At 42.1% G+C, this 56155-nt stretch carries 57 protein-coding genes and 1 pseudogene (1 of these 58 cut by a window edge); 43 read left to right on the top strand and 15 right to left on the bottom strand.

The features are described 5' to 3' along the window. The 8 genes from rplO to rplQ form a co-directional block, all read left to right on the top strand. Window positions 1-21, top strand: the end of a protein-coding gene (gene rplO / locus ABFV72_RS12160; protein ID WP_057758719.1) for a 50S ribosomal protein L15. Its footprint begins 420 nt before the window's first position; 21 of the gene's 441 nt are visible here — the last part of the coding sequence; the start codon falls outside the window, past its left edge; the stop codon is at window positions 19-21. A 19-nt stretch (window positions 22-40) separates the two neighbouring features. Next, window positions 41-1372 (top strand): preprotein translocase subunit SecY, encoded by a 1332-nt coding sequence (gene secY, locus ABFV72_RS12155; protein ID WP_166739245.1) that lies wholly within the window; start codon window positions 41-43, stop codon window positions 1370-1372. Between the two features lie 31 nt (window positions 1373-1403). Then, window positions 1404-1520: a 50S ribosomal protein L36 gene (gene rpmJ, locus ABFV72_RS12150; RefSeq protein ID WP_010196721.1), complete on the top strand. Its 117-nt coding sequence runs from the start codon at window positions 1404-1406 to the stop codon at window positions 1518-1520. 247 nt (window positions 1521-1767) lie between these two features. Next, entirely contained in the window at window positions 1768-2124 is a 357-nt protein-coding gene (rpsM, locus tag ABFV72_RS12145; protein WP_021813384.1) for a 30S ribosomal protein S13, read from the top strand. A gap of 20 nt (window positions 2125-2144) precedes the next feature. Continuing rightward, complete coding sequence (rpsK, locus tag ABFV72_RS12140; RefSeq protein WP_010196728.1) at window positions 2145-2534, top strand: 30S ribosomal protein S11; 390 nt, start codon at window positions 2145-2147, stop codon at window positions 2532-2534. A 48-nt stretch (window positions 2535-2582) separates the two neighbouring features. After that, window positions 2583-3224, top strand: a complete 642-nt coding sequence (gene rpsD, locus ABFV72_RS12135; RefSeq protein WP_057758723.1) for a 30S ribosomal protein S4 — start codon at window positions 2583-2585, stop codon at window positions 3222-3224. An 80-nt stretch (window positions 3225-3304) separates the two neighbouring features. Next, window positions 3305-4312: a DNA-directed RNA polymerase subunit alpha gene (locus tag ABFV72_RS12130; RefSeq protein WP_021813386.1), complete on the top strand. Its 1008-nt coding sequence runs from the start codon at window positions 3305-3307 to the stop codon at window positions 4310-4312. Between the two features lie 19 nt (window positions 4313-4331). Continuing rightward, window positions 4332-4691 carry a 50S ribosomal protein L17 gene (gene rplQ, locus ABFV72_RS12125; protein WP_021813387.1) on the top strand — a complete coding sequence of 120 codons (360 nt, stop codon included), beginning with the start codon at window positions 4332-4334 and terminating at the stop codon, window positions 4689-4691. Between the two features lie 110 nt (window positions 4692-4801). On the opposite strand, the gene ABFV72_RS12120 is transcribed toward rplQ, so the two are convergent. Further along, a complete protein-coding gene (locus ABFV72_RS12120; protein ID WP_347163937.1) occupies window positions 4802-5422 on the bottom strand; it encodes an L-threonylcarbamoyladenylate synthase in 621 nt (206 codons plus the stop codon). A gap of 232 nt (window positions 5423-5654) precedes the next feature. Continuing rightward, window positions 5655-6398: an elongation factor P hydroxylase gene (locus ABFV72_RS12115; protein ID WP_347163936.1), complete on the bottom strand. Its 744-nt coding sequence runs from the start codon at window positions 6396-6398 to the stop codon at window positions 5655-5657. Between the two features lie 181 nt (window positions 6399-6579). Here ABFV72_RS12115 and ABFV72_RS12110 point away from each other — a divergent pair, with 181 nt between their 5' ends. The 6 genes from ABFV72_RS12110 to lysM all read left to right on the top strand — a co-directional run bounded on the left by ABFV72_RS12110 (window position 6580) and on the right by lysM (window position 11093). Beyond that, entirely contained in the window at window positions 6580-7173 is a 594-nt protein-coding gene (locus tag ABFV72_RS12110; RefSeq protein WP_102077932.1) for a YceD family protein, read from the top strand. A gap of 318 nt (window positions 7174-7491) precedes the next feature. Next, window positions 7492-7674, top strand: coding sequence for a 50S ribosomal protein L32 (rpmF, locus tag ABFV72_RS12105; RefSeq protein WP_057758809.1), 183 nt, complete (start codon window positions 7492-7494; stop codon window positions 7672-7674). 425 nt (window positions 7675-8099) lie between these two features. Beyond that, the gene (gene fabD, locus ABFV72_RS12100; RefSeq protein WP_191114795.1) at window positions 8100-9068 is read left to right on the top strand and encodes an ACP S-malonyltransferase; all 969 of its coding nucleotides are present in this window, start codon (window positions 8100-8102) and stop codon (window positions 9066-9068) included. Further along, window positions 9065-9793 carry a 3-oxoacyl-ACP reductase FabG gene (fabG, locus tag ABFV72_RS12095; RefSeq protein WP_347163933.1) on the top strand — a complete coding sequence of 243 codons (729 nt, stop codon included), beginning with the start codon at window positions 9065-9067 and terminating at the stop codon, window positions 9791-9793. The genes fabD and fabG overlap by 4 nt, the downstream gene beginning before the upstream one ends. A 271-nt stretch (window positions 9794-10064) precedes the next feature. Further along, window positions 10065-10301, top strand: coding sequence for an acyl carrier protein (acpP, locus tag ABFV72_RS12090; RefSeq protein ID WP_057758815.1), 237 nt, complete (start codon window positions 10065-10067; stop codon window positions 10299-10301). A gap of 282 nt (window positions 10302-10583) precedes the next feature. Continuing rightward, window positions 10584-11093, top strand: coding sequence for a peptidoglycan-binding protein LysM (lysM, locus tag ABFV72_RS12085; protein ID WP_057758817.1), 510 nt, complete (start codon window positions 10584-10586; stop codon window positions 11091-11093). Between the two features lie 177 nt (window positions 11094-11270). On the opposite strand, the gene queG is transcribed toward lysM, so the two are convergent. Then, a complete protein-coding gene (gene queG, locus ABFV72_RS12080; RefSeq protein ID WP_347163932.1) occupies window positions 11271-12428 on the bottom strand; it encodes a tRNA epoxyqueuosine(34) reductase QueG in 1158 nt (385 codons plus the stop codon). 244 nt (window positions 12429-12672) lie between these two features. Here queG and ABFV72_RS12075 point away from each other — a divergent pair, with 244 nt between their 5' ends. Next, complete coding sequence (locus ABFV72_RS12075; protein WP_347163930.1) at window positions 12673-14496, top strand: NAD(P)H-hydrate dehydratase; 1824 nt, start codon at window positions 12673-12675, stop codon at window positions 14494-14496. A gap of 22 nt (window positions 14497-14518) precedes the next feature. Here the strand turns inward: ABFV72_RS12075 and ABFV72_RS12070 are convergent, their stop codons facing one another. Further along, on the bottom strand, window positions 14519-15016 hold the full coding sequence (locus tag ABFV72_RS12070; RefSeq protein WP_347163929.1) for a DUF4124 domain-containing protein: 498 nt from the start codon (window positions 15014-15016) through the stop codon (window positions 14519-14521). 990 nt (window positions 15017-16006) lie between these two features. Between ABFV72_RS12070 and ABFV72_RS12065 the strand changes: the two genes are divergently transcribed. From ABFV72_RS12065 to ABFV72_RS12030, 8 genes are all read left to right on the top strand, one after another. Beyond that, on the top strand, window positions 16007-17719 hold the full coding sequence (locus tag ABFV72_RS12065) for an acetolactate synthase 3 large subunit (RefSeq protein WP_197411831.1): 1713 nt from the start codon (window positions 16007-16009) through the stop codon (window positions 17717-17719). Then, window positions 17719-18216 carry an acetolactate synthase small subunit gene (gene ilvN, locus ABFV72_RS12060; protein WP_057758828.1) on the top strand — a complete coding sequence of 166 codons (498 nt, stop codon included), beginning with the start codon at window positions 17719-17721 and terminating at the stop codon, window positions 18214-18216. Before ABFV72_RS12065 ends, ilvN begins: the two co-directional genes overlap by 1 nt. 134 nt (window positions 18217-18350) lie before the next feature. Beyond that, window positions 18351-19367 (top strand): ketol-acid reductoisomerase, encoded by a 1017-nt coding sequence (gene ilvC / locus ABFV72_RS12055; RefSeq protein ID WP_057758830.1) that lies wholly within the window; start codon window positions 18351-18353, stop codon window positions 19365-19367. 297 nt (window positions 19368-19664) lie between these two features. After that, window positions 19665-20096 carry a hypothetical protein gene (locus tag ABFV72_RS12050; RefSeq protein ID WP_101204855.1) on the top strand — a complete coding sequence of 144 codons (432 nt, stop codon included), beginning with the start codon at window positions 19665-19667 and terminating at the stop codon, window positions 20094-20096. Window positions 20097-20459: 363 nt separating this feature from the next. Next, a complete protein-coding gene (locus ABFV72_RS12045) occupies window positions 20460-20672 on the top strand; it encodes a cold-shock protein (protein WP_057758834.1) in 213 nt (70 codons plus the stop codon). A gap of 267 nt (window positions 20673-20939) precedes the next feature. After that, window positions 20940-21509: a DUF421 domain-containing protein gene (locus tag ABFV72_RS12040; RefSeq protein WP_347163927.1), complete on the top strand. Its 570-nt coding sequence runs from the start codon at window positions 20940-20942 to the stop codon at window positions 21507-21509. A 450-nt stretch (window positions 21510-21959) separates the two neighbouring features. Beyond that, window positions 21960-22709 carry an electron transfer flavoprotein subunit beta/FixA family protein gene (locus ABFV72_RS12035; protein WP_057758837.1) on the top strand — a complete coding sequence of 250 codons (750 nt, stop codon included), beginning with the start codon at window positions 21960-21962 and terminating at the stop codon, window positions 22707-22709. Between the two features lie 167 nt (window positions 22710-22876). Further along, window positions 22877-23809, top strand: coding sequence for an electron transfer flavoprotein subunit alpha/FixB family protein (locus ABFV72_RS12030; protein WP_057758839.1), 933 nt, complete (start codon window positions 22877-22879; stop codon window positions 23807-23809). Window positions 23810-24014: 205 nt separating this feature from the next. Here the strand turns inward: ABFV72_RS12030 and ABFV72_RS12025 are convergent, their stop codons facing one another. Together ABFV72_RS12025 and ABFV72_RS12020 are read right to left on the bottom strand one after the other, a co-directional pair. Continuing rightward, a complete protein-coding gene (locus ABFV72_RS12025) occupies window positions 24015-24809 on the bottom strand; it encodes a TrmH family RNA methyltransferase (protein ID WP_347163925.1) in 795 nt (264 codons plus the stop codon). A gap of 109 nt (window positions 24810-24918) precedes the next feature. Continuing rightward, a complete protein-coding gene (locus ABFV72_RS12020) occupies window positions 24919-25899 on the bottom strand; it encodes a class 1 fructose-bisphosphatase (protein ID WP_347163924.1) in 981 nt (326 codons plus the stop codon). A 389-nt stretch (window positions 25900-26288) separates the two neighbouring features. On the opposite strand from ABFV72_RS12020, the gene ABFV72_RS12015 reads away from it, so the two are divergent. From ABFV72_RS12015 to ABFV72_RS12005, 3 genes are read left to right on the top strand one after another with little or no spacing between them, the layout of a single operon-like run. Then, window positions 26289-27362, top strand: a complete 1074-nt coding sequence (locus ABFV72_RS12015) for an aspartate carbamoyltransferase catalytic subunit (protein ID WP_114701674.1) — start codon at window positions 26289-26291, stop codon at window positions 27360-27362. A 58-nt stretch (window positions 27363-27420) separates the two neighbouring features. Further along, window positions 27421-28632, top strand: coding sequence for a dihydroorotase (locus tag ABFV72_RS12010; RefSeq protein WP_347163923.1), 1212 nt, complete (start codon window positions 27421-27423; stop codon window positions 28630-28632). A gap of 55 nt (window positions 28633-28687) precedes the next feature. Beyond that, on the top strand, window positions 28688-29173 hold the full coding sequence (locus ABFV72_RS12005) for a DUF2127 domain-containing protein (RefSeq protein ID WP_379544943.1): 486 nt from the start codon (window positions 28688-28690) through the stop codon (window positions 29171-29173). Window positions 29174-29251: 78 nt separating this feature from the next. Here ABFV72_RS12005 and ABFV72_RS12000 read toward each other — a convergent pair whose 3' ends face one another. The 3 genes from ABFV72_RS12000 to ABFV72_RS11990 form a co-directional block, all read right to left on the bottom strand. Then, on the bottom strand, window positions 29252-30523 hold the full coding sequence (locus ABFV72_RS12000; RefSeq protein WP_347163922.1) for a cation:proton antiporter: 1272 nt from the start codon (window positions 30521-30523) through the stop codon (window positions 29252-29254). Between the two features lie 169 nt (window positions 30524-30692). Then, a complete protein-coding gene (locus ABFV72_RS11995; RefSeq protein ID WP_347163921.1) occupies window positions 30693-32309 on the bottom strand; it encodes a DUF2254 domain-containing protein in 1617 nt (538 codons plus the stop codon). After that, window positions 32302-33885: a YihY/virulence factor BrkB family protein gene (locus ABFV72_RS11990; protein WP_347163919.1), complete on the bottom strand. Its 1584-nt coding sequence runs from the start codon at window positions 33883-33885 to the stop codon at window positions 32302-32304. The genes ABFV72_RS11995 and ABFV72_RS11990 overlap by 8 nt, the downstream gene beginning before the upstream one ends. A 256-nt stretch (window positions 33886-34141) precedes the next feature. Between ABFV72_RS11990 and wrbA the strand changes: the two genes are divergently transcribed. Then, window positions 34142-34756, top strand: coding sequence for an NAD(P)H:quinone oxidoreductase (gene wrbA / locus ABFV72_RS11985; protein ID WP_347163917.1), 615 nt, complete (start codon window positions 34142-34144; stop codon window positions 34754-34756). Between the two features lie 157 nt (window positions 34757-34913). Next, window positions 34914-35363 (top strand): hypothetical protein, encoded by a 450-nt coding sequence (locus ABFV72_RS11980; protein ID WP_347163915.1) that lies wholly within the window; start codon window positions 34914-34916, stop codon window positions 35361-35363. 110 nt (window positions 35364-35473) lie between these two features. On the opposite strand, the gene ABFV72_RS11975 is transcribed toward ABFV72_RS11980, so the two are convergent. Next, entirely contained in the window at window positions 35474-36253 is a 780-nt protein-coding gene (locus tag ABFV72_RS11975) for a DUF3108 domain-containing protein (protein ID WP_347163914.1), read from the bottom strand. Between the two features lie 477 nt (window positions 36254-36730). Here ABFV72_RS11975 and groES point away from each other — a divergent pair, with 477 nt between their 5' ends. The 3 genes from groES (at window position 36731) to ABFV72_RS11960 (ending at window position 39570) form a co-directional block, all read left to right on the top strand. Next, a complete protein-coding gene (gene groES, locus ABFV72_RS11970) occupies window positions 36731-37021 on the top strand; it encodes a co-chaperone GroES (RefSeq protein ID WP_057758860.1) in 291 nt (96 codons plus the stop codon). Between the two features lie 123 nt (window positions 37022-37144). Continuing rightward, the gene (gene groL, locus ABFV72_RS11965) at window positions 37145-38794 is read left to right on the top strand and encodes a chaperonin GroEL (protein WP_101204842.1); all 1650 of its coding nucleotides are present in this window, start codon (window positions 37145-37147) and stop codon (window positions 38792-38794) included. Window positions 38795-39198: 404 nt separating this feature from the next. After that, a complete protein-coding gene (locus ABFV72_RS11960; protein ID WP_347163912.1) occupies window positions 39199-39570 on the top strand; it encodes a hypothetical protein in 372 nt (123 codons plus the stop codon). Window positions 39571-39853: 283 nt separating this feature from the next. Here the strand turns inward: ABFV72_RS11960 and ABFV72_RS11955 are convergent, their stop codons facing one another. After that, window positions 39854-40309, bottom strand: a complete 456-nt coding sequence (locus ABFV72_RS11955) for an Lrp/AsnC family transcriptional regulator (RefSeq protein ID WP_057758867.1) — start codon at window positions 40307-40309, stop codon at window positions 39854-39856. A 147-nt stretch (window positions 40310-40456) separates the two neighbouring features. Between ABFV72_RS11955 and ABFV72_RS11950 the strand changes: the two genes are divergently transcribed. The 3 genes from ABFV72_RS11950 to ABFV72_RS11940 are packed head-to-tail and all read left to right on the top strand — an operon-like array spanning window position 40457 to window position 43265. Continuing rightward, complete coding sequence (locus ABFV72_RS11950) at window positions 40457-41374, top strand: DMT family transporter (RefSeq protein WP_335731868.1); 918 nt, start codon at window positions 40457-40459, stop codon at window positions 41372-41374. Between the two features lie 18 nt (window positions 41375-41392). Then, window positions 41393-42571: an aromatic amino acid transaminase gene (locus ABFV72_RS11945; RefSeq protein ID WP_347163911.1), complete on the top strand. Its 1179-nt coding sequence runs from the start codon at window positions 41393-41395 to the stop codon at window positions 42569-42571. A 25-nt stretch (window positions 42572-42596) separates the two neighbouring features. Beyond that, a complete protein-coding gene (locus ABFV72_RS11940; protein WP_347163910.1) occupies window positions 42597-43265 on the top strand; it encodes a glutathione S-transferase family protein in 669 nt (222 codons plus the stop codon). Between the two features lie 91 nt (window positions 43266-43356). Here the strand turns inward: ABFV72_RS11940 and ABFV72_RS13125 are convergent. Next, window positions 43357-43458: pseudogene (locus ABFV72_RS13125) on the bottom strand (peroxide stress protein YaaA); the annotation flags it as partial. Between the two features lie 280 nt (window positions 43459-43738). On the opposite strand from ABFV72_RS13125, the gene ABFV72_RS11935 reads away from it, so the two are divergent. Next, complete coding sequence (locus tag ABFV72_RS11935) at window positions 43739-45352, top strand: glucosamine inositolphosphorylceramide transferase family protein (protein ID WP_347163908.1); 1614 nt, start codon at window positions 43739-43741, stop codon at window positions 45350-45352. Window positions 45353-45446: 94 nt separating this feature from the next. Here ABFV72_RS11935 and yaaA read toward each other — a convergent pair whose 3' ends face one another. Beyond that, window positions 45447-46259 carry a peroxide stress protein YaaA gene (yaaA, locus tag ABFV72_RS11930; RefSeq protein WP_347163907.1) on the bottom strand — a complete coding sequence of 271 codons (813 nt, stop codon included), beginning with the start codon at window positions 46257-46259 and terminating at the stop codon, window positions 45447-45449. Between the two features lie 497 nt (window positions 46260-46756). On the opposite strand from yaaA, the gene ABFV72_RS11925 reads away from it, so the two are divergent. The 6 genes from ABFV72_RS11925 to ABFV72_RS11900 all read left to right on the top strand — a co-directional run bounded on the left by ABFV72_RS11925 (window position 46757) and on the right by ABFV72_RS11900 (window position 51530). Next, window positions 46757-47908: a Re/Si-specific NAD(P)(+) transhydrogenase subunit alpha gene (locus ABFV72_RS11925; protein WP_347163905.1), complete on the top strand. Its 1152-nt coding sequence runs from the start codon at window positions 46757-46759 to the stop codon at window positions 47906-47908. Between the two features lie 115 nt (window positions 47909-48023). Beyond that, entirely contained in the window at window positions 48024-48362 is a 339-nt protein-coding gene (locus ABFV72_RS11920) for a proton-translocating transhydrogenase family protein (RefSeq protein ID WP_197707696.1), read from the top strand. After that, a complete protein-coding gene (locus ABFV72_RS11915; protein ID WP_431192103.1) occupies window positions 48359-49759 on the top strand; it encodes an NAD(P)(+) transhydrogenase (Re/Si-specific) subunit beta in 1401 nt (466 codons plus the stop codon). The genes ABFV72_RS11920 and ABFV72_RS11915 overlap by 4 nt, the downstream gene beginning before the upstream one ends. A gap of 280 nt (window positions 49760-50039) precedes the next feature. Next, window positions 50040-50576 (top strand): acyl-CoA thioesterase, encoded by a 537-nt coding sequence (locus ABFV72_RS11910; RefSeq protein WP_347163904.1) that lies wholly within the window; start codon window positions 50040-50042, stop codon window positions 50574-50576. 175 nt (window positions 50577-50751) lie between these two features. After that, window positions 50752-50961, top strand: coding sequence for a Fe-S cluster assembly protein IscX (iscX, locus tag ABFV72_RS11905; RefSeq protein WP_021812734.1), 210 nt, complete (start codon window positions 50752-50754; stop codon window positions 50959-50961). A gap of 65 nt (window positions 50962-51026) precedes the next feature. After that, a complete protein-coding gene (locus tag ABFV72_RS11900) occupies window positions 51027-51530 on the top strand; it encodes a GyrI-like domain-containing protein (RefSeq protein ID WP_347163903.1) in 504 nt (167 codons plus the stop codon). 142 nt (window positions 51531-51672) lie between these two features. Here the strand turns inward: ABFV72_RS11900 and dapE are convergent, their stop codons facing one another. Both dapE and ABFV72_RS11890 read right to left on the bottom strand, forming a co-directional pair. Beyond that, complete coding sequence (dapE, locus tag ABFV72_RS11895) at window positions 51673-52890, bottom strand: succinyl-diaminopimelate desuccinylase (protein ID WP_347163902.1); 1218 nt, start codon at window positions 52888-52890, stop codon at window positions 51673-51675. Window positions 52891-52952: 62 nt separating this feature from the next. Further along, window positions 52953-53708: a 2OG-Fe(II) oxygenase gene (locus ABFV72_RS11890; RefSeq protein ID WP_347163900.1), complete on the bottom strand. Its 756-nt coding sequence runs from the start codon at window positions 53706-53708 to the stop codon at window positions 52953-52955. A gap of 141 nt (window positions 53709-53849) precedes the next feature. Between ABFV72_RS11890 and ABFV72_RS11885 the strand changes: the two genes are divergently transcribed. Together ABFV72_RS11885 and pssA are read left to right on the top strand one after the other, a co-directional pair. After that, window positions 53850-54737, top strand: a complete 888-nt coding sequence (locus ABFV72_RS11885; protein ID WP_347163899.1) for a 23S rRNA (adenine(2030)-N(6))-methyltransferase RlmJ — start codon at window positions 53850-53852, stop codon at window positions 54735-54737. Between the two features lie 26 nt (window positions 54738-54763). Beyond that, window positions 54764-55678 (top strand): CDP-diacylglycerol--serine O-phosphatidyltransferase, encoded by a 915-nt coding sequence (pssA, locus tag ABFV72_RS11880; RefSeq protein ID WP_227511196.1) that lies wholly within the window; start codon window positions 54764-54766, stop codon window positions 55676-55678. Window positions 55679-56155: the final 477 nt, after the last annotated feature.

The following is a 56155-nucleotide window of genomic DNA, read 5'->3' as shown; positions in this document are numbered from 1 at the left end:
GGTGGTAGCATCGAGGAGTAGTAACGTGTCAAAACAATCAATGTCATCGGCTGGTATACCGCTTAATCCATTCGCATTTATACGTAAGTATGATGAGCTATGGACGCGTTTATTATTTTTAATCGGCGCATTGATTGTTTATCGTTTAGGGTCACATATTCCAGTTCCGGGTATTAACCCAGTTAACTTGGCTGATCTGTTTTCGCGCAACGAAAACACCATTCTGAGCATGTTTAATATGTTCTCAGGTGGTGCGCTAGAGCGTATGTCTATCATGGCGCTTGGTATTATGCCATATATTTCAGCATCGATTATCGTACAGATGATGTCTGCAGTATTGCCATCGCTTGAAGCCCTCAAAAAAGAAGGTGAAGCGGGACGACGCAAGCTAAACAAGTACACCCGTCAGGGAACGCTTGCTTTGGCTCTAGTACAGTCATTAGGAATGTGTGCCGGCTTAATCAGCCAAAACCTTACTTTATCTACTGGTCTTACCTTTTATATTCCAGCTGTTACTTCTTTAGTAGCAGGCGCAATGTTCTTAATGTGGCTTGGTGAGCAGATTACAGAACGTGGCGTAGGTAATGGTATTTCAATGCTCATTTTTGCGAGTATTGTGGCTGGTACGCCAGGTATGATTTCGCAGTCTATTGAACAGGTCAATCAAGGTCAGATGAACTTGATTGTGCTATTTATTTTTGTACTGCTAGGTATCGCGGTTACTGCGGGTATCGTTTATATTGAACGTGCTCAACGCCGTGTTCCTGTGAACTATGCACAAAAACAGCAACAAGGTCGCAAAATTTACGCTCAGCAGCAATCACATTTGCCGTTGAAACTAAATATGGCAGGGGTTATCCCCGCTATTTTTGCCAGTTCTTTGTTATTGTTTCCTGCAAGTTTAGGGCAGTGGGTTGGTCAATCGACTGATCCTACCTTTGTACAGAAAATACTTCAAAATATGGCATTGGTACTGTCTCCAGGACAGCCGCTATATTTAGTACTGTTTGGCGCAATGATTATTTTCTTCTGTTATTTTTATACGGCATTGGTATTTAGTCCGCGTGAAGTAGCAGAGAACCTTAAACGTAGTGGTGCGTATATCCCAGGTATTCGCCCAGGACAACAAACTCAGCGTTACCTCGATCATGTATTAAACCGACTGACCTTTATTGGCGCGATGTATATGACGGTTATTTGTTTAATGCCAATGGTCGTCCAGTCATCGTTTGGTGTGCCGTTTCAACTCGGTGGTACGTCTTTACTGATTATGGTGGTTGTGGTAATGGACTTCATCTCGCAGATTCAAGCGCATTTGATGACCCATCAATATCATGATCAGACGTTAATTCAATCGCCCACTCAACCTTAAATGAGCGGTACGATATTTCAAGGAGCATGCTATGAAAGTTCAAGCATCAGTTAAAAAGATTTGTGGTAGCTGTAAAGTTGTGCGCCGTAAAGGCCGTGTACATATTATTTGTACAGCAGAACCTCGCCACAAGCAACGTCAAGGTTAATATTTAGTATTAGAAAACATTTAGTTTTCGCTGCTAATTAAATTAATACTTGAAAAATAACGGCGGATGCGATATCATCCGCCACTTGCCGTGTTTATACAAAATCTTTTATAATAGAATCGATGAGCAGACTTATAGTCAAAACATCGATAATGACTATAAAAGCTCTAGTATTAACAGCAACAAATCTGAAGAGTAAAGCCTTATCGCTAGATAACGCTTATTTTTCTTTAATGGAGAGAAATCAATGGCTCGTATTGCCGGCGTAAACATTCCGGATAATAAGCATGCTGTTATTTCACTAACTTACATCTTTGGTGTAGGTCGTACCACTGCTCAGAAAATCTTAGAAGCAGTTGGCATCGCCCCTACTACTAAAGTCAGTCAGTTAGATGATACACAGTTAGATGCTATCCGTGCACAAGTTGCAAACTACATGACTGAAGGTGACCTTCGTCGTGAAGTTTCAATGAACATCAAGCGTTTAGTTGATCTTGGTTGTTACCGTGGCATTCGTCATCGTCGTAACCTACCAGTTAGAGGTCAGAACACCAAGAACAACGCTCGTACTCGTAAGGGTCCGACACGCCCTCTCAAAAGATAATTAACTTAGGAAGCTAAAAGATGGCAAAAGACACTCGCAGTCGCAAAAAGGTGGCTCGTCGTTCAGTATCGGAGGGCATTGCCCATATCCATGCGTCTTTTAATAACACCATTGTTACGATTACCGATCGTCAAGGTAATGCATTGGCTTGGGCCACTTCAGGTGGACAAGGCTTCCGTGGTTCACGTAAATCTACACCATTTGCAGCTCAGGTTGCAGCTGAAGTCGCTGGTAAAGCGGCCCAAGAATATGGTGTTAAGAATATCGATGTTTTGGTCAAAGGACCAGGACCGGGTCGTGAGTCTGCGGTAAGAGCACTAGGTGCATTGGGTTATAAAGTTAACAGCATCTCTGATGTAACCCCAATCCCACACAATGGTTGCCGTGCGCCGAAAAAGCGCCGCGTCTAATATTAAAGACGAAGCTTTTTATACTAAAAGCTTATAGGAGACATAACAATGGCCCGCTATATTGGACCAAAACTGAAATTATCACGTCGTGAAGGTACGGATTTAGGCCTTAAGTCTGGCGTTAAACCGTATGACGTAAAAACGAAGAAAGCTGGTCGTCCACCAGGTCAGCATGGCGTAAGCCGTAACAAGACCTCAGAATATGCTTTACAGTTGCGTGAAAAGCAAAAAGTTAAGCGTATTTATGGTGTACTAGAGCGTCAATTCGCGAACTACTATAAAGAAGCTGCTCGTAAGCGTGGCGCTACTGGTGAAAACTTGCTAGCAATGCTTGAGAGCCGTCTAGATAACGTTGTATATCGCATGGGCTTTGGCTCAACTCGCGCAGAAGCACGTCAGCTAGTCAGTCATCGTACTGTTATGGTAAAAAAAGCTGGCCGTGATGAGTTTGTTCGTGTGAACATTCCTTCAATTCAGCTTCAAGATGGTGATGTCATCGCTATCCAAGAGAAATCTCGCGAACAGCTACGTATTAAAAACGCTATCGAATTAGCGACACAACGTGGTATTCCAGAATGGCTTGATGTTGACCACAGCAAACTACAAGGCACGTTTAAACATGCGCCTGATCGTATTGATCTACCTGCTGAAATCAACGAAAGCTTGATCGTTGAGCTATACTCTAAGTAATGACGTAATGCTCAATGTTATGAAAATGGCATTGAGCAATTAACGTTAATTAAACCAGTTTAATAAATCGAGGTGACATCATGATGCTAAATGCAACTGAGTTTCTAACGCCGAATGCCATTAATGTGGATACGGTTAACGAAACGATTGCGAAAGTCACGCTCGAACCGTTAGAACGCGGCTTTGGGCATACCCTAGGTAATGCTCTGCGTCGCATCTTGTTATCTTCATTACCTGGTGCTGCAGTCATTGAAGCTGAGATTGATGGTGTTGACCATGAATACTCAACGCTTGAAGGCCTGCAAGAAGACGTACTTGATTTGCTTTTGAACCTAAAAGGCTTAGCGATTACGCTTCATGACCAAAATGAAGTATTTTTGACCTTGGATAAACAAGGTCCAGGCACTATTACTGCTGCAGACATCGCGTTGCCGCACAATGTTGACATCATCAATCCAGAATTGGTCTTGGGTACATTGAGCGATCGTGGTCATCTTAAGATGCGTTTGCGTGTAGTGATGGGTCGTGGATATGAGCCAGCAAACCAGCGCCGTGAAGATGGTGATACTAAAGCAATTGGACGCTTAAAGCTTGATGCAAGTTTTAGTCCTGTGCTTCGTGTTGCTTATCAGGTTGAGAACGCTCGTGTAGAGCAGCGTACTGATCTTGATCGTCTTATCATTGAGCTTGAAACTAATGGCACTATAGATCCAGAAGAAGCAATTCGTAAAGCAGCCACTATTTTACAACAACAGATTTCTATCTTTGTTGACCTAGAAGCTGAAGAAGCGCCTGAGCCTGTGAAAGAGAAAGAAGAGGTTGATCCGGTGCTATTACGCCCTGTGGACGATCTTGAACTAACGGTTCGCTCAGCCAACTGCTTGAAAGCTGAAAACATTTACTATATCGGTGATTTGGTACAGCGTTCAGAGACTGAACTTCTAAAAACCCCAAATCTTGGTAAGAAATCATTGACAGAAATCAAGGACGTATTAGCGTCTAAAGATTTAGAGCTCGGTATGCGCCTAGATAACTGGCCACCAGCTGATTTACGTGTTGATGATCGCTTTTCTTATCGTAGCCGTTAAACTTTAAGGATTTTTGACTATGCGCCATCGTAAGAGTGGAGTCAAGCTGGGTCGTACCGGCAGTCATCGTAAGGCAATGTTTCAGAACATGACTAACTCATTATTTGAGCATGAACTGATCAAAACAACTTTACCAAAAGCTAAAGAACTACGTCGCGTTGCCGAGCCATTGATCACTATGGCTAAAGAAGACAGCGTTGCTAACCGTCGTTTAGCATTCAGCCGTATGCGTAGCAAAGCTATGGTAGGCAAATTATTTGGCACGTTAGGTCCTCGTTACCAGACGCGTCCAGGTGGTTATTTGCGTATCGTAAAATGCGGTTACCGTGATGGTGACAATGCGCCAATGGCTTATGTAGAATTGGTTGATCGCGACTAGTTTTGCACCTAAGACATATTCCATAAAAAAGCTCCAATGCAATTGGAGCTTTTTTTTGTCTTAAATTTGACTAAATATACTATTAGTTGTTTAAAGCAATAACTAGCTGCTTAGAGTAATAACGAATCGACATCAGCCGCACCTTGCCTGATAACTTCAGGAACGCTGCTAGTCATATCTACGATAGTAGTAAGCTTGGTCGTTTTTATACCTGCATTGATGAGACCGTCGATTTGGTTACCCAGTAAGTCTTCAATCTCAAACGGGTCATCCAAAATATCGTCTCGATTAGGCAAAATCAGTGAGCTGGTTAAGATAGGTTCATCCATCGCTTCTAATAATGCTTGAGCAATAGGGTTACTAGGCACACGAATACCAATGGTTTTTTTCTTTGCATGGGCCAGTTTTTTCGGTACGTCTTTGGTGGCAGTAAGAATAAAAGTAATTGGGGCAGGGGTGTGGGCTTTCAGCTGTTTAAATTGCACATTATCAACTGTTGCATAATTGGCAATTTCGCTTAGATCGCGGCACAGCAAGGTAAATTGATGCTTATCATCGAGTTCGCGGATTTGCTTAAGCTTCGCTAGGGCATCCTTTGCACCCAAACGGCAACCAAAAGCATAACTGGTATCAGTTGGGTAAATAATTAGCTGATCTTTGCGCAATAGGTCAGCGGCTTGCTCAATGAGACGTGGCTGCGGATTATCGGGATGAATATAGAAGACTTCCATAGTGGTTCCTTATTTTATAATTATTGGTTTTTAGTTGAGACAAATTTTTCATTAATTAGATGTGGTTCAATTACTAGATATATTAGAAAAACTATTTTAGAACTAAAGCAGATCGATATCTTCAAAATACTACTTCAGTTATCAGTATAGCTCAAAGCAGATATAAGTTTAGTGGCAAGGCGTTACCAACCGTAGAAAATCGTTAATAAGTAGGAACGCTTAGTAATTTAAACTAAGCGCTGATTTCAGATGGAGAAATGCAAGCGCTAAGTAATGCAGTCAGTAAAGTCTTAGCGTCACGCGGCAGAGTATGAGGTTTGGCTATATAGTTTTGGACTTGCTGATAGACATCAATAGCAAAGGTGCTACTACTAGTGTCGAAGTCGGCAAACAAATTATCTTGTGAGACTTGGAAATTTCGTCCACATGCTAAGGTGAATAAACACTCTAATGCTTGAGGTTTGATTTCTACACGCTCAAATGCCTGCTGCTGCGCCGCTGATCGTCCATCTGGTGCATACCAGTAGCCAAAATCAGATAGTTGTCTACGAGCATCACCAGCCACGCACCAATGACTGATTTCATGTAAAGCACTGGCAAAAAAGCCATGAGCGAATTCAATTCGAGCGGGTTCATTATCTTGAGCTGGAAAATACTCGGGTTCATCATTGCTACGAACCAATATAACTTGCTGATCAGCAAATAAAATATTAAATAACTGTATGAGCCAGTCGGTAGCTAATCGTTCGCTATCAATTATCGATTCTGCTGAGTAAATATCGTCAGATTGGATACTAGACAATTCTTGCCACTGACTTCTCCATTCTTTTAAATACTCATTTTTATCATGAGAGAGTATATTGCTAGATGACCTTTCAGTATGACTTTTTAATTGAATAAGCTGTTGTAGCAACGAACTTGCTCCAGCAGGAGGAAGTAAATCAGAAAAATTAATCTTGTTATCGGATAGATTCATAGAGAAGACATTGACTTAATAAATACTAAAGACAAAAAACTTTAGGTAAAAGGTAAGTAGTAGAAGAGCTTAAACAAATTTACTATCAAAAAATCTTAACATACTAGCGCTAGCAGAATATGGCACTTTCCGTTAGTATGGCAGGCAATATTATACACCGTTTTTATGAATGAGGCCGCGCATGTCAAGCACTCCAGAAACTAAACCGTCAGCACCTCACGCTGACAATAAAAAAGCGCCTGTATCTACTGGCATGCCTGAGCATATTTCTTTAGATAAGTGGGCAGACACTGGTTATGAATGGTCAGGAGAGGTAAAACCAAGCTCGTTTGATCGTCTTGCTACTACTCTGAGCACTGAACATGAGCAGTCAGACATACAGCTCAACGCTAACTTATATCGTCGCAACAACGTCTTGCATCTAGCATTTACTTTGACAGGTGATGTTTGGCTAACTTGTCAGCGCTGCTTACAACCAATCGCGATAGACTTGTCTGATGATTATGACATCGCGCTACTAGAAAACGATAGTCAGGTTCGTTTAGTTAAAGATGAACAAGATTATTTATTACTGGATGAAATCGTCACCGAGCAATCTCCAGAGCGTCTGTTGCCATTTAAGAAGTTGGTAGAAGACGAGATCTTGCTTAAAACCCCAATGGCTCCAAAGCACGACGATTGTGAGATGTCTGTTGAGCAGTTTGGTGAGATACCAGAAGAAGAGGAAGGTGAAAATCCTTTTGCTGCTTTAGCCTCGCTAAAAGGCAAACTATAAGCGTCAAAATTATCTACTCAATGCATTTAAAAAGCCTTTTATCAGCTTTGTACAGAAGAGTGCAAGGCAGGGCTTTATTAATTTAATAAACATGCGTATAATGTCCGGTTTATTGCATTCGAGCAACCTGTTGCTTACTAATAGAAGCTGACTGGGTAAATTTTTTATAGAATTCAGCCTTGGTCAGTGCTTTATGTGAGTGGCAATCTATTTAACTAATGATGCTTAAGACTTAGGTTGTTATGATTATATAGCCTCTGTCAGTATCGACTTAAGCTGAATTTCAAGCTTATCCCTTTTAAGTATAGGAGCTATATCATGGCTGTTCAAAAAAGTCGTAAAAGCCGTTCTCGTCGTGACATGCGCCGTTCACATCACCGTATGGAAATTGCTGAACTAAGCGTAGATGCTACTACTGGTGAAAAACATCGTCGTCATCACATGACTAAAGATGGTTTCTACCGTGGTCGTCAACTGTTCAAAGTCAGCCAAGACGCCTAAGACATTGGCTCTGTGATAGCTTAGGCGAAGATGATAATAGTACTGGTGACTATTATTGTTTTTGCCTAGTTATTATTAGTCAATAAGCTTTGAGCTAAAAAAAGCCAAGTTATTTCGCTATCATATATTATGTGGCTGGATAACTTGGCTTTTTGTTATTTATAACTAGACTTATTGCTTAATTCACTTGTTATTTTTAGTAGATTTAAAAATGTGCTGATATAATCTGCTCCTTTAATTTGAGCAGCGTTACTCTTGCTGTTTGGTTTGCATCCGCTATGATAATAGTGTCTGTCAGTGTATAGTTTACTGACAATCCGTTTTCTTGCATAAATACTTGAAGTAGCGGCTTTGTATAGCATCTAATAATATAATACACCCCATTGTTTTTAGGGATATTTCTAATCAGATAAGGAATATTGGTTATGGCTTCTGTACCCGATATGGTAAAAAAGCAACCCGCTCGTATCGCGGTCATTTTTCCTGGACAAGGATCTCAAGCAGTCGCGATGACGAGCGAGCTTGCCGAAATCTATCCAGAGATACGTGATACATTTACCGAAGCGAGTGATGCGCTTGGTGAGGATTTGTGGGCAATCTGTCAGGACGAGGAAAAACTCAATCAAACCCAATATACTCAGCCTGCGCTTTTGACAGCTAGTATTGCTATTTGGCGTGTCCTACAACAAAAAATAGAAGAGACGCCTTGTTATTTAGCTGGTCACTCTCTGGGCGAGTACAGTGCCCTGTGTGCTGCCAATGTGATATCGCTGGGTGATGCAGTCACTTTAGTACATAAGCGCGGTCAGTTGATGCAAGAGGCCGTTGTAGGTGTAGATACTGCTATGGCTGCAGTATTAGGACTAGAAGACAACCGAGTAGAAAACTTGTGTGAGCAAGCAACTGAACATGTCGAAGATGCGGTAGTCGGTGCAGCCAATTTCAATAGTCCAGGACAAGTGGTTATCTCGGGTAACGCGGCTGGTGTTAACGCTGTTATTGATAAAGTTAAAAACACGGGCAAAAAATCTGTTCCTCTAAAAGTGAGTGTGCCTTCTCATTGTGCACTTATGGAACCTGCCAGCAATGCATTGGCTGAGATACTAGCGGGTATCAAGTTTGATCAGGCAACCATTCCTGTTATACAAAATCGCTATGCGCGTGTCGAAACCAGTGCGGTCGGTATCAAGCAAGCATTGACCGAACAGCTGAGCGAGCCAGTATTGTGGTCAAAAACCATGCAAGAGCTGGCTGATAAGCAAATTAATATCTTAATCGAATGCGGCAGTGGTAATGTACTGAGCAATTTGGCGAAGCGTCAGGCGCAGCCAATCGCCAGCTATCCTACTGACAAGCCTGCCCGTCTAGAAAAATTATTGGAGGTGTTATCATGAGCCGTACGATTACATTAGTGACTGGCGCTAGCCGAGGTATTGGCAAGGCAGTGGCCAAGCGTTTTGCTAAAGAAGGACATTTTGTCATTGGAACCGCGACCACCGAGAAGGGCGCTGAGCTTATCGATGACTACCTTCATGATACTGGCGGTATTGGTCGTGTTTTAGACGTACGTGATACTGCTCAAATTGACAAGTTGTTTGAAGAGATCGAAAGCGTCTATGGCGCGGTGCAAGTATTGGTTAACAATGCAGGTATCACTCAAGATGGCCTACTGATGCGCATGAAAGATGAAGATTGGGAAAATGTTATCGATACCAATTTAACATCAGTATATCGCATGAGCAAACGTGCTGTACGCGGTATGATGAAAGCACGCCGTGGCCGCATTATCAACATTACCTCTGTCGTCGCTCAAATGGGCAATGCGGGCCAATCTAACTATGCGGCGACCAAAGCTGGCGTAGAAGGGTTTAGCCGTACGCTTGCACGTGAGATTGGTTCACGCCAAGTGACCATCAACTGCGTGGCACCAGGCTTGATCGAAACGGATATGACAGATGAGCTTGATGAGCGTCTATTGAACTCTATGTTAGATGCTGTACCTATCAGCCGTCTTGGTCAGCCAGAAGACATCGCTGCAGCGGTACATTTCTTGGCTAGCGACGAGGCCAGTTATGTCACAGGTGCTGTCATTCCTGTCAATGGCGGCATGTATATGTAGTCAATATACAAGCTTTACATAGTTATAATAAAAAACTGTGTGAACGAGTGTAAACTATAATAAAGGGTGCTATAATGACGGATACTTTTGAGTCAAAGCCCTGTATGATAACAGGGCTTTATTAGACATCAGACAGACTGTATAACATGTCATAGAGTACTCAGACAGCATTGCTGGTCTGGCAAACGCATTTTATATACCATGCTATGGCGTTTAAATAAGGCGATATAGCAGTTTATTAAAAATAATAGATGATAACGGAGTGATCTACATGAGTAATGATATCGAGCTAAGAGTAAAAGCAGCAGTAGCTGAGCAACTAGGTATGAATGTTGAAGACATCAACAACGATGCTTCATTCATGGAAGACCTAGGTGCAGATTCTTTAGACCTAGTTGAATTGGTTATGTCATTTGAAAGTGATTTTGGTATCACTATTCCTGATGAAGATTCTGCAGAATTGACTACTGTTCAAAAAGCAATCGATTACGTACAAGCCCAACTATAATCTGCTACTTATTTAGCAGATTTATAATGCCGCTTATCTGATTAGATAGGCGGTTTTTTTATGGGCGCGTGATTGATATTTTTAAGTACAGCAATCGAATTTAACATTGACTACGTCAATTCAACATTACTCAACATACTATTACTATCTACATTAGCTCACTTTATCTATACTAATAATAGTAAGTCGTAGAAAAAGATGCCAGTCAGACATTCAAAATATCGTTTGATTGCGTGTTTCATTAAAAGAATGACAAATAATAATATTTCAAGGAGTAGATATATGGGTATGTTTAGCTTTGCAAAAGATATCGGTGATAAGATTTTTAACCGTGATGACGAAAAGCATGATGCTAAGACAGAAACGAAAGCAGATGCCAATACACCAGTACAAAGCAGTGAGCCGAGTGCACAATCAGTTGCCAATATTTTGTTGCGCCGTATTCAGCAGCAGAACCTCAATATCAGTAACCTAAAAATTAAATATAATGGTTCTACAGATACTGCAGAAATCAGTGGTAATGCTAAAACTCAAGCTGACCGTGAAAAAGCCATTATCGCTATCGGTAACGTGCAAAACGTTGCAAAAGTTATTGATAACATCGATATTGAAGAAGATGCGCCTGAATCTACGATGTATACGGTAAAGTCTGGTGACAGCTTGTCTAAGATTGCTAAAGAAGTTTATGGTTCATCTGGCGATTACATGAAGATATTCGAAGCAAACAAACCAATGTTATCTGATCCAGATAAAATCTATCCAGGCCAAGTATTACGTATTCCGAAGCCGTAATGCTACAAGAAGTGTATAGAAAGATAGTATGTTGAATATGGCATTCTAATAAAAAAGCCTCTTATCATTAAGAGGCTTTTTTTATGTTGTATACTTCAAATAACCATTTTATCTCAGGGAGATTTGATAATCATAAAATAATTGGTTAATTGGTTAATTGGTTAATTGGTTAATTGGTTAATTGGTTAAGTCTAGCTTATTGTGCTGCTCAGCTAGAGCCCATTCGATATGCTCATCTAGCATGTCATTATGTAAGGTCAATTTAGATTTTAACTGTTCGACTACTTCTAAGCTAGCATTAGCATTGCCAAGTCCGATAGCGATATTACGTAAAAAATTCACATAGCCGGTGCGTCTTAGTGGGCTACCTTGAGTGTTCTTCATAAAGTCGGCTTCTTGCCACTGCCATAGTTCAAGCAAGCTACTATTATCCAATCCATGCCTTGGTGCGAAGTCATTGACGGTCGTAAGGTTTGCATAGCGATTCCATGGACAGATTAACTGACAATCATCACAGCCAAAGACCCGATTGCCTATCGCGCGTCTATATTTGCTATCGATGACTCCATCGTGCTCGATAGTCAAATAGGAGATACAAGCAGAGGCGTCGAGCTCATGGGGCGCTACAATTGCTTGAGTAGGGCATATGTCAATACAAGCGCTACAACTACCGCAATGCTCCTTGACTGGTTTATCGTCGGGTAGCTCAAGGCTCAAAAATAGCTCACCAAGCACAAAAAATGAGCCAGCTTGCTTATTTATAAGTAGTGTATGTTTACCTGTCCAACCGAGACCTGCTGCATCTGCAATAGGCCGCTCAAAGATAGGCGCCGAATCGCTAAAAGGTCTAAACACAAATTCTTTCTCTGAACCGATATCCAAATGTTGCCATTCAGGCAGCATTGTTTCTATCTTTAAAGCCAATTGCTTTAAACGGCTACGCATCGTTTTATGGTAGTCGCGCCCTCTTGCATAACGCGCAATGATGCCTTTATTAGGATGGTCGTTATCAGTGACAGCACGCGGTGTGGGTGCTTGAGTTAGATAGTCCATACGTACGCTGATGATGGTCTTTGCGCCCTCGACTAGCTGATCAGGATGAGCGCGCAGATCATGATTATTGTGCATAAACTGCAGTTGACCCTCATAACCTTTATCTAGCCACTTCTGTAGTTGTTCAATCTGCTTAGTAAACAAAGGATGATGCACAGATAGAAAACCACAATCAGCAAATCCTAATGCCTGTGCTTGTGCTGTAATCCACTGCTTAACATCAGCTGTGGTTGCAAATACAGTTGGATTCGTAATGGTGATTTTGTTTTTATCAGTAGGCATAGAGAGTAGGTGCTTATTAGATGTTTTCTCGTTTGTTTTAATCAGATTATTCATATCTGACAATCAGAGGTAATGTAAATACCGCTATGATAAGCCAGTGAGCAATGAGTGCAAGTATAAAAGAAAATAAACTCACATTCATATTGATACATAAGTCGAAGTAAGCTTTTGCTAAGCTGATATGAGAAATGAGCAACCAAATTTAGATAAAATAAAAAATGAGTAGAAGCACCAAGGATAAGCTATGAGAAATAATACCAATCTATCATCTATAAAAAATACAAAACCTATTGCGCTATATAATAGTGAGCAGGTTTATGCGATGGAACAGGCTTGGTTTGCAGAGGGATACGACAGTTTTGGTTTGATGAAACAAGCCGCTTGGCAAATGACACAGCAAATAGAGCAGATTTATGAGCGAAAAACCGTCAGTACTAGCCATTCTGCCAATACTAACGTTTATCACCGTAGTGCTCATCCACGTCGAGCAAGTATCTGGGTAGGGAAAGGTAACAATGGTGGTGATGGCTGGCTTATTGCTCATTATTTACAGCAAGCTGGCTGGCAAGTAGAAGTAATGACGGTTGGTTTTAGTGAAAATGATTTTGATATCCATGATCAACCAGTCACTTCTAAAACTCCTAGAGATAAAGATAGCGACAGTAGAAATATAACGGACGCGACAAAGGCGTTACAGATAGCTCTAGCTAGCAGTTGTCACTATCAACGATTTGAAGATATTATTAGTCACGATGATGCGGGTAAAAGAAACTTGCCAGCTGATATTTATATCGATGCATTATTTGGTATTGGCTTAGATCGTGCACCAGAGGGAGCCTATAAAGCAGCTATTAACGCTTTTAACAACGTTACTCAGCAAAATAACGCCTTAGCAATAGCAGTTGATATTCCAAGTGGGTTAGTGGCTTCTACTGGTGAAGTGTTCGAGCGCATAGCGATACAAGCTGACGTAACTCTATGTTTGATTGCGCGCAAGTTTGGTCTGCATACTAAAGATGGTACAGACTATAGCGGAGACATAGTCGATATACCGTTGATACCTCATCAAGAGGCGTGTCAGCAAACAGCTAGCCATCATATGGTAGCTCAGAAAAATGCCAGTCAAGCATTTGAGCCAGTTGCTACGCTGCTGACGGCTGCACATAGTATGAAGCCACGTCGCCAAAACAGCTACAAAGGTAGCTATGGTCATGTGCTAGTCATTGGCGGAAATCGTGTTGATGGCTCACAAGGTATGGGCGGTGCTGCCATACTGTCTGCGGCCAGTACGATGGCGACAGGCGCCGGTAAAATAACAGTTGCCTGCCATGAGGCTTTTCATGGGTCACTATTGACCTCATTACCAGATGCGATGACTATTAATTTACATGACATAAGCGGCGTGAAAGGTCTGATTAAGCAGGCTAGTATCGTTGCAATTGGGATGGGGCTTGGCCGTGACGAAAAAGCCAAAACATTATTTATTAATTATGTACAGGCTGCTATAGAGAATGAAAAATCAATCGTGATCGATGCTGATGGTCTTTATCACTTGGCATCACTGCACATGGGTAATCATGAGCTAATAACAGAGCTACGAGAATACAGTGCTAATCATCAGGTTTGCTTGACGCCGCATAGTGGGGAAGCAGCTAGATTACTTGATCAAAAGATAAGTGAGATTGAGTCCAATAGACTACAAGCTGTAAAACAGTGCGCCGCAACATATGGTGGTGACTGGATATTAAAAGGGGCAGGATCGTTAGTGTTAGAACAAGAAGAGGGAAAAGAGCAAATATACGTCTGTGATGTAGGGAATGCTGGCATGGCAACCGCTGGCATGGGTGATGTGCTATCTGGGGTGACCACTGGGCTATTGGCACAGCAAGACTTATCAGCAGAGGCGCGTAGCTTGCATCAAGCGGTTCTTATACATGGGTTTGCAGGAGATGTATTAGTAAATCAAGCGAATAGCGACACCAATACATTGCTAGTGGGGCAACGAGGGCTACAAGCTCAGGATATGCTAGCAGCCATTCGTCACGTCATGCAGCTTATGATAGTTTGATATTTGCTTTCAAGAGGTCTGGCTAGGTAGAAGGGTTAGAGCAATACTGAGTAATTGCTTGCTGTACACGCTCACGCTTAAGCTCAATCTCACGGCCATCTAGATACTGACGCTTACCGTTGGCATCCATCTCATAGATACGGCCGCCTACATTTAAGTTGGTCAAGTTATTACGTAATGATTGGCAGCGTTGAGCATTAGCCTGAGCTTCTTGTTCTTTAATACGTGCTTCAAGTGCTGCTACTCGTTGTTCTTCTGCCGTTTGAGCATTGCTGCTCTGGTTAGGATCTGTTTTTCCTGCCATTTGTCCTGCGTTATTCTGTCTACCGTCACTACGAAACTCAATCAGTTCGATATTTTTACCGACTTGCGGCGCGTGTTGGCTATATTTTACTTCACCATGTGCCCCAATAGATTTATAAACTTGAATAGCCTGACTGGCATTCATGGACAGCATTAGCATACACGCGGTACTCATCAACAGTTTGGCAGCGGTATATGTCTTAGACGCATATGCCATAGTAGCAATCCTCTTATTTAATAAAAATCAAATGTATATGGGTGTAAATATAACACTTGAACGTTTTATTAGTAGTAATAATGTATCGACTATCGACTCTAACAAATAATACTTATCAATGTATATTATTTAATAACTAATAGTTTGGGATAGGCTTTAGAAGTTTTTCTTGACAATAACTCGTAAACCATCGAATATAATAGCAGTTGATTGGTCAGTGAGCGGCTTTTACGATGTTGCCGTGGCACTTGAGAAAGAAAACGATGAGTTACTTATCGGTAGCTTATGCAGTTTTATTTCCTTTGTGATAATGATATAGCAAGCATAGTGGCATAACGACCACTACTGGTAGCGATACATTGTCTCCGGACTTATCTGTCTACAATGACTAAGATAAACTTATTATTTGAAATGTGCTAAATGTGTTTTTAGCAGTTGTATCAAACGCGATATAGTACGCGGTTAAGAGATTTCCCCGAAGCCTATTGTAAGTTCTAAAGATCTTATAATTTGGCATTGGCTATGAAGTTTTTTTGCTTGTGTATATCGATGCATCTGTACAAATAAAGTCACACGAATAAAGTCACAATAGGTACTTGCTAGTATCGAACCTCAATAATAAGCGCCTTCTTTTATAGATGCACTCGCATCTTGTCACTGTATATCGATAAACATCCATCACAAAGCTGACCTAAAATACACTGCTGTGTTTGATTAGTATTGTCCTATGAGACAGTTTTGATTAAACCTATTGGGCAGATATTCTTGATATGGACAAGAATTAGCGATCATTCAATAAGTAAAAATAACGACGGTAAGTAATTATTTTCGCTCATAGAATCCCGCAAATTCTCGCCGCAAAAAAAGGTGATGACAGTGACGCAAACCACGCAAAGTCCGAACATGACGGGACATACCCAAACGGGTAATGCCGCCAAAAATTTTGAACAAAAGCAACAACGTCTTGCAGAAGGTAGTGCACAGCCTGTGATGCTATCGGGCGCTGAAATGCTGGTGCAAGCACTGACTGACGAAGGTGTCGAATACATCTTTGGCTATCCAGGTGGCGCGGTCTTACACATTTATGATGCGCTTTTTCAGCAAGAAAATATTGAGCACATCTTAGTACGTCACGAGCAAGCAGCGGGCCACATGGCCGATGCTTATTCGCGAGTGACTGGTAATACTGGCGTCGTGTTGGCCACATCAGGCCCTGGTGCGACCAATACCGTGACAGCTATTGCTACTGCCTTTATGGACTCTGTACCAATGGTTGTAATTGCAGGTCAGGTGCCAAGCAGCCTAATCGGTGAAGATGCTTTCCAAGAAACAGATATGGTAGGCGTATCACGTCCTATCGTTAAGCATAGTTTTCAGGTACGCCATGCTAGCGAAATTCCAATGATTGTAAAAAAGGCATTTTATATTGCCCAGACTGGTCGCCCAGGCCCTGTCGTCATTGATGTGCCAAAAGACATGACTGCGCCTAGCGAAAAATTTGCTTACGAATATCCAGAAGAAGTGTTTATACGCTCGTATCAGCCGTCACTCAAAGGTCATAGCGGTCAAATCAAAAAAGCCATTGAAACGCTATTAGCAGCGCAGCGTCCTGTTGTATATGCAGGCGGCGGTGTGATTTGGAGCAATGCGCATGAAGAATTAACAGATCTTGCACATCGTTTGAATTTACCAGTGACTAATACCTTGATGGGGCTTGGTACATTCCCTGGCTCTGATCGTCAGTTCTTAGGTATGCTTGGCATGCATGGTACTTACGAAGCCAATATGAGCATGCATCACGCTGATGTGATTTTGGCTGTCGGCGCGCGTTTCGATGATCGTGTAACCAATAACGTCAAAAAATTCTGCCCTAACGCAACCATCATTCATATCGATATCGATCCTGCGTCAATTTCAAAAACGATTCTTGCGCACATTCCTATCGTAGGTGATGTGAAGTCGGTCTTAACGGACATGCTAGAGATTGTTGGTCAAGACAAGCAGTTAGAGCAGCACGCATTGCTCGATTGGTGGTCACAAATCAATGAGTGGCGTAAGCGTCATGGCTTACGTTATGACACCAGCACAGATAATGGCATTAAGCCACAAAGTGTCGTACAAGCTCTAGATAAAGTGACTAACAGTAACGCTATTATCACAAGTGACGTCGGTCAGCATCAGATGTTTGCGGCACTTTACTATACTTACAATGAGCCACGTCAATGGCTGAATTCAGGTGGTCTTGGTACCATGGGTGTTGGTCTACCGTATGCAATGGCTGCCAAACTTGCCAACCCTGAGCGTGATGTGGTTTGTATTACTGGTGAAGGCTCTATTCAGATGAATATCCAAGAGCTATCGACCTGCTTGCAATATAACTTACCAGTTAAAATTCTGAACATTAACAATGCGCAGCTTGGTATGGTGAAGCAGTGGCAAGATATGCTGTATGAAGGTCGTCATGCCCAGTCTTATATGAACTCCTTACCAGATTTTGTCAAATTGGCTGAAAGCTATGGTCATGTCGGTATCAAAATTACTGACCCTGCGACTATGGAAGCACAATTAGCTGAAGCAATGGCTATGAAAGACAAACTGGTATTTATCGATGTTTACGTCGATCGTAATGAGCATGTATATCCAATGCAAATCGCTGGACAGGCCATGCGTGATATGTGGTTAACAAAAGGGGAGCGTACCTAATGCAACAACAACATCTGATTTCGGTATTGATGGAAAACGAAGCGGGTTCGTTGTCGCGGTTAGTCGGCTTGTTCTCACAACGTGGCTACAATATCGAAACTTTGAACGTCGCGCCTACTGATGACCCAAGTATCTCACGTCTAACGGTTACGACCATTACATCACCTGAAAGAATTGAGCAGATCACCAAACAATTGCATAAATTGATTGAAGTGGTTAAAGTGCTTAACCTAACGGAGAACGTACACGTTGAGCGTGAATTGATGCTCATTAAAGTCCGTGCAACAGGCGGTGTTCGTGAAGAGATTAAACGTAGCGCAGATATTTTCCGTGCACAAATCGTCGATGTAAATTCCAATTTATATACGATTCAAATCGTGGGCGACAAAGCCAAACTTGATGGTTTTATCGATGTGATTGGCCGTGAGCGCATCATGGAAGTGGTTCGCTCAGGTGTTATCGGTATTGCCCGCGGTGAAAAAACCCTAAGCATTTAATTATTTATCAAAACCAGTTTAAACCAAAATTTATTTATCTAATCAACAAAGCGCTTATCTTAGTTATTATATTGACTACAGTATAAGCGCTTACTATCCATGGCAAGCCATGATTGAGAACAAGGACTCTATTTATGAACGTTTATTATGACAAAGATTGTGACCTATCTATTATCCAAGGTAAAAAAGTTGCCATTATCGGTTACGGTTCACAAGGCCATGCACACGCGCTTAACCTACAAGATTCAGACGTCGATGTAACTGTTGGTCTACGTGCAAACTCAAGCTCATGGAAAAAAGCTGAAAATGCTGGTCTAAAAGTCGCTGAAGTAGAAGAAGCGGTAAAAGCTGCTGACGTTATCATGATTTTGACGCCTGATGAGTTCCAAAAAGAGCTTTATAATGATGTGATCGAGCCAAACATCAAAGAAGGCGCTACACTAGCTTTCGCTCATGGTTTTGCAATCCATTACAACCAAGTGGTACCACGTAGCGATCTTGATGTCATCATGGTTGCACCAAAAGCACCAGGTCATACTGTACGTTCAGAGTTCGCTAAAGGCGGCGGTATCCCTGATCTTATCGCTATCTATCAAGACGCTTCTGGTCAAGCCAAACAGTTAGCATTATCATATGCTGCTGGCGTTGGTGGTGGTCGTTCAGGCATCATCGAAACAACGTTCAAAGATGAGACTGAAACGGATCTATTCGGTGAGCAAGCCGTACTTTGTGGTGGTGCAGTAGAGCTAGTTAAAATGGGCTTTGAGACACTAACAGAAGCGGGCTATGCACCAGAAATGGCTTATTTCGAATGTCTGCATGAGCTAAAACTTATCGTTGACTTGATGTATGAAGGCGGCATCGCTGACATGAACTACTCAATCAGTAACAACGCTGAATACGGCGAATATGTTACTGGCCCTGAAGTTATCAATGAGCAGTCACGTGAAGCCATGCGTAATGCACTAAAACGCATCCAGTCTGGTGAATACGCGAAGATGTTCATCTCTGAAGGCGCAACCAACTATCCATCAATGACTGCGCGTCGTCGTAACAATGCTGATCATCAAATCGAAATCACTGGTGCTAAGCTACGTGGCATGATGCCATGGATCGGTGGTAACAAAATCATCGATAAAGACAAAAACTAAGTTTTATACAGATAAAAGTCTTATTCAGATAAAAATCTGATTTAGATGAAGTAGCCCATGTTATCACTTGATAGCATGGGTTTTTTTATGCAGAGTATTTGATAGGTGCTCTGCGCTCTGATTTGAATCGGGGTTATCGGTTGAAAATCATTAATCGCTGCCCAATATAAGCAGGCACCTTAACATTGGCCAAAGTGCCCTTGCGATTAACATTCATTATTGTTCTCATTCGTTTCTAAGTAATTGAATCGGGCGGATGCTTCATTCTCACTTTCTATAGATAATAGGTTGTATGCTGTGCAAATATCTTATTCAGACTGGCTAACGCCGCAATTCGTATATATTACTCTTAGCGCTGTGGTAGCAGTTTTAATTTGGATAGAAGGGGAGATGCTCAAACAGACCGATGGTAAACTGCCTCAATCTAAGTTCTTCAAAGTTAGTTCATTGTTAGATACTCTATGGTTCTTCATATCAGTGGTGATTTTATATGTTATTGATTTGACTCCATTAGCTATCGCAGTGCCTGCTGCATATGGCATATACACGACCTTTGGCTGGATATATGGTACCAAGCTACTGAAGCGTAAAGGTATCCCTGACTCTCCTAAAGACTTGGTCATTCCAGCAAAATATATTGCCTATAGTCAGTCATTTTCATTGGTGTTTTTTGCGTTATGTTTGCTTGTGTTGAGTTCAGCATGGCTACCAACATCACCATTGCAGTAACTAGTATTCCAATCTACTATCATCTATGCTGACTTATTTAATTAGTGGTTTACTGATGAAGTTATAGTATATCTATAAATAAAAAATATTTAATATCAATAAGATATAAATAAAATTGCTATCGATGTTAGCTTGCAACAATGGTTAGTATTTATTTACAAAAATCAGCAATTTAGACTGTTCCTATCATGGAAAACTGTTATAATCAGACTGTACTCAAAATATTTGAGGCAAAAAATTCAAATTTTCTTTAAGAACATTTAGCATTTTTGGCCGCCGCATTTAGCAGAAAATATTAGGGTATATATCAATTAATCGGTGATGACACAAGTCTCGCCAACAGTTAAAGAGTCAGGAAAATTTATGTCAGATAAAGTTGAAGGCACTGTAAAGTGGTTTAATGAAGCTAAAGGTTTTGGTTTTATCGCTCAAGACAACGGCGGACAAGACGTATTCGCTCACTACAGCGCTATCCAAGGTAACGGTTTCAAAACTCTAGCCGAAGGCCAAAAAGTGTCTTTCATCTTAGGTGATGGCAAAAAAGGCCCACAAGCTGAGCAAATCGAAGCTATCTAATCTCATTTATTGTTAAGTTAACTGCTTGCCAGAAAGCTTAATGACAATAAGATTATCAATACGCATTGATTACTTTGTTTGTTAAAACAATAAAAATACTGTATCGACTTTAAAAAGAAGCAACCTCTTATCAGGTTGCTTTTTTTATGGGACTTTTTTGGTATGACAAAGTGTTGCTAATGTAAAGTGCTATTGATTTTGACGGTCAACATCATCAGGTAATAACGGACAATGATTTAATAAAGATGTAATAGATAAGGTTGTGTTATGAAGTGGGAAAACTGGCTTTCAATTGACTGGCAACAGGTGCTCGGGATTTCTTTATCTGCTATAGGCTTTTATGTAGGGCTGATGTTTTTTACTCGATTGATGGGTTTACGCAGTTTTTCCAAGTTATCAAGCCATGATTTTGCCATGACGGTGGGTATCGGTAGTATATTGGCGTCAACTGTGTTGTCAGATAAGCCCTCTCTACTTCAAGGGTTATTTGCTGTCGCAGTGCTATTCTTAATTCAGGGCATTATTTCAGTTATCAGACGCAAAATAAAACCGCTAAAAGCTTTGATAGATAATCAAGCTATTATCCTAATGGCTCATGGTGAATATTTAGAAGATAACTTAAAAGAGGCCAATCTTAGTACTAGCGATGTACAGGAAGTGCTACGTAAAAATGGTATCAAAGCGAAAACAGAAGTGTTTGCAGTGATTATGGAGACGACAGGTGATATGAGTGTCATCAAGAATAATGACGTTGAACCTGACTGGTCTTTATTTGACGATATACGTGATAGCGAATTATTGCTTGGTGCTAGCGAGAATAGTAAGTCGCAGGTCTGACTCGACTAACTATTCTTATCCGTTAACTTTGAAGAGATAAATAATAACAAAATATTAAGTAAAGCTAAGGCTTAGAATGCTATAAAGGGTATGAGTATTTTAAGCTACTGAACAATGAAAATCGTGAAACGATGTGCTTATAGACTATTTATTATAGAGTGTTGACAAATTTATGACGCATTATTCACGGCGTTGTCTTGACCTTATCTGCCTGCTGACGCAAGATACATAGGTCTGATAATAACGGTTGGCTTAGCTTTAGCAGATTTCATTAGTAGGAGATACAATGCTAATATGCTCTTAGATATTGGCTCATCTTTCTTAGTTAACTATATTCTGTTGATGTAGTAATAACCTTGAGCAGTATTTTGAACGACAATTTGAACCACAACGAACCTTTGGTTCTTAACTGACAATTTTTAACTCATAACATTAATAAACGAGGAACGTATGAAAGCATTAGTAGCGGTCAAGCGTGTCATTGATTATAACGTAAAAGTTCGTGTAAAAGCCGACAACTCTGGCGTTGACTTATCAAACACTAAAATGTCAATCAACCCTTTTGATGAAATCGCAGTAGAAGAAGCGGTTCGTCTGAAAGAAGCTGGCGTCATTGATGAGATCATTGTTGCTTCAATCGGTCCAAAAGAGTCACAAGAGCAGATTCGTGCAGCCCTAGCGCTAGGTGCTGACCGTGGTGTATTAGTAGTAAGTGACGAAAAACCATATCCTTTACAAGTTGCTAAGATTCTAAAAAGTATCGCCGAAGCTGAAAGCACTGATATCATCTTATTAGGTAAGCAAGCGATTGATGATGACAACAACCAAACTGGTCAGATGCTAGCGGCATTGATGGGTATCGGTCAGGGTACGTTTGCATCAGAAGTGAAAGTTGAAGGCGACAAAGTAAACGTAACGCGTGAAATCGATGGCGGCCTACAAACAGTTGCTCTTGATTTGCCAGCAGTCATCACGACTGATCTACGTTTGAATGAGCCACGTTATGCTAAATTGCCTAACATCATGAAAGCGAAGAAAAAGCCACTTGATGAGAAAACGCCAGCAGATTTCGGTGTTGATATGACATCTAAGCAAGAAATTATTAAAGTCGTGCCACCTGCTGACCGTAAAGCTGGTATTACAGTAGGGTCAGTTGATGAGTTGGTCGATAAGCTAAGAAACGAAGCAAAAGTCATTTAATTTTTTAGTGATTGGGTACTTCGCTACGGCATATCCTGTACAAGGTTAAGAATTTGAAGGCTATAAGTTTGACTGCTTTATTTCATATTAAACGATAGTTGCTCAAATAGCTTTGTACACAAACAACCGCATGAATAGATAATACGAATATATAAAGGACTAAAACCATGGCAATTTTGGTATATGCAGAACATGACAATGCCAGTCTAAAAAAGGCAACTTTAAACACCATCGCTGCTGCTAAACAAATGGGTGATGATATCCATGTATTGGTTGCTGGTAGTGGTAGCCAAGCTGTTGCTGATGAAGCGGCAAAAGCAGAAGGCGTGACTAAAGTACTATTAGCTGACAATGCTGCTTATGAGCATCAATTGGCAGGTAACGTGGCGCTATTGGTTGCTGATATCGCTGGTGATTACAGCCATATCCTAGCGGCTGCGACCACGACTGGCAAAAACTTTATGCCACGCGTTGCAGCGTTACTTGACGTCAGCATGCTGTCTGAAATCTCAGGTGTGGTAGATGCGCAAACGTTTGAGCGTCCTATCTATGCAGGTAATGCAACAGCGACAGTCAAAACGACAGAAGATAAAGTCGTACTAACAGTACGTACCACTGCGTTTGACCCAGTGGCAAGCGAAGGCGGTTCAGCTACTGTTGAAACTATCGACAATGTACAAGAAACTGGTAAAGCTAGCTTCGTTAACGAAGAAATGGCTAAGTCTGATCGTCCAGAATTGACGTCAGCTGGTATCGTTGTTTCTGGTGGTCGTGCCTTGGCAAACGGTGAAAACTTTACCAAGTACATTGAGCCATTGGCTGATAAGCTAGGTGCTGCTGTTGGTGCATCGCGTGCTGCTGTTGACGCAGGATATGTACCAAACGATATGCAGGTCGGTCAAACGGGTAAAATCGTTGCACCGCAGCTATATATTGCAGCTGGTATCTCAGGCGCGATTCAGCATTTGGCTGGTATGAAAGACTCTAAAGTCATCGTTGCTATCAACAATGACCCAGAAGCACCTATCGCTAGCGTTGCTGACTACTTCTTAGAAGCTGATTTGTTCGAAGCATTGCCTGAGCTAACTAGCAAGGTTTAATATATAGTCGTAGAACTACTAAACGGCCACGGCGTTACCCTCCTTAGATGTACGACTTGTACAATCTGCAGTCGGCTGCCTTGTATCCGTTTTAGACTTCTTTGACTACATCAGTAGTAGACAGACAATAAAAAACCCACTACCAATTGATAGTGGGTTTTTTATGCTTGATAGATAGGGTTTTAATAGCAGTTATAAATGGACGCTAAGAGTATTGTCTTTGGCGTAAGGTTTCGTACAGACATAAAGACCCTGCAATCGCTACATTTAAGCTCTCTTGCCCGTTTGGCTGCGGTAAAGCGATAGGCGTAGCACATTGCATTAGCTCATCGCTAACGCCTTGACCTTCATGACCCATAATCCAAGCCACAGGCGCAGATAAGTCGTGCTCGTAGATGATAGTGTCTGTATGTGAGCTAGTCGCCAAAAGCGGCACTTGTACGTGATCCAAAATATCTTGCGTACTCAAGCCTTCATAAATAGTCAGGGCAAACTGTGCACCCATACCTGCTCGTAGCGTCTTGGGAGACCAAGCTTGAGCGGTCGCACTGGTACATAGGATGTTGCTGATACCGACGGCTGCTGCTGTACGTAGCAGCGTACCAACATTTCCGCTATCCTGCACGTCGTTCAATATTAAGCAGTCCTCATCGATCATCGATAGGCTAGGCGTTGGTACTTTGATTATCGCCATGATATCAATGCCAGTTCCCAAGCTACGAATACTCTCATAAAGTGCGTCTGACAAAGTAAGAATAGGCGTATAAGTTGGCAGGCGAGTCAATACCTGTTGAACTTCAGGATGGTTATGCGCTGACTCAGACAATAGTATCTGAGCGAAAGGATAGTCACTACGCAGCGCAGCATCTATCAAATGGACGCCTTCTACGACTGTCTGACCGTTCTTTTTACGCTGGCGTGCTTGGGACAACAGTGCTTTTACAAGCTTCACTGTTGTGTTCTTATCTGAGGTAATCAGCTCGGTGGGATTTAATACCATAGTGGATCGCTTAGAGAAGGGTAAAGGAGTCGTTTAGATAACCAGCAAAATATCTATTATGAATTTAGAATTCTGCTGGCTGTTCTTAACAGGTACGTCAATCAATTATTTATTTAGAATAATTTACGTGTAATTCTTTCACATAATTGACTTCGTTTTTACTACCGAGTACCACAGGGACACGTTGATGGATATCAGTCGGTTCGATATCTAAGATACGATTGATAGCGTCTGTCGCACCGCCACCTGCCCGTTCTATTAATAGACTCATTGGATTGGCTTCATACATTAAGCGTAGTTTACCCGCTTTATGAGCGTATTTGGTATCAAACGGATAAGTGAACAGACCACCGCGGCATAAAATACGATGGACGTCACCAACCATGGCGGCTACCCAGCGTGTATTGAAATCGCGTCCACGTAACCCAGTCTCGCCAGCGATTAACTCATCAATGTACTGCTGCATCGGTGCACGCCAGTAGCGATAGTTTGAGCTATTGATAGCATATTCGCTCGTATCGGCATCGATTTGCACGTTGTCTTCTATCAACACATAGTCAGACGTCTCTGGATCTAGGCTAAACATAACGACTTTATCAGCGATGGTTAGCGCTAGGACAGTAGAGGTACCATATAGCAGATAACCGGCTGATAGCTGTTTGTTACCTGCCTGTAGATAGTCGCTGTTTTCACTGGTTTGACCTTGGCGCTCATATGGCAGAACAGAAAAAATCGTACCTACTGCCATATTGATATCAATATTTGATGAGCCATCTAATGGGTCAAATAACACCAATAGGCTACCATCGTCATTAGCAGGGGTGGCGTCATCGAGCTCTTCTGACGCGACACCAGCACAATGTGCGTTTTTTGCCAATGCATCTAGCAGTAAGTCATTTGCTAGTACATCTAGTTTTTTCTGATCTTCGCCTTGGACGTTTTGATTACCTGCTTCGCCCAAGATATCTGCTAAAGCGCCTTTTCTGAGTAGCTGTGAAATTGTCTTACCGACATCAGTGACAGTGGTAATCACGTCATTGAGTGCAGGGTTAGTGGCATGTTGGTTTAGATAGTCTGCTAAGGTCGTCATAAGGCTTCCTAATAAATGGTATGGAAAGTAAAAGAATGGATAGGTGTCAAAGTAAAGAAGTAGGTGGCATTTAGCACACCTGAAATAGGTAAATTCTTAAATAGCTAATACGGCATCTTTGTCCCGACCATAAAATCGGCTACACTATATCTATTGTTATTCATTTATAGTTTTGTCAGAATTATTCTCTATGAGAATATAGCATGTCTATTCACGCTTTCTGATTGTCTGCTAAGGCTATTTTTCGGTCGAATTTGATTACGGTAAATTGTAGCAAATAAGCGTTAAAATGTCCTTTGTATCTATGCCTATCAGTGATAAATGATCGAACAAAGATGAATAAGTGATTACTATAGACTCATATAAACCCACAATAAAGACTCGCCATTATGTCAAATTCTATCGATAGTAGCGCTACACAACCAGTTTCACCGACTGATTATGCAAAATTTGATCCCAATACGATTCATCAAAGGCTCAATACTTCACTAAGTCGTCCGCAGCTAAACACCGATGGCAGTATCAGACATTTCTTAGGTGTTGAAGGTCTTAATAAAGCACAGCTCAAAGCTATTATCGCAAAAGCAGAGACTTTCTTTGATGAAAATGGACAGCTAATCAATCGTCCTGAGTTAGACGGCTATACGGTCATGAATTTGTTCTTTGAACCATCGACTCGTACCCGGACGACATTTGAGGTTGCCGAAAAACGCTTGGGTGCCAATGTACTCAATATCGATATTGAACGTTCTAGTACCAAAAAAGGCGAGAGTCTGCGTGATACGCTGTGGAATCTACAGGCAATGACCGCGGATATCTTTGTGGTCCGACATTCAGCATCAGGTGCCGCGCATTTTATGGCGACAGAAGTGACGCCTGATATTGCTATTATTAATGGTGGCGATGGCTGGCATGCGCATCCTACTCAAGGAATGCTCGACATGTTGACCATTCACCGTGAAGCACCGCGCCCATTTGAAGAGCTGTCTATCGCAATCGTTGGTGATATTAAACACTCACGCGTAGCACGCTCTGATATCAGTGCACTGCAAACGCTAGGTGTGACAGACATCCGTGTTTGTGCGCCGCGCACTCTACTGCCCAAAGGTATCGAGCGTTTCGGTGTACAAGTATATGAAAACATGGATGAGTGTGTCACTGACTGTGATGTGATCATGGGATTAAGAATACAAAATGAGCGTATCGGTTCGCCGCTCTTGGCATCCTCAAGTGAATACTATAAGCATTATGGAATCACGCCAGAGCGAGTAGCTCTCGCTAAACCTGATGCATTGGTGATGCATCCGGGGCCAATGAACCGCGGTGTTGAAATTGCCTCTAGTGTGGCTGATGGCGCACAATCCGTTATCTTAAAGCAGGTAAATAACGGCATTGCCATTCGCATGGCGGTCTTGTCGCTTGCGATGGAAGGTCAACGCGCTCATCAAGCGGCTGGCAAGTAACTGGCTGCCGCGCGACTTATTCTCATTTATTTCATTTTATTGATACGGTAATAACGTTATGTCTACCATGCTTAATACGGATGCACCCATTCTTGACCATTTACCAAAAGCATTTAAAGATGCATTGCCGCAAGCCGCAATAGAAAAATTGTCTACACTCGATTCTGGCCGTGAGATGTGGTTATTACCACCACTAGTAGACCTATGCGCGCGCTTGCGTGAGCCAGGCCAACAGCAACACGGTACGCTAAAATCAGAAGGCAGTGCTGCTCGTGGTAATGGATTTTTGCATGTAGTGACGCCGCCTGATACCAATCCTATTTTAGAAAATGGCTCACTTTTGAAGGGCTTGCGTGAGCGCGCCTTAAGTGATGGCGGGATTTACTTGCATATTTTGGGTGCATTGACCACAGGGTTAGAGGGCGAACGACCGTCTAACATTGCAGGGCTTAAAAAGGGCGGCTGTATCGCAGTATCTAATGCGCGTAGACCTTTTCGCAATGATTTAGTATTGCTGCGTACACTAGAATACGCGGCGACTTTTGGTATGAAAGTATTCTTTTATCCTGATGAGCCAAGTCTGTCTGGAGATGGCGTGGCACATGAGGGCTATATTGCTTCTTATCATGGCCTGCAAGGGATTCCTTGGATTGCAGAAACTGTTGCGTTGTCTACGCAGCTGCTGATGGTTGAAGAGACCGGAATCGCTGCTCATTTTAGTCAGCTATCCTGTAAATCCTCTATCGAGCTCATGCGCTGGGCAAAAGACAAAGGTCTGCCTGTTACGTGTGATGTTGCGATGCATCAACTGTATTTAACTGATGATAACCTTGAAGGCTTTAATGCTCAGGCATATGTGTTACCACCGCTACGTAGTAATACGGATCAGCAGGCAATCCGCCGCGGATTAAAAGATGGCACTATCGATGCCATCTGTAGTCATCACGAACCACTGAATAGTACGGCCAAAAAAGCACCATTCGCTGAGAGTACGCCAGGTATATCAAACTTCGATACGTTTATGGCGTTGGCTTGTCAGCTAGTCAATGATGAGGTGTTAACACTCTCGCAACTGGTAGACAAAATCTGCCTAAATCCTGCAAAAATCGCAGGTATTAGTGAGCAGTATGAAGCTATCGGCGGTGCAGTATTGGTCGATCCTAACCTTGAGTGGCAAGTAACCGCGCAATCGATGCTATCGAGTGGTAAGAACACGCCGTTTTTCAATCAGCAGTTGCAAGGACGTGTTGTGGAGACATTCTTTGGCTAATTTGCCCCAACAGGATGACCGTCTGCCGCCATCCTCGAAGGATAAAGGGGTTACCATGAATGGTCAGCAAGAAAAATCGCGCAGTACGGCGAGTGAGTCCATCAAAGCAGTGGCCATTTATGAGGTAGTGAAAGGTGTTGGTGCGTTACTAGGAGCAGGGGCATTATGGTGGTGGCATACCAATCTTGAGCATTGGCTGACGACGGCAACGGTTACTTGGCAGCGCAGCTTCGGTCATATGCTTGCCCCGCAAATAGACAGTGCCGTACGTATTGCTCAGCAGGCAAGTAAAAACTGGCCGATGTTTTTATTATTGATATTCGCTTATGCCAGTTTGCGCTTCCTCGAAGCTTACGGCTTATGGCACGACAAAACATGGGCGTATTGGTTTGGAGTGCTGGGCTACGGGGTATTTATTCCTATAGAAATCTACTATCTGATCGTTAGCCCATTTGACTGGTTTAAGCTTGGGATATTGGTTTCTAATCTGCTGATTATTATTGTGGTTTATCGTAATATGAAACGAAAAGGTTTGATATAGCGTTTAAATTTAAGTTGAAAAATCCAGCGTAAGACAAGTATCTTACGCTGGATTTTTTGTGCCTACTATATTTTCGTCTTATACATCTACTGCTTTATCCGTACGTATGCTCTTAGCAACTTTACCAACGCTCAGACCTTGTACCAAGATAGAGAAAATAACCACTGCATAAGTGAGTGCCAATAGAATCTCTCGTTCAGATCCGATAGGTAGCTGTAATACTAACGCGACTGAGATACCACCGCGTAAACCGCCCCACGTTAGGACTTTCCATGCGCCCGTAGGCAAATCAAGCTGACGGTGAAAGGTCTTGGTCGTCATGCCTACCACGATAAACCGGGCAACGAGCGCAATCAAAATGGTCAAACCACTCGCAATAAATAAATTGCCTGAATAAGCAATCATCACCACTTCTAGACCGATGAGCACAAACAAAATAGCGTTTAAAATCTCATCAATCAATTCCCAAAATAAATCAATATAGTGCCGTGTCTTATCACTCATAGCTAGCTCGCGACCACGATTACCAACCATCAGCCCCATCATCACCATAGCGAGTGGCCCTGATAAATGCCAATGACTGGCCAGCGCGTAGCCACCGATGACGCCTGCTAATGTTAATAACACTTCTTCTTGATAGCTATCAATGCTTTTGAGCAAGTAATACAAAATCGCCCCAAGTACCAGTCCGAATACAACGCCGCCACCAGCTTCAACCGCTAATGTATGTGCGACGTAGTTGGCAGTAGGAATATCACCGCTAGATAAAATCCCTAGTAATAAAACGAAGATGACCACGCCGATACCATCATTGAACAATGACTCGCCAGCGATGACGGTCTCGATGCTCTTTGGAGCGCCTGCTGACGACAGGATACCCATGACAGCAATAGGATCGGTAGGGGAGATAAGCGCACCAAATAACAGGCACCAGAGAAACGGCAGGCCGAAACCAAACAACGGCAACATAAAATAAATCGCAGTCGCAATAAGCATCGCCGATATGATAGTACCAAGTCCGGCAAGGATGCCGATAGGTAACTTGTAGCGTCTTAAGTCACTAATATTGACGTGTAATGCGCCTGCGAATAGCAACATTGATAGCATACCGTCTAAGAGTACTTCGGTAAAATCAAGTTGCTCCAATAAACTGACTTCGTAATCAATCAGCTGATCAAACCCTAAGAAGCCCAAAAATATGGCGCCGATTGACAATAATATAGAGATGACCATGACACCGATAGTGGTCGGCAGACCAATAAAACGGTGATTAATATAAGTTAGTGAAGCAGTAATCGATAAAAATATGGCGCTGATTTCTAGGATTGTTAGGCTGGTTGCAGATGCCATAAAAAGTAAGTCTCATATGAATATAAAAAGTATCTAAAGCGCAGGGCTTATAGGGACGTTATAAGTGTTTTTAGCTATAGGTGTTGTGATTATAAGTAACGTGTTTATAAGTAAAGTGCTTATAAAGGCTGATATTGCTATTTATTTAAACAGCTAATTGGTCATCTCATTAACTAGACTGTGTCTGTAACGCTTGACGAATATCGGCTTCAAACTCACTGACATAATTAAAATGCTTGTGCTGCGCATCTTTATCAAGGATAAATTGCTTGGCTTGTTCGCACATAGCGACCAAGTCATCGACCAGCTCTTGATAATTTAAATTCTCTTCTCCAGCTCGCTGAATCAGATGCAATTCATGTAATAGCGTTTGCTGCTGTGCGCTGTTTACCCGTGCATAGTTCAAATTGACCATTGCCTGACATAATGCTTTTAAGACCATTAGGTCAGCAGCTGCATAACGACGTATCTCACCAAGTGATACATTGATAAAGTCAGAAATCTTTGGAATATGAGTGACTAGTGCCAATATGGCCAGACGCTTCTGTTTGATAGTATTTTCAGAGCTATCGTTAGTGTCTGATTGCGGTATATGAAAATGATAAGGGCTGGGTGGCTGGCGGCGCATCATGATACTCAAACAGCTGGTTAGAGACTGGACACAATTGACCGCAGTCTTTGGATCATTGATACCAGGGGATAACGCGCGTACAGCAATCTCTGTCATTTGTCCTAAGCTATAGGCGATGTCGTTAGAGTGCGCCAATCGTTGCTCAAGTCGCAGGCAACCTGCCAGACGTTGCCAAAACAGTCCATCAGGTGCTCTAGGTATTACTGCTAGATGCGGGGTCGCTGTCTTCTGTTGGTTATTTGGATGAGATGCAGGTCGCTGATAAAAGTAACCAATGACGTTTTTGTCAGTGACATAATTACCGAGGTTGACATGCATTTGTACCACGCCACCATAATCTTGTGACAGCGCAATCAATGACTCAAGGTAAATCTGCTGTAGATAACCTGAATTTGGTGAATAAATCGGCATAGCAGGCCAGTTTTGGAACTGCTCGATATCATGGTGCTCAGCATCGCGTTGATGTTGGATATCACATCGATCGTTATACCAATAGTAAATGTTTGCAATCGCATCGTTGCTAGCATTTTGAATGACGTGTGACGCTTGAATGGCATGTACCATATGCTGCACAAAATAAACTAAAAGCAGCGCACAGATAATCGCCATGATAATGGCAAAAGTCACTGCCAATTGCGGCACACCAAAAGCTACGTCAGACTTATGGATAGACTTCAATACCAGTAAGCTATAGCTAAATGTACCAATAAAAGCGCCAAGGACAAACTGATTTGGTGTGTCGGTCAAAAAGTTACGTAGCAGTCTTGGACCAAACTGTGAAGAGGCCATCGACAGGACGGCGATTGTAATCGAAAACGTCGTACCTGCCACGCCCAGTACCGCACCAGCGATGGCAGTCATAATCGCGCGCGCAGCTTCGTCATCACCAGTAAAGGCGAAGGAGATCTCTTTTACCGTTTCACGATCAAAATGTTGATCAATCGCGACTAGTAAAGGAGCAAGTAAAATACCCACGATGACACAAGCGGTTGGGATAAACCAATAGGAGCCAATCAGCCACTGCCACAAATTATTTAAGCGGTCAGGCAAGTCAGTCAGCGTTTGTATCGACCACAACTTAGTGAACTGCTTAAGCCTGTTTTGACCTGCATTGATCGTCCGTGTCCAGACACTGTCTCCATCATTTTTATTCACTGTGATGAGCCTTGGGGTTATCTGCTTCTGTAATAATAGCGTTTTTATGCGCACGTCTGGTCATATCTGTCTCAGTATGACTCTCACTAGTCCCTAGAGGTATGATGGCCTCATTGTCGTGATCGTCATATTCAATAGCGCTGTCTTTGTCATAAGCCATAGGCTCTAGATGCGGTGATGCTTCTAGATGTGGATCATTACCGTTGTAAGCACTCTCACCATGTCTATCTAGATTATCATGTCGTTGTACGTTTTCAGTGGCGGCAGAGGTTTTTCTAAATAGTTTACGGTCATCGTCATGCTTGCTAGTAGATTGTTTACGAGGTTCACTATTGGCAAAGATAGCATTTAGCGGCAGATGCAGTTGCTGTTTGGCATACGCTTCAGTATTCTCAAAACGTTTTACCAGTAAACTTAGCCAAGGCTTTTGACCTTCCAATTTCATCTCATCCAACTCGTCCTTGATAGGAAGTGGGTAGGGCAAGGTACGATAAAAGTCCCATAACGTCATCCTACTCAGGTCTCTTTTGAGTACATAGTCGTCATCATCTGTCATGGTAATCAGATTGCTGTCTTGTAGGTAGTTGATATAGGTATACCATTTTGGCAGCTCTTTGCGACCTAAGACATTACGCAGTGCTTGCTCGCTAACAGCTTCACCTTTTAAGTGGTGGGTATAAACCAAATTCAACATGTCTAACAAGCTGAGTAACGGGTGACGAGGGTAGACTTCTTCTGTCTCAAAAATCGTCAAGGTATAGCTGATTTCAACGCCTAATAAAATCAAATTCCACGACAGATAAATCCATAGTAGAAAGATAGGCAATGCAGCAAAGGCACCGTAAATCGCTTCGTAGCTGGTAAAGTTAGCCATCACTGTACCAAACAGATGCTTCATTAATTCAAAGACAATGGCCACGAACACGCCAGCAATGGCTGCGTTCTTTGCTGGTACGCGCGCCTTTGGAATAAACCAGTACATACCGATAAAGCCCGCCATCGTAATACCAATCGATGCCATTTGTACCCAAAAGCTCCAGTCGATACCGTAGCCTGCAATTTGACGATTGAGAAAACTCAGACTCTGTACGGTACTAGAAGCGATAAAAGCGGTACCCAATACCAAAGGTCCCAACGTAACAATGGTCCAATAACGCAGCATGCTTTTGATGCCACCAGAGCGATCTTCTACTCGCCAGATTTGGTTAAACGCGCGCTCGATAGTGGTCAATGTCATGATAGTCGTAAAGAACAAAATCATGGCACCGATGATGGTTAGATTGGATGACTTTTCAGCAAAGCTATTAATGTACTCACTAACTTGCATGCTCGATTGCGGCAATAGATTGCTATAAATGACGTCATAAATCTGCGCTCTAACTGATGCGAGTGCTGGTACAGATGACAAAATCATCAGTAATACCGTTAATACCGGTACGATCGACAGCATAGTGGTGTACGTCAGCGAAGCTGCCTTTTGCTGGCAATTATCTTCAAAAAAATGCCGAGTCAAAAACCGTAAGAACTGAAACCAACGCTGTTGTAAAAACGGGAGTTTTTGAGATAATTTTTCCATGTCGACCATTAAGCAAAAGTAAGAGTGACAATAGTGTAACAAAGATGAACGGTTATCATCTGCGGTTTAATTGTGTCAAAATGCACCACGTAGCGCATCAGATACAATATAAGTCAGGTTATCAATCATGGTTATTTGCATGACAGTGAATGACTCGGGCATAATGTGCACATATTCTACAATGCCAGTTAGTCGTATATTTCGCCGCATTTTTAATGGCCAGTACGACTAACGATTTTATAAGGAAGCTTTGCTAATGAGTCAGACCGACCCTTATGTTTTGGTGCTTTATTACTCTAATTACGGTACGACTAAGACATTAGCATATGCTATCGCTCAAGGTATTGAGGATGCTGGTATGACTGCGCGTATCCGTACGGTGCCGACAGTGGCACCTGAAACCACGTCAAGCAAGCCTGCGATACCTGATGAAGGCGACTTGTACTGTACGATGGATGATCTAAAAGACTGTAGCGGTCTAGCGCTTGGTAGCCCGACGCACTTTGGTAATATGGCCGCACCCATGAAGTATTTTTGGGATAATACCGTGACCTTATGGTTGGCAGGGAACCTACAAAACAAACCAGCCTCAGTATTTACGGCGACAGGTTCCATGCATGGCGGTCAAGAAACGACGCTGTTGACGATGATGTTGCCGTTGATGCATCACGGTATGGTCATCGTAGGTGTGCCCTATGCAGAGCCAGCGTTGAACCGTACGCATCGCGGTGGCACGCCTTATGGTGCCAGCCATGTCAGCGGTGCATCGCATGATCAGCCAATATCTGCTGACGAGCGAGATTTGGGTATTGCGCAGGGTCGCCGTTTAGCGATTACGGCAGCTGCATTAGCACAGGCTAATTGGGGTTGATAAGCAACTTTTATAAACCTGCTGTCTAAAAGCGTCTGAGTCTCAAAATCTATGATTGAATGCCTATAATCACTTGCTTATAACCACTTGATTATAAGCAAGCACTAACTATTCATGTTCAGCAGTATATTATTCATTTAGGAAATCAAAATATCTAATGGCCACAACCCGCTCTAATACAAAGCCTCTTAAAACGGTTAAGTCTATCGCACCTATTACACAGCGCTTAAAGGTTACGTGGTTAATTTGGCTCGTTTATAGACTGCTCGGATTGCCTATCTTTATTAGTATCTTTAATCCTAGTAGCCCTGATATCGTTGGCGGTATTGCTTGGCAGGCATTATGGCTAGTGCCCGCGTTGATTCTGACGCCATGGATATTGCGTGGTCGTTCACCTTATGCATTGTTGATAAGCAGTATGTTTACTTTGGTATATTTGGGTGCGAGTGGCGTGGTGCTGTTTACTCGTATATATGGCAGTAGCTGGGCAGAAATCGCCGTGTACTTAACGGACTTCTTACTATTGCTTGCTATCAATGTTTGGCTATTTATTTTGCTCAAACGTTTGCCTTCGATGAACAATGTTGTGAAGAAACCTCGTCAATAATTGAGGTTATCTGAAGCCTAATAAATTATATCCATTAATCTAAAGCCATAAAAAAGCGGCACTCCATCTGGGGCGCCGCTTTTTTGTTTATAACGTTAAAGATAAGTAGATTAGTTAATCTTAGTTAATTCCAAATCCATTTTCTTACCATCGTTAATTTGGCTAACTTTAACTGGCATATAGTCCAAGCTTGGGGCTAACCAAAAACTGGTAGAGCGGCTATCGTCATCGTGAACGCGATCAACACGTACCGTATCAAAGGTACCCGCTGGTACGGTAATTTTAGTGCTGCCTGATTTTTTAAATGGCGTCTTCTCAATTTTGTCTTTTTTCGCCATGTAGTAGTTACCAGAGAATTTACCGTTCAATAAATCTTGACGAATCTGTACCTCAAGGCTCAAGTCATCAAAGGCTTGTTGCGACATGTTCATTGTCGTCGACTTGCCCTTATAGTTACTGGTGACTTTTTTACTGCTTGGGTTAAAGTCTAGTTTATGCGTGCGACCCATGCCAAGTAGTTTGTAAGTGGTGCTTGCCTGCGTGGGACTGACATTGTTGCCATTAATCGTAAAAGTACTGTTTTGGGAGGCGCTAGCCACACCAGCGACGCGAGCCTTAACGTTATATTTCCACGTATTACCAGATTTGCTTAACGTACGAGTTGCTGTGCCTTTGTATTTGTCCTCAACGGTAAAACTATAATCGGCAGTCGATGGTTGAACAGTTTTTGCGCTGGCAAGGGTAGGTGCGGTCATACTCAAAGCTCCAACGGTAGAGATACTGATGCCTGTTACTAAGGCCGATAAAAATTTAGATGGACTGCGTTTTGCGTTATTAGCATTATCAATATTGTCGCTTGATGACTTCTTGTGCATTGATGAAAAACTCATAGATACCCCTTCATTAATTTATTGCCGATATAGCAATTTTTTCGTTCGTTCTTATTATGTTTACCAGACCTATAATGGTCATACGCTGTTACATTTTCAAGCGTGGTGTCATACGGCTTCGTGTAGTGCTTGTAGCAAATGTTTCTATAGCTAATTTGGCCTTGGTCAAAATATAAATTCAGCTCGCTAATATTTTTAAATATTCCTACTTTTTGTCCTTTGTCTAACTAGCATATTGACTCTATTAAACGTAAGGCATCGATATGAGATGTTGATTGATCAATTTTTGCAAAATAATCTTGTAAATTTTTGGGCTTTACACTTGAACCGAACTCACCTTGCCCCCACTTTTTGTTACAAGCTCAAGGCTTATCTATAAAGCGTTGTTTTTGGCAGTGTTCCCTATAGATACTGGTATTGAGACCATTAATTCAAATAAACCCTTAATTTTATTAACCAACTTTTGGAGTCATATCGATGAACATTCGTCCTTTACATGACCGTATTGTCGTCCGCCGCATAGAAGAAGAAACAAAGACAGCTGGTGGTATCTTGCTTCCTGGTTCAGCACAAGAGAAACCTTCACAAGGTGAAGTGCTTGCAGTTGGTAATGGTCAAGTTCGTGACAACGGTGAAACTCGTGCGTTAGATGTAAAAGCTGGCGACAAAGTTTTGTTCGGTCAATATGCTGGTCAAACCGTAAAGGTTGACGGTGAAGAACTATTGATTATGAAAGAGTCTGATGTATTGGGTGTGCTAGAAGGCTAGTCCTTTTGAGTATCATTTTATACTCAGCACATTTTGATAGCAGTTTCTAATAATCGCTTTTGATAAGCAACTATCAAATCAATCAATTGTATTCTCATACTTATAATAGTGGAGTAATTTAACATGGCAAAAGACGTAAAATTCGGCATTGATGCCCGTAAACAAATGATGGACGGCGTAAACGTTCTAGCAAACGCAGTACGTGTAACACTAGGCCCTAAAGGTCGTAACGTTGTTATCGACAAATCATTTGGCGCACCTACCATCACTAAAGATGGTGTTTCAGTTGCCAAAGAAATCGAGCTAGAAAACAAATTTGAAAACATGGGTGCACAGCTGGTACGTGAAGTGGCTAGTCGCACTAATGATGTCGCTGGTGATGGTACAACCACTGCCACTGTATTGGCTCAGTCAATCCTACAAGAAGGCATGAAGTCAGTTGCTGCTGGCATGAACCCAATGGATCTTAAGCGCGGTATCGACAAAGCGGTACGTGAAGCAGTTAAAGAAATCCATAAACTATCAACGCCAGCTGACGATCACAAAGCAATTGCTCAAGTTGGTTCTATCTCTGCAAACTCAGACACCAAAATCGGTGAGCTGATCTCGCAAGCGATGGAAAAAGTAGGTAAGCAAGGCGTTATCACTGTTGAAGAAGGTTCAAGCTTCGAAGATACCCTAGAAGTTGTAGAAGGTATGCAGTTTGACCGTGGTTATATCAGCCCATACTTTGCAAACAAGCAAGACAGCCTAACTGCTGAATTTGAAAACCCATATATCTTGCTAGTTGACAAAAAAATCAGCAACATTCGCGAAATCGTGCCATTACTTGAGCAAGTCATGCAGCAGAGCAAGCCGTTGCTAATCATCGCTGAAGATGTAGAAAACGAAGCACTAGCGACACTAGTTGTAAACAATATGCGTGGCGGCTTGAAAACTTGTGCTGTTAAAGCACCAGGTTTCGGCGATCGTCGTAAAGCAATGCTTGAAGACATCGCAACGCTAACTGGCGGTACTGTAATCTCTGAAGAGATTGGCCTAAGCCTAGAGACTGCTACTCTAGAGCAACTTGGTACTGCTAAGAAAGTGACTGTCGGTAAAGAAAATACTGTTATCGTTGATGGCGCTGGTAACAAAGCTGACATCGAGAACCGTGTTGAGTCTATCAACCGTCAAATCGAAGAGTCTACTTCTGACTATGACAAAGAAAAGCTACAAGAGCGTGTTGCTAAACTAGCAGGCGGCGTAGCAGTAATCAAAGTCGGCGCAGCAACCGAAACTGAAATGAAAGAGAAGAAAGACCGTGTTGACGATGCGCTACATGCAACTCGTGCAGCGGTTGAAGAAGGCGTTGTACCTGGCGGCGGTGTTGCCTTAGTTCGTGCGATGAATGCATTGTCTGAACTACGCGGTGATAACGATGATCAAAACGCTGGTATGAACATCCTACGTCGCGCGATGGAAGCACCACTACGTCAAATCGTAACCAACGCTGGCGAAGAAGCTTCAGTTGTGGTTAACGAAGTGAAGAGTGGTAGTGGTAACTACGGTTATAACGCAGCGACTGGCGAATATGGCGATATGCTAGAGATGGGTATCCTTGATCCAGCTAAAGTTGCTCGTTCAGCACTAGAAAACGCTGCATCTGTTGCAGGCCTAATGCTAACGACTGAAGTTATGATCACTGACTTACCGCAAGGTGATGACGGTATGGCTGCTATGGGCGGCGGTGCTGGAATGGGCGGTATGGGTGGAATGGGCGGCATGATGTAATATATGCCTCGACTAAATTTGTACGACGTTGTTAACCTCGCTCGATGTACTATAAGTACAATCTTCACTTGGTTGCCTAGTCGTACTGCTCTAGTCAACTTATAAAGCGTTTTTCACTAGAGTTGTAAGTATTTTTGTGAAAGCGTTTGAACTATTAAAAGCTCTGTTATCGAAAGATAGCAGGGCTTTTTTGTGTTCTTTTTAAAGTAATAATGGGCGTTGTGTATAAAAGCCAAAATAAGGATAACTGACTAAAATTATCCAATACTTGATAATATTAGTATTACTAATATAGATTTAAATTTTCAATTAATAATTTATTAGGATATAGTTGATATAGCGAATATATTCGCTAATAGTGTTTTTAACTTAGAAGGAATGAATTAACTCAAAAGGAATTCAAAATGAAGATTTTATCGATTGCAGTGGTAGCATCAGCCCTAGTGTTGGCTTCTGCTAGTAGTTCAGCTGATCCTAGTTTAGATAGGTTTAAAATGCAAAAACCGATGGAGATGTCTAGCGTCGCCTATTCTAAAGTTATGCAGTTATCATTTAACAATAAAGAGCGCTATACAGGCGAAAAAGAAATTTATGAAAAAGTGATGAGAGGTGCCAAAGCAAACGGCTTTGAGCTTAAAGAAGTAGAAGCAATGAAAATCGCTCACATCGTTGACGGTGCTTTAGACAATGAGCCACCAGAAGCGGCTTCTATTAATATAACAGTTACTATCCATTTAAAACGACCAATCAAAATAGAAGTTGAGATTTCCCTATAATACGGTGAATACAAATCTATTGTTAATAAGCTACTTACTATGAATGACTTACTTATCCCTCTAAAATAAAGTCCTAGTAATATTTTCTATATTAGGGCTTTGTAGTTAAAGCTCATCAAATTCTCTATTAATCTGCTGTATCACGTCTAAACGTCCACGTCTTATCAACAGATGCTTCTTTGTAATAGCAATATTCTGTCAAATTCAAATGAACTCATTGTGGATCTTGCTACTTACGAATAATCGAACGAGACATTTTTCTCCTAATCTGTATAAAAGAGTCTCAAACAAAAATAGGTAAAGTTGTCTTATTGATTACTTTTCTCACCGATAAATGAGTGTGTATATCTTTTACGCTAGCAAGCTTGTGTAACTTACGTGTGAACCGCTCATAACCATCGAGATTGGGGCTCACTACTTCTAATAAATAATCATAAGAACCCGATACCACATGTCCATTAATCACCTCGTCCATATTGGACAGAGCGCGTTCGAAAGCTGCGATAGATTCTTCTTGGTGGCTGTTGAGACTGACCTCCACAAAGAAACTCATCGCAATACCCGCTTTGGCTTTATTTACGTTTGCCTGATAGTTCTCTATATAACCTTCATCTTCCAAACGTTTGAGGCGTCGCGCGCAAGGAGAAGGCGACAGCCCTATACGTTCGGACAGTTCGGCTGTAGATAAGCGCGCTTCTTTTTGGAGCACTTCCAAGATATGGCGATCGATTTTGTCCATAATTTACCTTTTGGCTTTTTAAGCCAATAATTTTTATTTAATTAGCATTATCCACCAAATATTTGCAAAATTGCAATGAATAAATAGAGATAAAAGCGCGTATTTTAATCGATAATTGGTCTTTGTATAGCAGCATAAGACACGACTATGAATACGATATTCCACCCCTCATCGCGCAAAAATCCTTTGTTTGTCATGTCGCCACTAACCAAAGGCTATGTGGCAATGAGCGTTGTCTTATTTATTTGGTCAGGCTTTGCGTTGACTGTGCGAGCGGTTGGAGCATCGTCGCTAAGTATTGCGGATGTCATGCTCATTCGCTTTAGTGTGCCGCTGGTCTTGTTGACTCCTTGGGTACTCTCTAGTTGGCATGAAGTCAAAAATATAAGACTGCCAGATATCATGTTCGTTTTACTTGGTGGCGTGCCTTTTCTTTTATTAGCTGCTTTTGGTGCAAGTACGGTACCAGCAGCTTACGTTGGTACTATTTTGACAGGGACACCAGTCTTCTTTGCCGCAATATTGTCTTTTATTTTTTATCGTCAGCGAATATCATTGAGGAAATTTGCCGCATTAATCCTTATTCTCTTCGGTATCGCTACTATGATTGGCGGGCGTGCACAGTCAATACCTAATAGTCTGCTGTACGGTGTGGGGTTACTGTTGATGGCAAGCCTGATTTGGGCAGGTTATACCTTAGGGTTAAAAAGCACCAAACTGAGTCCAATAGCTATTGCTATCGTGCTCTCTTATACCTCGTTTTTTCTGACATTGATGATGGTTCTGTCTGGTATCGTGGAGACGAATATAGGGTCTGTATCTTTTGATGAAGCGCTTCCGTTTATCCTAGTACAAGGACTTGGTGTAGGGGTGGTATCAACCATTGCGTTTTCTTATGCAGTCAAACAGCTGGGCTCCATTCGTACCTTATTACTTGGCTCTTTGTCCCCAGGATTAACCGCTATACTGGCTACGCTGATACTCAATGAGTCTCTATCAGTTATTATGATATGCGGCATCGTACTCAGTACCATTGGTGTCATCTTGTCCAATCGAGCGAAATAAACTAATTAAGGAAGTATCATGATGTTAGATAATATGCCTGTTATCAATGGGGATCCACTGTGGGCATTGTTAGGTAGGTTTCGCGCTGACCAACGCAAACATAAAATAGATCTATTGGTTGGTGTCTATCGAGACGAGCATGGCAATACACCTGTGATGAAAACCGTGCAAGACGCAGAAATACATCTTGCTCATGAAGCTCATTCGAAGGCTTATGGCATGCTATCGGGTAACGCTAATTTTAACCAGAAAATGGCAAAATTTGTATTAGGTGACAGTCCAAGTCTAAACAACCAATGCACGATTCAAACGGTTGGCGCATCAGGTGCGTTACGCCTCATTGCTGATTTGATAGCTATGCTCTCTCCAGATTCAACCGTTTGGATCAGCGACCCTGGCTATATTAATCATCTTCCGCTGATGGAAGGTGCTGGGTTAACGGTTAATACGTATCCTTGGCAAAATAAAAATGGCCAGTTAGACATTAATGCGTGTTTTGCTGCGCTAGAAAAAGCAAAAGAAGGAGACGTGCTGTTATTACATGCGTGCTGCCATAATCCTACCGGTATAGATCCTTCTTTAGAGCAGTGGCAACTGTTCTCTGATAAATGTAAACAGAAAAATATTGTCCCGTTTATTGATATGGCGTATCAAGGTTTTGGAGATGATCCTGATACCGATGCTGCAGGGCTTCGTTTAATGATTGAAGACGCTGACTTTGCATTTATCGCCGCCAGCTGTTCAAAGAACATGGGTCTATACAATGAGCGGACGGGTATTGCCACGGTGGTAACGACGAACCATGAGCGTCACGCAGATATACAGATACTCTTAGAAACCATCACACGTGCCAACTACTCTATGCCGCCCAATCACGGTGCAGCAGTGGCTTCTTATTTACTAGATAAACCAGACGCTTGGCTAGTCGAGCTGGCCAGCTACCGTAGTAGGGTAGATACTATTCGCCAAGCATTGGGCGCAGCATTAAAAGATAGAGGTGCACCTGCAGAGTTTTTGGATATTTCGCATCAAAAAGGTATGTTTTCTCTATTACCGCTAACAGAGAGTCAAATGCTCATGTTGCAAGATGAGTTCGCTATCTACGGCATGCCAAATGGTAGAGTCAATATTGCCGGTTTGAAAATGACGGAAATCCCTCAACTGGTGGACGCTATCATGTCGATGATTTCACGTTAGAGAATAATTTCTATCGCTCAGTACAATGGTTTTATCCATTAATCGTAACAGTAAGAAGGACACGACTATTTATACTTTATATTGGGATAAGGGTGGCGCTAATATGGCCACCCATGCTGTCTTTGAAGAGTTAGGCGTTTCTTATGAGATGATAGAAATAGACCTGTCTAAAAATATGCAAAAATCAGCTGAGTATCTAGCCATTAATCCAAATGGCAAAGTACCTACGTTAGTGCATCAGGGGCAGGTCATTTATGAGTCTGCAGCAATTTTAATGTATGTGTTAGATCAGCACCCAGAGTCTGGGCTAGCACCTGATATAGGATGCTCTAAGCGCGGTGTTTATTACCAGTATTTGTTTTGGATGTCTTCTACACTGCAGGAAGCTGCTAATCACTGGGCACATCCCGAGCAGTACATCAACGGCGAGCACAATTTGCAACAAGTAAAAGATAAAGCGAATGATGTGCTAACCCACTGCTGGGATATTGTTGAAAAGGGATTGGCGAGTCATGGTCCATGGTTGTTAGGCGATAAATTAAGTGGGGCTGATTTTCATTTATTTATGATTGCTCACTGGAGTCAGCGATATGCGAGTCGAGCACAGGATTGGACACATTTAAACGCACATTATCAAGCCATGCTAAACCGTGCCTCGATACAAGAAATGATGATACAAGAAGGGTTGTTATAATTCGTTCAATTAAAAGATATCTGATGACTGGGCTAGAAGTACTGAGTGCCATGCTTCTAGCGACTGTAGTAAATATAGTTTTTATATCAAACTACTGATCCGCCGTATCTCGTCTAAACGTCCAAGTCTTATTATCAGACGCGTCTTCACAGTAGTAATATCCTGCCAAATCAAACTGCTTTAGCTGTTCAGCCTTTCACTTTATATTGACCATTTTCTCACCTTTCTCGATGAATCGCGTTTCGCTAAAAGTATGATTTTTTCATAAAGTCTATTTGGCTATTAGAAGTGCTGTTATCGAAAGATAGCAGGGCTTTTTTGTGTCTAATTTATGGTGAGTTTCTTTTAACATGTACTACTATATATGTTATTATTTGAATATATAATGGAATGACACTTTACTTAAAAGGAGTTTGGACACATGTTGCGGGTCAGAAATCGCAAAATATCGTGTGCCATTTAATGTGATAACGATGAAAAAAATTAGGCTTGGAATATTTGTAGAAGATGAAACATTAGCATGGCAAAAATTTATGCCATTAAAGTCTCTAGTAGATGAAGGTATAGTTGAGGTTTGTATTGCTATCCAACGAAGTGCAGAACACCAAGCTAATCCATCTCATATATCCAAGATTATACCGTCTATCAATCAAAAGTTATTTTCTATTTTTTCTCATGCTAAAAAGACTACCAAGCGTTATTCTATTCATGATTTAGTTCCCAATGGCAAAATGCCTGTCGTTACATCAATACCAAGACAGAATAAATCCACTGATGAAATTGAAGACTCAGTGATTAAGAGACTAAAGGCAACAGATTTAGATTACCTACTGAGTATGGATTTTCAAACCTTAATAGGGAAAGCGCTAGGCGTTACGAAGCATGGTATTCTCTTACTTCATTATGGTGATGAAAGAATACAGCGAGGCGGGCCTGCATTGTATTGGCAATTTGCTGAGCAATGGGAAAATAGCGTCGTGACACTGCAACTATTGAGTAAGGACCATGATGTACACAAAGTGGTAGGTAGAGGTTATGGCAGTTTGTTTTACTGGGACTATAATTTGACGGAGGATAAGTTAAAAGGGGTTGCAGCATCAATACTGTATTGGTACTTCCGTAAAAATAAAATTGGCGTCGAGAGTGGAGATTCTATCAATTTAATTAACGATCGCACACTTTATAAAACGCCTCCACAGTTAACGGCCATACGACATTTACAGAATTTTCTCAAAAACTACATGATAAAAAGATTTTATAAGAGTCTGTATCTAAACAACTGGAGTATTTTTATTGGTTCTATTGATCAGCCGATACAAACATACACGGAGATACTACCTGAAAAGGGATGTTTTTGGGCCGATCCTTTTTATATTGAACGTGACTCAAGACGTTACATATTTTTTGAAAGCTTGAACTACAAAGAGAATATTGGTCGAATAGAGTGGATAGAGCTGAATGAAAGCCATCAAGTGATTGGTTCAGGACAAGCTGATTTGGGTATTAGCACGCACTTAAGCTTTCCCAATGTATTCGAGTATGAAGATGCTGTCTATATGATTCCAGAGGCTGCAAAAACCAATTGTATTAGCTTATTAAAAGCGACAGATTTTCCGTGTAAGTGGGAAAAAGTTCATGAGTTAGTTTCAGACGTTCAGGCCGTGGATAGCGCCGTGATTGAGCATAATGGATTATGGTATCTTTTTACAACGCATGGTTCAGTGTCAAATATGACTATGGATTTAGAGTTGTATATTTATACGTCCGACAAGCTACAAGCAGATAATTGGACCATTCATCCTTCGGCGCCTCTAAAAATTGATGTGCGTGGATCGCGATTAGCAGGCGCATTATTCCGAAAAAACGGTCAGCTCTTTCGTACTGCTCAGGATGGCACTCTTAGATATGGGCGTAGGGTTGCTTTATACCTAGTAGAGGAGTTGACACCGACCTCTTATAAAGAAACCTTTGTACGTTATATTGAACCTGATTGGGAGACTGATATTGATCGTCTCCATACCTATAATGTTTATAATGAAACAGTGGTACTGGATGTATCAAGGGATAAGTTGCGCTTTAGAGTATAGGACCTAAAAAATTTAGTGGTTGGAGAATAAAAAACCCATCATAAGTTTCGGCTTATGATGGGTTTTTTATAATTTTGACTCGTATTATATCAAGCTACTGATCCGCCGCATCTCGTCTAAACGTCCACGTCTTATTATCAGACGCGTCTTCACAATAGTAATATCCTGCCAAATCAAACTGCTTTAACTGCTCAGCATTGGTCAGCTTATTATCAGCTGCATATTTCACCATTAGTCCACGTGCTTTTTTGGCATAAAAGCTAATCACTTTATATTGACCATTTTTCTCGTCTTCAAATCGTGGCGTAATGATATCTGCCTTCAGTGCTTTTTTCTTTACCGCTTTAAAGTATTCATTGGAAGCTAAATTAACCAATGTTTTGTCATCGCTGTCAGCCATACGCGCATTGATAACGTTAGTCACTTCCTCGCCCCAAAACTCATAAAGATTGCCACCGCGCTCATTTTTCAGCTTGGTACCCATCTCTAAGCGATATGGCTGGATAAGATCGAGTGGCTTGAGTACTCCATACAGCCCAGACAAAATACCTAAGTGCTCATTAACATAAGTAGCAGTATCTTTGTCCATATGATACATATCAAGTCCAGTATAGACATCGCCATCGAACAAATAGCCTGCAGGCTTGGCGGCATTATAAGAGGCATCGTTAGTAAACGGTTGCGCTTCACTCCAATGCCATTGTTGATTGCGCGTGGCATTAAGCTGAGCCAAATCGTCAGATATGCTCATCAATTCTTGTAGGTCAACGGGCTCTTTTGACTTCAGTACTTTCATCAATTCTTGTGAGCGCTCGATTAGCTCGGGCTGGCTATAGTAGTTGCCTAAATTTAGTGGTATAGCGTCTGTTTCGTTCAGGGATTTGGCAGGGGAGAGCAAAAAATACATGGTTATTCCTTATTATAATGAATCGATGACGGGTTTTTTCGAGTGTCAAGTATTCTTATTATACGGTATGCATGGGTGGAACTTGACTTAACCTTGCTTATTTTATGTTTATTGACATTATATTTTTAACAAAAGAACAGATTTAGAATTAGGAAATAAATGGAGTTAAGCCTGTATCTATAAGGGTTAAGCGTTTTTTGGAAAAATAAAAGGCTTTAATATACCAACAAAAAGTATGCCAATGGTGTAAATACCTAAATTTTTATTTTACTTGTGGGTCATCATTAGACAATGAAACTTGACGAACGATATCTCTATAATAAAAAGGCATGATGGTAAAGTAGCTATCATTTATTAAATTGATAACCTTTGATCGCTGTAATGGTTTAATCATGATCAATGGGTTTTGTCCCCTGTGCTTTTTAGATGTGCGTTGAGGGTATTAAAGGTAGTCGTGAGACGTAAATATAGTCATTAGACGTAAGTAAGGAGACGGTATGAAAATCGGTGTAATCAGTGCAGATATCACGAGCGAGAGCCGTGTAGCCATAACCCCAGACGCAGTCAAAAAATTGCGTAAACTTGGGTTCGACGTCGTCATTCAGTCAGGTGCAGGCCAAGCAGCATACTATGCTGATGAGTTGTATCAGGCTGCGGGTGCCGACATTGCCAGTAGTCGCACCGAGGTGATCACCCAATCTAAGATTATTACCACCGTCAATGACCTGCCAGCAGAAGCCACTGAAAGCTTATCGTCTGGTCAGATCGTCATTGGCATGCTCGACCCATATCGCAACACTCAGCTTGACACTTATGCAGCCAAAGGCGCGACAGTCTTTGCAATGGAGTTATTGCCTCGTACACTGTCACGCGCACAGAATATGGATGTATTGTCATCACAAGCCAACCTTGCTGGTTATAAAGCAGTATTGCTCGCGGCCAATGAGTATTCGCGTCCTTTCCCGATGTTTATGACCTCAGCCGGTACGGTTAAGCCAGCTAAGGTCGTTATCTTAGGTGTTGGGGTTGCAGGTTTACAAGCGATTGCGACAGCAAAGCGTTTGGGTGCAGTAGTAGAAGCCAGTGACCTACGTCCGACCGCTCGCGAGCAAGTGGAATCACTCGGTGGTAAATGGCTTGATGTGCCGATGAGTGCAGAGGAGGCTGAAACAGCCAAGTCTACCGGTGGTTATGCATGGACGCCATCAGAGCAATATGTCAAAGATCAAGCGGCTGTCGTGGACAAAGCATTGAGCAACGCTGACATCGTTATTACCACGGCGCAGATTCCTGGTCGTAACGCACCGCGTCTCGTACATGGCGCAACGCTTGCCAAAATGAAGGCAGGTTCTGTGTTAATCGATATGGCTGCTGGTACCGGTGGTAACGTCGAAGGCAGTGTGCCTAACGAAACCATCACCACAGACAACGGCGTACGTATCGTTGGTGCCGCCAATATTCCATCTATGCTAGCCGCACAGTCTTCAGATTTGTATGCCAATAACCTTGTTAACTTTATTACGACATTGATTGCACCTGCTGGCGATGACGCATCAGCTAGCTTGGCACTTAACTTAGACATGGAAGACGAGATTCAGGGCGCACTGGCAGTGACACATGACAGTCAGGTACGACTAGCCAAACGCTAGTTTGAACAGTCTATTACCACATATTTTGTCACTACACATTTGCCAGTAATGAATAAATTTTTAGGAGGATTAGATGATTGCCACTATTTTAGCTGCAGCGCCAGCCGGTGCGGCCATGAGTAGCACACCATTTGTAGCGATTTTCACTGTATTTGTGCTCGCTATTTTTGTCGGATACTACGTGGTTTGGGGCGTTACGCCTGCATTACATACGCCATTGATGGCAGTAACCAACGCTTTATCAAGTATCGTCATCGTGGGTGCGATGCTACAGACCGTCACGATTGATGGTTCAATGTTTACACCGACCAGTTTGCTTGGTGCCTTTGCGGTATTTTTAGCCAGTATCAATATTTTCGGTGGCTTTGCTGTGACTGAGCGTATGCTTGCGATGTTCAAACCGAAAGTGAAAAAAGCACCAGTAGCAACCACTGATGCCGGAGGTGACGCATGAACGACTTCTCAGCAATGATTGCGGCAAATGCAGATTGGTTCTATCTAGTCGGCGCTATCCTCTTTGTTTTAACGTTACGTGGTTTGTCTAGTCCAAAGACCGCGATTCGCGGTAACCGTTTTGGTATGGCAGCGATGGCGATTGCCGTTGTGACTACCTTCTTCTTAGCAGAAGGCCCTGTGCTTTGGTTGATTATCGGGGCGATGGTGTTGGGCGCTCTCGTTGGTATGTGGAAAGCGAAAACAGTTGCAATGACCCAGATGCCAGAAACGGTTGCTTTGATGCATTCATTCGTCGGTTTGGCAGCGGTTGCGATTGCACTTGCGACGGTATTACACACTGAACAGCAGCATGGCGCCGTTGCTCGCATCGAGCTATTTATCGGTTGCTTCATCGGTGCAATTACGTTCTCAGCCTCGGTCTTTGCCTTTGGTAAATTGGCCGCGAAAAGCTGGGCGAAAACATTGGTTGGCGGCTGGGTAAAACCGGTTCAAGCGCTATTATTTATTGCGATGATTGGGTTCGGTGGGATGTATTTCGTCACTGACTCACTACCAGCATTTTATGCGATGGCAGTGATTGCCGTTATCTTTGGTTGGATGTGGATTGCCCCAATTGGCGGCGGTGACATGCCAGTAGTCGTATCACTACTGAATTCATTCTCAGGTTGGGCAGCAGCAGGCATTGGTTTTACGCTTGGCAACTCGATGCTGATTATCGCAGGTTCTCTAGTCGGTTCATCAGGTGCGATCTTGTCTTACATCATGTGTAAAGCCATGAACCGCTCACTACTTAATGTATTGTTTGGTGGCATGGGTACGTCAGCTGTTGCAGCAGGCGGCGATGATGGAGCACCGAAGAACTACAAAGCAGGCTCAGCAGAAGACGCAGGGTTCCTCATGTCTAATGCTAGTAGCGTGGTCATCGTGCCAGGTTACGGTATGGCGCAAGGCCGTGCACAGAATGCAGTAAAAGAGCTATATGAGCTATTAAAAGAAGAAGGTGTGAATGTTCGCTTTGCCATTCATCCCGTTGCGGGTCGTATGCCAGGTCACATGAACGTCCTATTGGCTGAAGCTGATGTACCTTATGATGATATTTTAGAAATGGACGAGATTAACTCAGATTTCGCGAGTACAGATGTGGTCTTGGTTATCGGCGCAAACGACGTTGTGAATCCATCTGCGAAAGACGACCCTACTTCTCCAATCTTTGGTATGCCGATTTTAGAAGTCAGCAAAGCCCAGACGGTTATGGTCATCAAGCGTTCAATGAGTACTGGTTATGCAGGTCTGGATAACAGCTTGTTCTATATGGACAAAACCATGATGATCTTTGGGGATGCCAAGAAAATGGTAGAAGAGATGGTACGTACTATCAATGGCGGCGGTCATTAATCTCTAAGCTATGTTTTTAACCATTATTATTTGCAGATAAGTTTTTAGATAAAGAAAGTCACTGAGGTGGCTTTTTTTGCGTTAAAGTGGGCGACATTTATGAGCCGACTATAGACTGAGGTTATTGCCAACTAGAGTTGGTTTTTCAATGATCACAAAATCAACTGTGCTTTGTGTACTCAGTATACGGTTTGCGCTTAATTAATTTTTTAGCTAATTTGCACTGCTTTAACGATAGACAATCACCAATTATAAATACGATGAAATAAGAGAAAAATTTATGAACATGTTACTGCGTTTTTTTATTATGGTTAGCTTACTTAAACAACAGCTCAAGCATCAATCGACGAGTGAGACTATCAGTCTAGAGACATTGACTGCACCGACTGTACGTCATTATCGAATTTTGCCCCACGATATGGGATTTCGCGATCATTTGCCCAATTATCGTTATCTATCATTTATTGAGCTAAACGTGACACGCTGGGTAAAGGCGTGCTGTCACCAAAAAGGCATTAAACCGCTGAATTGGGTGATTGCCATGCAGGAGATGATTTATCTCAAGCAAATTAAATTTTTGGATAAAATGACGCTTAGCAGTGCAGTCGCAGGATGGGATCATAAATACGTGTATTTTGAGCATCGGTTTTTTGTCAAAAATCAGCTGATGGGCGTTGGTATGACCAAGTTTGTTTTTACAGATAGTAAAGGTATGCGCACACCAGAAGTATTAGATATGATGGGTGAGCAGTTGACGGATACCATTAACACATGGAATGAGCACCAAGTCGCGGTAAAATCGACTAAATCAGCCTAAGCCATATCGCAAAACAGTATTGAAACCCAGTATTGGAAAACAACATCGTAAAATAACTTGGCTATAATCATTTGCTGAATTTTGGTAGGATAGAGCCCATCAAATCGTCAGTATTAGGACGATAGCATCACTTTTAAGACGATGATTCTCAAAACGACTAAAAAAAGGTACCGTTATGACCCCACAAAAATTAAAATGGACAGACAGTTTAGATATCGCGATTGAGCTTTATGAAAAATTCCCAGAAACAGATCCACAGTACATTCGCTTTACTGATTTGCATCGCTGGGTAACTGAGCTTGAAGGCTTTGATGATGATCCACAAAAATCAAATGAAGGCATCCTAGAAGCCATTCAAATGAATTGGATTGATGAAGCCGATTAATCGATTCGATCTGCCAGCATTGCCATAAACAGAAAACTAAATAAACAGATAGAAAAGGCCGCATCATGACCTCACAAATTAAAGAGCTACCAGAAGCGATCGCTTGTCGCGGTATCAGCGTTCGTACCACCAACAACGCTGAGATAAGCCATGACACTGCCAAGCTTGGCAGATTATGGCAGAAGTTTTATCAAAATCACGCGGGTGAACTCCCTGAGGGTGAAGACATTTATGGTGTCTATCACAACTATGAAAGCGATGATCTGGCAGGAGCGTTTGACGTTGTGGCCAGTTGGAAAGTAGCCAGCGAGCAAGATGCACAATCAGAAAGCGACAGTGTGGCCAATGCTAGTAATGTAGTGACTGTTGATATTCCTGCAGGAAAGTACTTGGTATTTTCTGAAGAAGGTTATATGCCTAACACTGTGATGAATGCTTGGGAAAGTGCTTGGGAATATTTCAATACGCCCGATTGTGAGCATACCCGTACTTTTAATGTAGACTTTGAGCATTATATCGGTGGTAACTTAGAATACGGTCAAGTTGATGTCTATATTGGTATCGAGTAGAGCTTATAATCGGCTTAAGTAATTTGAGCCGCTCGATCCATTATTGACAAAAACAATGACAAAAAAAGCGCTAACCTAAATCAGGTAGCGCTTTTTCTTTGGGCAGATGTCATCAATTAGACAGGCGCAATTAACCTGATAATCAGTCCAATAATAAATTTTCCAAAATGCCTTCATAAATTTGGGCAAGCTTCCCTAGATCATCGACTTCTACTTTTTCATCTACTTGATGAATCGTCGCATTACGCACACCCAGTTCGACCACTTGGGCACCAGTTGGTGCGATAAAGCGTCCATCGGAGGTACCACCAGAAGTTGATAGTGTGGTATCGACATCGGTCACTTTTTTGATGGCGTTCTGACAGGCCGAAACCAGTTTTCCTTCAGGGGTCAAAAATGGCTGACCAGATAACTTCCAATGAATATCGTAGCTTGCTTTACTGTTGGCAAAGTGCTTATCAAAGATAGCATGCGTTTTTGCTTTTAGTTCATCTTCAGTAGTTTCTGTAGAAAAACGAAAGTTAAAGACCACGTTTAGCGTTTCAGGGATAACATTGGTTGCGCCAGTGCCGCCATTGATATTCGATATTTGCAATGAGGTGGCTGGGAAGTAGTCATTGCCATTGTCCCATGCGGTAGACGTCAGTTCAGCAAGGGCAGACATCGCCGCATGAATCGGATTAGATGCCAGATGTGGATAGGCGACATGGCCTTGTTTACCTGTAACGGTAAGCTCTGCACCTAGCGAGCCACGACGACCGTTTTTGATGATATCGCCTAACGTATCGGTACTCGACGGCTCGCCAACGAGACAATAAGTGATTTTTTCTTGGCGAGCTTCTAAAGTCTCGATTACTTTGACCGTACCATTAATTGACGGGCCTTCTTCATCTGAAGTAATTAAAAAAGCAATAGAGCCATTGTGCTCAGGATGATTGGCGACGAAACGTTCGGCTGCGACAGTAAAAGCTGCAATACCAGTTTTCATATCGGCGGCACCGCGTGCCCATAAATACCCATCAGCGATGGTCGGGGTAAACGGAGGATAGGTCCAGTTTTTTTCGTCACCCGTTGGCACGACATCAGTATGTCCAGCAAAACAAATAACTGGATCGGTAGTACCGCGGCGTGCCCATAAGTTTTTAACTTCGGCATGTTCGCCACTTTGTTTTCTATCACCGAAATACATAAACTCGCAATCAAAGCCTGCTTGTTCTAACCGTGCTGACAACATATCTTGGCAACCATCGTCATCGGGCGTCACTGAAGGGCGCTCTAACAGTGCAATACTTAAATCTAAGGTTTCTTGCTGATGAGTCGTTTGTTGAGACGCGCTTGATTGGTTATGAGAGTCAGACATGAATAAGCCTTTTGTATAATAAATTAAAATGGTAAATATAAATAAAGAGTAGAGGATAAATGCTAAACGGCTACTTCGACAAAGGGTACAAGACCGTCACGGCGCATCCAAGTAGCGATGGAGTAGCGTTGACGATGTGCAGTTTGTACTTGATGACGTAAATCGCTATCAAAAATGATTAGTCTATTGGCAACTGGCATAACTTCATGATGAACACCATGTTTATCCACGACTTCTAGCGCACCGCCGTCAGCTGTTTCCCAATCATCATTGAGATAAAACACTGCTGAGATAACCCGTTCATCACGTCCAGCAGGGTTGTCACTGTGCCATTGATAGCCAAAGCCAGTCGGATAACACGCATAATGCGCTTCACTATGGCGAATACCAGCAAACAAACTACGATTGAATAGCGAGGCCAAAGTATTGATGCTTTGTAGATAGTAATAGCCTGCAAAAAAGTCTTCGGTAATCCAGCGTATTCTATCACCGCGAATATCACTGATGCGAACACCCGCGGTCAGCTCTGCATCACGATAGTCAATAAAACCGCTTTCTGCTTGTAGTGCTAATAAGGCAGTACTACTGAATACGTCATCAACGATGAGCCAGCCGTCAGTGACAAAGGTATCAAGCTGTTTATTCATCAGCTTATCTTCCCAGTCCACCGCAAAGTCAGAGATCTGCAATACGTGCTGAGTAGGAATTTCTTGGCTATCATTATGAGTATCTGGCAGCAGTAATGGTGGATTATCCTGACCTATCGGATGATCAACGACCAACGCTGTCTTGTCCAAGTTGCTAATAATCTGCGTCATTTCATCTCATTATTATCAATCAGCTGTCAATATACCGTCATTCAATACGTTTTTATTGAAAGCACTTACTAAAACCACATTATCTTTTACTCTGCCTATGCTACCATAGATGCAATTTTTCTTATTTAAACTTTTGAGATTATGAACTATAAACACGCCTACCACGCTGGTAACTTTGCTGATGTGGTTAAACACATTTTATTGGTACAACTGCTTAATCAACTGGGGCAGAAAAATAAACCGTTTTATGTGCTTGACGCTTATGGCGGTCGTGGACTGTATTCACTAAGCAGTGAAGAAGCGCGCAAAACAGGTGAGGCCAAAGGCGGTATTCAAGCTTTTCTAAAAGCAGATACCGAAAAAGCCCCAGCTGCTGTCAAAGATTATATGGAAGGCATTAAGCAAGCCAAATTCACTTACGACAATAAAGTCTATCCTGGTTCGCCGTGGTGGGTTGCCCATCATGTCGAAAAAACTGCGGCTAAAAAGCCTGATGCTGGCGTGCGTGCTGAGGCTTTTGAAGCCAAAGCGACTGAATACGACGCGTTGAACTATCAATTACATAAGTTGCCGATTGGTATCCAGCATCGTGATGCTTTTGAAGGTATCACCGCTGTTATTCCACCAAAAGAAAAGCGCGGTTTGATTTTCCTTGATCCTCCTTATGAGCAAGAGCACAAAGATTTTACGCGCCTTATCGACTTATTGGTCGCGGCTTATAACAAATGGCCACAAGGAACTTACGCACTTTGGTTCCCAATCAAAAACATCGAAGCCGTAGAGCTCTTTTACAAAAAGCTCAAACGTACTGAAATGAGACGTCAGCTGGTTTGTGAGCTAAATATTTATCCTAATGATGTTGCGGTTGGTCTGAACGGTACAGGTCTACTGGTTATCAATCCGCCATGGCAGTTTGATAACCGTGCACGTGAGATATTACGTTTCTTACAGCCAGTACTAAAAGTAGAAGACGCGCCAAACTTGACGCCTGATAGTGCGACTAATGTGCGCTGGCTCGTCGGCGAATAGCAATAACGGCCAATAAGGATATTAAGATGACGACTCAGCCACCTATCGGCCAGCCGAATAATGCACCTTTGAACAATTCATCGCTAAACGACGGCTCGTTGCAAGATAATGCAGCGACTCAGCCACCGTTCATTGATGAGCATGAGTTTAATATCCGTCTAGCGGATAATGATAGTTACGATGGTTTGACATTTGAGGTGATTGAAGCTGAAGTCGCCGAAGGTAAGCGCGTGGTTAGTCGCGGTGTTTATTTAGCACCCAATCTGATCACTACCTTATCGCTACTATCAGGCTTTTACTCGATTTTGGCGAGTACCCAAGGCGAGTTCTATAAGGCGGCTTTGGCTATCTTTTTATCCGCTATTCTTGATGGCGCAGATGGACGTGTCGCACGTATGCTCAATGCGCAAAGTCCATTTGGTGAGCAATACGACTCTTTAGCAGATATGCTAGCATTTGGTGTTGCCCCTGCTATTTTGATTTATAGCTTTGCTTTAGAACCGTTAGGTCGTATCGGAATTGGCTGTGCATTTGTCTTTACCGCTTGTGCTGCTTTTCGCCTTGCACGCTTTAACGTTCAGGTCGGTATCGTCGATAAAAAATACTTTGTTGGCTTAGCCAGTCCGCTTGCTGCTATATTGGTGACGTCCGCTGTGATGGTTGCAGTTGATCATAATGAGTGGATTGGTCAATACGATACAGCCGTCATGCTATTGTTTGCAGCTTGGGTCGTCACTTGTGGTCTACTAATGGTCAGCAATGTCAAATACTACAGCTTTAAAGAATTTGACAAAAAGAAAGTGCCTTTTGTAGTGCTTATCATTGGGGTGTTAGTCATGAGCATCGTGCTCTATGATATTCCTGTTGGTATCTTAGCGATCGGCATTATCTACGCGTTATCAGGTATCGTAACTACGATTAAAACGAAAGTGAAAAGCTAAACGCTGTATTTAGGTTTTAAAAAAAGGAACTTACCGTCAGGTAAGTTCCTTTTTTTACGCGCTCTATATACTGCTGAAAATACGTAAACCACTATGAAAAAGCTAAATCTGTAGATATAAAAGACAGTATTTAAAGTTTGATAGTGATAACAATGGGTTAGGTTGATATGATATTAGTGATAGAAAATAACTGAGATTATTTATAGAGTTTCCTTGTTTTCTATCTAAAACTCCGTATAATGCCACCCAGTCGAAAGGGAAGTGGATTGCTAATTTGGACGATGTAAATTGTTTAAATTAAATAGAAAATACTTCTTGACTAAATAAATATAGCGTCTATAATACGCACTTCATCAAGACGAGCTGGAAAGCTTATATGTTAATTACATATAAATAACCCAGTTAACTTGTTGAAACAAATTAAAAAAAGAAGTTGACAGACTATTAAAACATGATATGATGGTCAGCTCGCTAAAT

The organism is Psychrobacter proteolyticus (genome assembly GCF_039762275.1).
GTDB lineage: Bacteria > Pseudomonadota > Gammaproteobacteria > Pseudomonadales > Moraxellaceae > Psychrobacter > Psychrobacter proteolyticus_C.
Note: the sequence above shows the minus strand (reverse complement) of the source record. Positions and strands in the feature narration are given on the sequence as shown.

What these genes read in the sequence shown, in the direction of transcription:
- secY (WP_166739245.1), top strand. Translation starts at nt 41, where the DNA reads ATGTCATCGGCTGGTATACCGCTTAATCCATTCGCATTTATACGTAAG.
- rpmJ (WP_010196721.1), top strand. Translation starts at nt 1,404, where the DNA reads ATGAAAGTTCAAGCATCAGTTAAAAAGATTTGTGGTAGCTGTAAAGTT.
- rpsM (WP_021813384.1), top strand. Translation starts at nt 1,768, where the DNA reads ATGGCTCGTATTGCCGGCGTAAACATTCCGGATAATAAGCATGCTGTT.
- rpsK (WP_010196728.1), top strand. Translation starts at nt 2,145, where the DNA reads ATGGCAAAAGACACTCGCAGTCGCAAAAAGGTGGCTCGTCGTTCAGTA.
- rpsD (WP_057758723.1), top strand. Translation starts at nt 2,583, where the DNA reads ATGGCCCGCTATATTGGACCAAAACTGAAATTATCACGTCGTGAAGGT.
- ABFV72_RS12130 (WP_021813386.1), top strand. Translation starts at nt 3,305, where the DNA reads ATGATGCTAAATGCAACTGAGTTTCTAACGCCGAATGCCATTAATGTG.
- rplQ (WP_021813387.1), top strand. Translation starts at nt 4,332, where the DNA reads ATGCGCCATCGTAAGAGTGGAGTCAAGCTGGGTCGTACCGGCAGTCAT.
- ABFV72_RS12120 (WP_347163937.1), bottom strand. Translation starts at nt 5,422, where the DNA reads ATGGAAGTCTTCTATATTCATCCCGATAATCCGCAGCCACGTCTCATT.
- ABFV72_RS12115 (WP_347163936.1), bottom strand. Translation starts at nt 6,398, where the DNA reads ATGAATCTATCCGATAACAAGATTAATTTTTCTGATTTACTTCCTCCT.
- ABFV72_RS12110 (WP_102077932.1), top strand. Translation starts at nt 6,580, where the DNA reads ATGTCAAGCACTCCAGAAACTAAACCGTCAGCACCTCACGCTGACAAT.
- rpmF (WP_057758809.1), top strand. Translation starts at nt 7,492, where the DNA reads ATGGCTGTTCAAAAAAGTCGTAAAAGCCGTTCTCGTCGTGACATGCGC.
- fabD (WP_191114795.1), top strand. Translation starts at nt 8,100, where the DNA reads ATGGCTTCTGTACCCGATATGGTAAAAAAGCAACCCGCTCGTATCGCG.
- fabG (WP_347163933.1), top strand. Translation starts at nt 9,065, where the DNA reads ATGAGCCGTACGATTACATTAGTGACTGGCGCTAGCCGAGGTATTGGC.
- acpP (WP_057758815.1), top strand. Translation starts at nt 10,065, where the DNA reads ATGAGTAATGATATCGAGCTAAGAGTAAAAGCAGCAGTAGCTGAGCAA.
- lysM (WP_057758817.1), top strand. Translation starts at nt 10,584, where the DNA reads ATGGGTATGTTTAGCTTTGCAAAAGATATCGGTGATAAGATTTTTAAC.
- queG (WP_347163932.1), bottom strand. Translation starts at nt 12,428, where the DNA reads ATGCCTACTGATAAAAACAAAATCACCATTACGAATCCAACTGTATTT.
- ABFV72_RS12075 (WP_347163930.1), top strand. Translation starts at nt 12,673, where the DNA reads ATGAGAAATAATACCAATCTATCATCTATAAAAAATACAAAACCTATT.
- ABFV72_RS12070 (WP_347163929.1), bottom strand. Translation starts at nt 15,016, where the DNA reads ATGGCATATGCGTCTAAGACATATACCGCTGCCAAACTGTTGATGAGT.
- ABFV72_RS12065 (WP_197411831.1), top strand. Translation starts at nt 16,007, where the DNA reads ATGCTATCGGGCGCTGAAATGCTGGTGCAAGCACTGACTGACGAAGGT.
- ilvN (WP_057758828.1), top strand. Translation starts at nt 17,719, where the DNA reads ATGCAACAACAACATCTGATTTCGGTATTGATGGAAAACGAAGCGGGT.
- ilvC (WP_057758830.1), top strand. Translation starts at nt 18,351, where the DNA reads ATGAACGTTTATTATGACAAAGATTGTGACCTATCTATTATCCAAGGT.
- ABFV72_RS12045 (WP_057758834.1), top strand. Translation starts at nt 20,460, where the DNA reads ATGTCAGATAAAGTTGAAGGCACTGTAAAGTGGTTTAATGAAGCTAAA.
- ABFV72_RS12040 (WP_347163927.1), top strand. Translation starts at nt 20,940, where the DNA reads ATGAAGTGGGAAAACTGGCTTTCAATTGACTGGCAACAGGTGCTCGGG.
- ABFV72_RS12035 (WP_057758837.1), top strand. Translation starts at nt 21,960, where the DNA reads ATGAAAGCATTAGTAGCGGTCAAGCGTGTCATTGATTATAACGTAAAA.
- ABFV72_RS12030 (WP_057758839.1), top strand. Translation starts at nt 22,877, where the DNA reads ATGGCAATTTTGGTATATGCAGAACATGACAATGCCAGTCTAAAAAAG.
- ABFV72_RS12025 (WP_347163925.1), bottom strand. Translation starts at nt 24,809, where the DNA reads ATGGTATTAAATCCCACCGAGCTGATTACCTCAGATAAGAACACAACA.
- ABFV72_RS12020 (WP_347163924.1), bottom strand. Translation starts at nt 25,899, where the DNA reads ATGACGACCTTAGCAGACTATCTAAACCAACATGCCACTAACCCTGCA.
- ABFV72_RS12015 (WP_114701674.1), top strand. Translation starts at nt 26,289, where the DNA reads ATGTCAAATTCTATCGATAGTAGCGCTACACAACCAGTTTCACCGACT.
- ABFV72_RS12010 (WP_347163923.1), top strand. Translation starts at nt 27,421, where the DNA reads ATGTCTACCATGCTTAATACGGATGCACCCATTCTTGACCATTTACCA.
- ABFV72_RS12005 (WP_379544943.1), top strand. Translation starts at nt 28,688, where the DNA reads ATGAATGGTCAGCAAGAAAAATCGCGCAGTACGGCGAGTGAGTCCATC.
- ABFV72_RS12000 (WP_347163922.1), bottom strand. Translation starts at nt 30,523, where the DNA reads ATGGCATCTGCAACCAGCCTAACAATCCTAGAAATCAGCGCCATATTT.
- ABFV72_RS11990 (WP_347163919.1), bottom strand. Translation starts at nt 33,885, where the DNA reads ATGGAAAAATTATCTCAAAAACTCCCGTTTTTACAACAGCGTTGGTTT.
- wrbA (WP_347163917.1), top strand. Translation starts at nt 34,142, where the DNA reads ATGAGTCAGACCGACCCTTATGTTTTGGTGCTTTATTACTCTAATTAC.
- ABFV72_RS11980 (WP_347163915.1), top strand. Translation starts at nt 34,914, where the DNA reads ATGGCCACAACCCGCTCTAATACAAAGCCTCTTAAAACGGTTAAGTCT.
- ABFV72_RS11975 (WP_347163914.1), bottom strand. Translation starts at nt 36,253, where the DNA reads ATGAGTTTTTCATCAATGCACAAGAAGTCATCAAGCGACAATATTGAT.
- groES (WP_057758860.1), top strand. Translation starts at nt 36,731, where the DNA reads ATGAACATTCGTCCTTTACATGACCGTATTGTCGTCCGCCGCATAGAA.
- groL (WP_101204842.1), top strand. Translation starts at nt 37,145, where the DNA reads ATGGCAAAAGACGTAAAATTCGGCATTGATGCCCGTAAACAAATGATG.
- ABFV72_RS11960 (WP_347163912.1), top strand. Translation starts at nt 39,199, where the DNA reads ATGAAGATTTTATCGATTGCAGTGGTAGCATCAGCCCTAGTGTTGGCT.
- ABFV72_RS11955 (WP_057758867.1), bottom strand. Translation starts at nt 40,309, where the DNA reads ATGGACAAAATCGATCGCCATATCTTGGAAGTGCTCCAAAAAGAAGCG.
- ABFV72_RS11950 (WP_335731868.1), top strand. Translation starts at nt 40,457, where the DNA reads ATGAATACGATATTCCACCCCTCATCGCGCAAAAATCCTTTGTTTGTC.
- ABFV72_RS11945 (WP_347163911.1), top strand. Translation starts at nt 41,393, where the DNA reads ATGATGTTAGATAATATGCCTGTTATCAATGGGGATCCACTGTGGGCA.
- ABFV72_RS11940 (WP_347163910.1), top strand. Translation starts at nt 42,597, where the DNA reads ATGGTTTTATCCATTAATCGTAACAGTAAGAAGGACACGACTATTTAT.
- ABFV72_RS11935 (WP_347163908.1), top strand. Translation starts at nt 43,739, where the DNA reads ATGAAAAAAATTAGGCTTGGAATATTTGTAGAAGATGAAACATTAGCA.
- yaaA (WP_347163907.1), bottom strand. Translation starts at nt 46,259, where the DNA reads ATGTATTTTTTGCTCTCCCCTGCCAAATCCCTGAACGAAACAGACGCT.
- ABFV72_RS11925 (WP_347163905.1), top strand. Translation starts at nt 46,757, where the DNA reads ATGAAAATCGGTGTAATCAGTGCAGATATCACGAGCGAGAGCCGTGTA.
- ABFV72_RS11920 (WP_197707696.1), top strand. Translation starts at nt 48,024, where the DNA reads ATGAGTAGCACACCATTTGTAGCGATTTTCACTGTATTTGTGCTCGCT.
- ABFV72_RS11915 (WP_431192103.1), top strand. Translation starts at nt 48,359, where the DNA reads ATGAACGACTTCTCAGCAATGATTGCGGCAAATGCAGATTGGTTCTAT.
- ABFV72_RS11910 (WP_347163904.1), top strand. Translation starts at nt 50,040, where the DNA reads ATGAACATGTTACTGCGTTTTTTTATTATGGTTAGCTTACTTAAACAA.
- iscX (WP_021812734.1), top strand. Translation starts at nt 50,752, where the DNA reads ATGACCCCACAAAAATTAAAATGGACAGACAGTTTAGATATCGCGATT.
- ABFV72_RS11900 (WP_347163903.1), top strand. Translation starts at nt 51,027, where the DNA reads ATGACCTCACAAATTAAAGAGCTACCAGAAGCGATCGCTTGTCGCGGT.
- dapE (WP_347163902.1), bottom strand. Translation starts at nt 52,890, where the DNA reads ATGTCTGACTCTCATAACCAATCAAGCGCGTCTCAACAAACGACTCAT.
- ABFV72_RS11890 (WP_347163900.1), bottom strand. Translation starts at nt 53,708, where the DNA reads ATGACGCAGATTATTAGCAACTTGGACAAGACAGCGTTGGTCGTTGAT.
- ABFV72_RS11885 (WP_347163899.1), top strand. Translation starts at nt 53,850, where the DNA reads ATGAACTATAAACACGCCTACCACGCTGGTAACTTTGCTGATGTGGTT.
- pssA (WP_227511196.1), top strand. Translation starts at nt 54,764, where the DNA reads ATGACGACTCAGCCACCTATCGGCCAGCCGAATAATGCACCTTTGAAC.